General features: G+C 41.1%; 51 protein-coding genes, 3 pseudogenes and 1 other annotated feature (1 of these 55 cut by a window edge). Of the genes and pseudogenes, 47 read left to right on the top strand and 7 right to left on the bottom strand.

From position 1 onward, the window contains the following. The 12 genes and pseudogenes from HT689_RS02130 to HT689_RS02075 all read left to right on the top strand — a co-directional run. Nucleotides 1-38 carry the final stretch of a prephenate dehydratase gene (locus tag HT689_RS02130; RefSeq protein WP_173226727.1) on the top strand. The gene continues 997 nt to the left of window position 1, outside the view, so the window shows 38 of its 1,035 coding nt (coding positions 998-1,035); its start codon lies off the left edge, out of view; the stop codon is at nucleotides 36-38. 199 nt (nucleotides 39-237) lie between these two features. Continuing rightward, nucleotides 238-975, top strand: a complete 738-nt coding sequence (gene mecA / locus HT689_RS02125) for an adaptor protein MecA (RefSeq protein ID WP_173226724.1) — start codon at nucleotides 238-240, stop codon at nucleotides 973-975. 150 nt (nucleotides 976-1,125) lie between these two features. Next, nucleotides 1,126-2,412, top strand: coding sequence for a homoserine dehydrogenase (locus tag HT689_RS02120; RefSeq protein WP_173226722.1), 1,287 nt, complete (start codon nucleotides 1,126-1,128; stop codon nucleotides 2,410-2,412). A gap of 1 nt (nucleotide 2,413) precedes the next feature. Continuing rightward, nucleotides 2,414-3,283: a homoserine kinase gene (gene thrB / locus HT689_RS02115; RefSeq protein ID WP_173226720.1), complete on the top strand. Its 870-nt coding sequence runs from the start codon at nucleotides 2,414-2,416 to the stop codon at nucleotides 3,281-3,283. A gap of 236 nt (nucleotides 3,284-3,519) precedes the next feature. Next, nucleotides 3,520-4,458, top strand: a complete 939-nt coding sequence (msrB, locus tag HT689_RS02110) for a peptide-methionine (R)-S-oxide reductase MsrB (RefSeq protein WP_173226718.1) — start codon at nucleotides 3,520-3,522, stop codon at nucleotides 4,456-4,458. 60 nt (nucleotides 4,459-4,518) lie between these two features. After that, nucleotides 4,519-6,243, top strand: coding sequence for an ABC transporter ATP-binding protein (locus HT689_RS02105; RefSeq protein WP_173226716.1), 1,725 nt, complete (start codon nucleotides 4,519-4,521; stop codon nucleotides 6,241-6,243). Nucleotide 6,244: 1 nt separating this feature from the next. Then, a complete protein-coding gene (locus HT689_RS02100; protein ID WP_173226714.1) occupies nucleotides 6,245-7,993 on the top strand; it encodes an ABC transporter ATP-binding protein in 1,749 nt (582 codons plus the stop codon). 312 nt (nucleotides 7,994-8,305) lie between these two features. Further along, entirely contained in the window at nucleotides 8,306-9,565 is a 1,260-nt protein-coding gene (locus HT689_RS02095) for a TRZ/ATZ family protein (RefSeq protein WP_173226712.1), read from the top strand. Between the two features lie 72 nt (nucleotides 9,566-9,637). After that, nucleotides 9,638-10,038, top strand: a pseudogene (locus tag HT689_RS02090) (helix-turn-helix domain-containing protein); the annotation flags it as partial. 339 nt (nucleotides 10,039-10,377) lie between these two features. Continuing rightward, nucleotides 10,378-11,061: an amino acid ABC transporter permease gene (locus HT689_RS02085; RefSeq protein ID WP_001011642.1), complete on the top strand. Its 684-nt coding sequence runs from the start codon at nucleotides 10,378-10,380 to the stop codon at nucleotides 11,059-11,061. Further along, nucleotides 11,061-11,795, top strand: coding sequence for an amino acid ABC transporter ATP-binding protein (locus HT689_RS02080; protein WP_000140954.1), 735 nt, complete (start codon nucleotides 11,061-11,063; stop codon nucleotides 11,793-11,795). The genes HT689_RS02085 and HT689_RS02080 overlap by 1 nt, the downstream gene beginning before the upstream one ends. Before the next feature lie 177 nt (nucleotides 11,796-11,972). Further along, the gene (locus tag HT689_RS02075; RefSeq protein ID WP_000192089.1) at nucleotides 11,973-12,830 is read left to right on the top strand and encodes a bifunctional methylenetetrahydrofolate dehydrogenase/methenyltetrahydrofolate cyclohydrolase; all 858 of its coding nucleotides are present in this window, start codon (nucleotides 11,973-11,975) and stop codon (nucleotides 12,828-12,830) included. Nucleotides 12,831-12,933: 103 nt separating this feature from the next. Here the strand turns inward: HT689_RS02075 and HT689_RS02070 are convergent. Beyond that, nucleotides 12,934-14,240 (bottom strand): annotated as a pseudogene (locus tag HT689_RS02070) (ISL3 family transposase). Between the two features lie 157 nt (nucleotides 14,241-14,397). Here HT689_RS02070 and HT689_RS02065 point away from each other — a divergent pair. The 12 genes from HT689_RS02065 to HT689_RS02010 all read left to right on the top strand — a co-directional run bounded on the left by HT689_RS02065 (nucleotide 14,398) and on the right by HT689_RS02010 (nucleotide 23,780). Beyond that, nucleotides 14,398-14,799 carry a Spx/MgsR family RNA polymerase-binding regulatory protein gene (locus HT689_RS02065; RefSeq protein ID WP_000631259.1) on the top strand — a complete coding sequence of 134 codons (402 nt, stop codon included), beginning with the start codon at nucleotides 14,398-14,400 and terminating at the stop codon, nucleotides 14,797-14,799. Further along, entirely contained in the window at nucleotides 14,799-15,077 is a 279-nt protein-coding gene (locus tag HT689_RS02060; protein WP_173226710.1) for a UPF0223 family protein, read from the top strand. The genes HT689_RS02065 and HT689_RS02060 overlap by 1 nt, the downstream gene beginning before the upstream one ends. Continuing rightward, nucleotides 15,067-15,840 (top strand): inositol monophosphatase family protein, encoded by a 774-nt coding sequence (locus HT689_RS02055; protein ID WP_173226708.1) that lies wholly within the window; start codon nucleotides 15,067-15,069, stop codon nucleotides 15,838-15,840. Before HT689_RS02060 ends, HT689_RS02055 begins: the two co-directional genes overlap by 11 nt. Continuing rightward, a complete protein-coding gene (locus HT689_RS02050) occupies nucleotides 15,841-17,145 on the top strand; it encodes an RsmF rRNA methyltransferase first C-terminal domain-containing protein (protein ID WP_173226706.1) in 1,305 nt (434 codons plus the stop codon). Nucleotides 17,146-17,364: 219 nt separating this feature from the next. Further along, nucleotides 17,365-18,243: a phosphate ABC transporter substrate-binding protein PstS family protein gene (locus tag HT689_RS02045; protein WP_173226704.1), complete on the top strand. Its 879-nt coding sequence runs from the start codon at nucleotides 17,365-17,367 to the stop codon at nucleotides 18,241-18,243. Then, a complete protein-coding gene (pstC, locus tag HT689_RS02040) occupies nucleotides 18,243-19,160 on the top strand; it encodes a phosphate ABC transporter permease subunit PstC (RefSeq protein WP_001070903.1) in 918 nt (305 codons plus the stop codon). Before HT689_RS02045 ends, pstC begins: the two co-directional genes overlap by 1 nt. Continuing rightward, nucleotides 19,150-20,034 (top strand): phosphate ABC transporter permease PstA, encoded by an 885-nt coding sequence (gene pstA, locus HT689_RS02035; RefSeq protein WP_000543046.1) that lies wholly within the window; start codon nucleotides 19,150-19,152, stop codon nucleotides 20,032-20,034. Before pstC ends, pstA begins: the two co-directional genes overlap by 11 nt. A 10-nt stretch (nucleotides 20,035-20,044) precedes the next feature. Beyond that, a complete protein-coding gene (gene pstB / locus HT689_RS02030) occupies nucleotides 20,045-20,848 on the top strand; it encodes a phosphate ABC transporter ATP-binding protein PstB (protein WP_000049848.1) in 804 nt (267 codons plus the stop codon). A gap of 12 nt (nucleotides 20,849-20,860) precedes the next feature. Next, nucleotides 20,861-21,619, top strand: a complete 759-nt coding sequence (pstB, locus tag HT689_RS02025) for a phosphate ABC transporter ATP-binding protein PstB (RefSeq protein WP_000133482.1) — start codon at nucleotides 20,861-20,863, stop codon at nucleotides 21,617-21,619. 11 nt (nucleotides 21,620-21,630) lie between these two features. Further along, nucleotides 21,631-22,284, top strand: coding sequence for a phosphate signaling complex protein PhoU (phoU, locus tag HT689_RS02020; protein WP_000946458.1), 654 nt, complete (start codon nucleotides 21,631-21,633; stop codon nucleotides 22,282-22,284). 92 nt (nucleotides 22,285-22,376) lie between these two features. Continuing rightward, nucleotides 22,377-22,844, top strand: coding sequence for an NUDIX domain-containing protein (locus HT689_RS02015; RefSeq protein WP_049542869.1), 468 nt, complete (start codon nucleotides 22,377-22,379; stop codon nucleotides 22,842-22,844). A 120-nt stretch (nucleotides 22,845-22,964) separates the two neighbouring features. Continuing rightward, nucleotides 22,965-23,780 (top strand): ABC transporter substrate-binding protein, encoded by an 816-nt coding sequence (locus tag HT689_RS02010; RefSeq protein WP_000837372.1) that lies wholly within the window; start codon nucleotides 22,965-22,967, stop codon nucleotides 23,778-23,780. Nucleotides 23,781-23,953: 173 nt separating this feature from the next. Here the strand turns inward: HT689_RS02010 and HT689_RS02005 are convergent, their stop codons facing one another. Then, nucleotides 23,954-25,225, bottom strand: coding sequence for a PLP-dependent aminotransferase family protein (locus tag HT689_RS02005; protein WP_173226702.1), 1,272 nt, complete (start codon nucleotides 25,223-25,225; stop codon nucleotides 23,954-23,956). A gap of 141 nt (nucleotides 25,226-25,366) precedes the next feature. Here HT689_RS02005 and budA point away from each other — a divergent pair, with 141 nt between their 5' ends. The 12 genes and pseudogenes from budA to alaS all read left to right on the top strand — a co-directional run bounded on the left by budA (nucleotide 25,367) and on the right by alaS (nucleotide 37,401). Beyond that, nucleotides 25,367-26,098: an acetolactate decarboxylase gene (budA, locus tag HT689_RS02000; RefSeq protein WP_000360298.1), complete on the top strand. Its 732-nt coding sequence runs from the start codon at nucleotides 25,367-25,369 to the stop codon at nucleotides 26,096-26,098. A 9-nt stretch (nucleotides 26,099-26,107) separates the two neighbouring features. Further along, complete coding sequence (locus HT689_RS01995; protein ID WP_000152237.1) at nucleotides 26,108-26,860, top strand: YhfC family glutamic-type intramembrane protease; 753 nt, start codon at nucleotides 26,108-26,110, stop codon at nucleotides 26,858-26,860. 112 nt (nucleotides 26,861-26,972) lie between these two features. Beyond that, complete coding sequence (murB, locus tag HT689_RS01990; RefSeq protein WP_000116175.1) at nucleotides 26,973-27,878, top strand: UDP-N-acetylmuramate dehydrogenase; 906 nt, start codon at nucleotides 26,973-26,975, stop codon at nucleotides 27,876-27,878. Nucleotides 27,879-28,037: 159 nt separating this feature from the next. After that, nucleotides 28,038-29,195: an ABC transporter ATP-binding protein gene (locus HT689_RS01985; protein ID WP_000742895.1), complete on the top strand. Its 1,158-nt coding sequence runs from the start codon at nucleotides 28,038-28,040 to the stop codon at nucleotides 29,193-29,195. Next, the gene (locus tag HT689_RS01980; RefSeq protein WP_000753803.1) at nucleotides 29,176-29,982 is read left to right on the top strand and encodes an ABC transporter permease; all 807 of its coding nucleotides are present in this window, start codon (nucleotides 29,176-29,178) and stop codon (nucleotides 29,980-29,982) included. Before HT689_RS01985 ends, HT689_RS01980 begins: the two co-directional genes overlap by 20 nt. After that, complete coding sequence (locus tag HT689_RS01975) at nucleotides 29,979-30,752, top strand: ABC transporter permease subunit (protein ID WP_000712740.1); 774 nt, start codon at nucleotides 29,979-29,981, stop codon at nucleotides 30,750-30,752. Before HT689_RS01980 ends, HT689_RS01975 begins: the two co-directional genes overlap by 4 nt. Then, complete coding sequence (locus tag HT689_RS01970; RefSeq protein WP_173226700.1) at nucleotides 30,749-31,819, top strand: ABC transporter substrate-binding protein; 1,071 nt, start codon at nucleotides 30,749-30,751, stop codon at nucleotides 31,817-31,819. Before HT689_RS01975 ends, HT689_RS01970 begins: the two co-directional genes overlap by 4 nt. 161 nt (nucleotides 31,820-31,980) lie before the next feature. Next, entirely contained in the window at nucleotides 31,981-32,805 is an 825-nt protein-coding gene (locus tag HT689_RS01965; protein WP_173226698.1) for a GIY-YIG nuclease family protein, read from the top strand. Between the two features lie 17 nt (nucleotides 32,806-32,822). Continuing rightward, nucleotides 32,823-33,101, top strand: a complete 279-nt coding sequence (locus HT689_RS09680; protein ID WP_240148103.1) for a hypothetical protein — start codon at nucleotides 32,823-32,825, stop codon at nucleotides 33,099-33,101. 405 nt (nucleotides 33,102-33,506) lie between these two features. Then, a pseudogene (locus tag HT689_RS09675) lies at nucleotides 33,507-33,980 on the top strand (PASTA domain-containing protein); the annotation flags it as partial. A 295-nt stretch (nucleotides 33,981-34,275) separates the two neighbouring features. Further along, nucleotides 34,276-34,761, top strand: coding sequence for an LURP-one-related/scramblase family protein (locus HT689_RS01955; RefSeq protein WP_173226696.1), 486 nt, complete (start codon nucleotides 34,276-34,278; stop codon nucleotides 34,759-34,761). Nucleotides 34,762-34,782: 21 nt separating this feature from the next. Then, the gene (gene alaS / locus HT689_RS01950) at nucleotides 34,783-37,401 is read left to right on the top strand and encodes an alanine--tRNA ligase (protein ID WP_173226694.1); all 2,619 of its coding nucleotides are present in this window, start codon (nucleotides 34,783-34,785) and stop codon (nucleotides 37,399-37,401) included. Nucleotides 37,402-37,641: 240 nt separating this feature from the next. On the opposite strand, the gene HT689_RS01945 is transcribed toward alaS, so the two are convergent. Beyond that, nucleotides 37,642-39,096 (bottom strand): alpha-amylase, encoded by a 1,455-nt coding sequence (locus tag HT689_RS01945; RefSeq protein WP_173226692.1) that lies wholly within the window; start codon nucleotides 39,094-39,096, stop codon nucleotides 37,642-37,644. Nucleotides 39,097-39,274: 178 nt separating this feature from the next. Between HT689_RS01945 and HT689_RS01940 the strand changes: the two genes are divergently transcribed. From HT689_RS01940 to ezrA, 9 genes are all read left to right on the top strand, one after another. Beyond that, nucleotides 39,275-40,024, top strand: a complete 750-nt coding sequence (locus tag HT689_RS01940; RefSeq protein ID WP_050242125.1) for an ABC transporter ATP-binding protein — start codon at nucleotides 39,275-39,277, stop codon at nucleotides 40,022-40,024. After that, a complete protein-coding gene (locus HT689_RS01935) occupies nucleotides 40,005-41,684 on the top strand; it encodes a hypothetical protein (protein WP_173226691.1) in 1,680 nt (559 codons plus the stop codon). Before HT689_RS01940 ends, HT689_RS01935 begins: the two co-directional genes overlap by 20 nt. A 531-nt stretch (nucleotides 41,685-42,215) precedes the next feature. Further along, a complete protein-coding gene (locus HT689_RS01930; protein WP_173226689.1) occupies nucleotides 42,216-43,145 on the top strand; it encodes a peptidase U32 family protein in 930 nt (309 codons plus the stop codon). Between the two features lie 200 nt (nucleotides 43,146-43,345). After that, nucleotides 43,346-45,796: a bifunctional DnaQ family exonuclease/ATP-dependent helicase gene (locus HT689_RS01925; RefSeq protein ID WP_173226687.1), complete on the top strand. Its 2,451-nt coding sequence runs from the start codon at nucleotides 43,346-43,348 to the stop codon at nucleotides 45,794-45,796. A 36-nt stretch (nucleotides 45,797-45,832) separates the two neighbouring features. Continuing rightward, on the top strand, nucleotides 45,833-47,056 hold the full coding sequence (locus tag HT689_RS01920; RefSeq protein ID WP_173226685.1) for an FtsW/RodA/SpoVE family cell cycle protein: 1,224 nt from the start codon (nucleotides 45,833-45,835) through the stop codon (nucleotides 47,054-47,056). A 10-nt stretch (nucleotides 47,057-47,066) separates the two neighbouring features. Then, entirely contained in the window at nucleotides 47,067-47,621 is a 555-nt protein-coding gene (locus tag HT689_RS01915) for a DJ-1 family glyoxalase III (protein WP_173226683.1), read from the top strand. An 84-nt stretch (nucleotides 47,622-47,705) separates the two neighbouring features. Continuing rightward, entirely contained in the window at nucleotides 47,706-48,269 is a 564-nt protein-coding gene (locus HT689_RS01910; protein WP_173226681.1) for an HAD family hydrolase, read from the top strand. A 14-nt stretch (nucleotides 48,270-48,283) separates the two neighbouring features. Further along, entirely contained in the window at nucleotides 48,284-50,230 is a 1,947-nt protein-coding gene (gyrB, locus tag HT689_RS01905) for a DNA topoisomerase (ATP-hydrolyzing) subunit B (RefSeq protein WP_173226679.1), read from the top strand. 81 nt (nucleotides 50,231-50,311) lie between these two features. Further along, complete coding sequence (gene ezrA / locus HT689_RS01900) at nucleotides 50,312-52,039, top strand: septation ring formation regulator EzrA (protein WP_173226677.1); 1,728 nt, start codon at nucleotides 50,312-50,314, stop codon at nucleotides 52,037-52,039. 185 nt (nucleotides 52,040-52,224) lie between these two features. Here ezrA and HT689_RS01895 read toward each other — a convergent pair whose 3' ends face one another. The 4 genes from HT689_RS01895 to HT689_RS01880 form a co-directional block, all read right to left on the bottom strand. Further along, complete coding sequence (locus HT689_RS01895; protein WP_061439313.1) at nucleotides 52,225-52,524, bottom strand: DUF1827 family protein; 300 nt, start codon at nucleotides 52,522-52,524, stop codon at nucleotides 52,225-52,227. A gap of 210 nt (nucleotides 52,525-52,734) precedes the next feature. Beyond that, nucleotides 52,735-53,187 (bottom strand): NUDIX hydrolase, encoded by a 453-nt coding sequence (locus HT689_RS01890; RefSeq protein WP_173226675.1) that lies wholly within the window; start codon nucleotides 53,185-53,187, stop codon nucleotides 52,735-52,737. Between the two features lie 129 nt (nucleotides 53,188-53,316). Further along, entirely contained in the window at nucleotides 53,317-55,575 is a 2,259-nt protein-coding gene (locus HT689_RS01885; protein ID WP_173226673.1) for an ATP-dependent Clp protease ATP-binding subunit, read from the bottom strand. A gap of 228 nt (nucleotides 55,576-55,803) precedes the next feature. Next, nucleotides 55,804-56,034, bottom strand: coding sequence for a DUF1797 family protein (locus HT689_RS01880; protein ID WP_000443574.1), 231 nt, complete (start codon nucleotides 56,032-56,034; stop codon nucleotides 55,804-55,806). A gap of 364 nt (nucleotides 56,035-56,398) precedes the next feature. Further along, nucleotides 56,399-56,534, top strand: a sequence feature (ribosomal protein L10 leader region). Between the two features lie 38 nt (nucleotides 56,535-56,572). On the opposite strand from HT689_RS01880, the gene rplJ reads away from it, so the two are divergent. Further along, nucleotides 56,573-57,073 (top strand): 50S ribosomal protein L10, encoded by a 501-nt coding sequence (gene rplJ, locus HT689_RS01875; RefSeq protein ID WP_001287278.1) that lies wholly within the window; start codon nucleotides 56,573-56,575, stop codon nucleotides 57,071-57,073. Between the two features lie 74 nt (nucleotides 57,074-57,147). Next, nucleotides 57,148-57,516 (top strand): 50S ribosomal protein L7/L12, encoded by a 369-nt coding sequence (gene rplL, locus HT689_RS01870; protein WP_001196965.1) that lies wholly within the window; start codon nucleotides 57,148-57,150, stop codon nucleotides 57,514-57,516. Nucleotides 57,517-57,671: the final 155 nt, after the last annotated feature.

Genomic DNA, 57,671 nt, shown 5'->3' with positions numbered 1-57,671 from the left:
ATCGTTCTATCCTCGGTGTAGCAACCTTTAAATTATAAGTATTCTGATGTATAAGGTCTTCAAAGTCGGCTAAGAGCCGATTTTGAAGGCTTTTTCTATCTGTCTGCAGAAATTTTCTTTTGGAGTCTCCTATAGAAATACCCTAGGGAAAATCTATCCGTATAGAGGAGCCTTCTTTTGATAAAATCGTAAAAATCTAGTATAATAGATAGAACTGAAAGTATGAGGTTACTAGCAATGAAAATGAAACAAATTAGTGATACAACTTTGAAAATCACGATGTCTTTAGAGGATTTGATGGATCGTGGAATGGAGATTGCTGACTTTCTTGTTCCTCAAGAAAAAACAGAAGAGTTCTTTTATGCTATCTTGGATGAGTTAGAGATGCCTGATAGCTTTCTGGATACAGGCATGTTGAGCTTCCGTGTGACTCCAAAACCTGATAAGGTAGATGTCTTTGTAACCAAATCAAAGATTGACCAAAATCTAGATTTTGAAGACTTATCGGATTTACCAGATATGGAAGAATTGGCTCAAATGTCTCCAGATGAATTTATCAAAACCTTGGAAAAAAGCATCGCAGAAAAGACTAAAGATGATATCGAAGCGATTCAATCTCTAGAGCAAGTTGAAGCCAAGGAAGAAGAGCAGGAACAGGCTGAACAAGAAGTTGAAAGTAAGAAAGAGCCTTACATCTATTACATCCTTTCTTTTGAAAAATTAGCTGAGTTGGTGGCTTTTGCCAAGACAGTGACTTTTGAGATGGAAACTTCTGAACTCTACAAGATGAATGAGCGCTATTATTTGACCATTTTAGTGGATATTGAAAATCATCCAAGTCCATATCCAGCTTGGCTGTTGGCCCGTATGCGCGAGTTTGCAGACGATAGTGACATCAGTCGATCAGTCTTGCAGGAGTATGGTCAAGTCTTGATGAATCATGATGCAGTGCTTAATCTGCAAAAGATTGGATAATCCTTTCTGGAAAGCTATTTCTAGATTTTAAGAAGAGCGAATCATGGGATTCGTTTTTTCTTTTTATACTGAAATAGTGATTTACTATAATAGGAATTTTCACAAAATTCTGTTATAATGGCTATATTAGCAAATTTCGAGGAGACAAACATGACAGTTAAAATTGCTTTACTAGGATTTGGTACCGTTGCAAGTGGCGTGCCTTTCCTCCTAAAGGAAAATGGAGAAAAAATCAATCAATCAGCACATTCAGAGATTGAAGTTGCCAAGGTATTGGTCAAGGATGAAGATGAAAAGAATCGCTTGCTTGCAGCAGGGAATGACTTTAACTTTGTAACCAATGTGGATGATATTTTATCAGACCAAGATATTACGATCGTAGTGGAATTGATGGGGCGTATCGAACCTGCTAAGACCTTTATCACTCGTGCTTTGGAAGCTGGAAAACACGTTGTTACTGCTAACAAGGACCTTTTGGCTGTCCATGGCGCAGAATTGTTAGAAATCGCTCAAGCTAACAAGGTAGCACTTTACTACGAAGCAGCAGTAGCTGGTGGGATTCCAATTCTTCGTACCTTGGCAAATTCCTTGGCTTCTGACAAAATCACGCGCGTGCTTGGAGTAGTCAACGGAACTTCTAACTTCATGATGACCAAGATGGTGGAAGAAGGCTGGTCTTACGATGATGCTCTTGCGGAAGCGCAAAGACTTGGTTTTGCAGAAAGCGACCCGACGAATGACGTAGATGGGATTGATGCAGCCTACAAGATGGTTATTTTGAGCCAATTTGCCTTTGGCATGAAGGTTGCTTTTGACGATGTAGCCCACAAGGGAATCCGCAACATCACACCAGAAGACGTAGCTGTAGCCCAAGAACTTGGCTATGTAGTGAAATTGGTTGGTTCAATCGAAGAAACTCCTTCAGGTATTGCTGCGGAAGTGACTCCAACCTTCCTGCCTAAAGCGCATCCACTTGCCAGTGTGAATGGCGTAATGAACGCTGTCTTTGTAGAATCTATCGGTATTGGTGAGTCTATGTACTACGGACCAGGTGCTGGTCAAAAACCAACTGCAACAAGTGTTGTGGCGGATATTGTCCGTATCGTTCGCCGCTTGAATGATGGTACCATTGGTAAAGACTTCAACGAATACAGTCGTGCCTTGGTTTTGGCAAATCCAGAGGATGTCAAAGCAAACTACTACTTCTCAATCTTGGCTCCAGACTCAAAAGGTCAGGTCTTGAAACTGGCTGAAATCTTTAATGCCCAAGATATTTCCTTCAAGAAAATTCTCCAAGATGGAAAAGAGGGTGACAAGGCGCGTGTTGTGATCATTACACACAAGATTAATAAAGCCCAGCTTGAAAATGTCTCAGCTGAATTGAAGAAGGTTTCAGAATTCGACCTCTTGAATACCTTCAAGGTGCTAGGAGAATAAGATGAAGATTATTGTACCCGCAACCAGTGCCAATATCGGGCCAGGTTTTGACTCGGTCGGTGTAGCTGTAACCAAGTATCTTCAAATCGAGGTTTGCGAAGAACGAGATGAGTGGCTAATTGAACACCAGATTGGCAAATGGATTCCACATGACGAGCGTAATCTCTTGCTCAAAATCGCTTTGCAAATTGTACCAGACTTGCAACCAAGACGTTTGAAAATGACCAGTGATGTTCCCTTGGCGCGTGGTTTGGGTTCTTCCAGCTCGGTTATTGTAGCTGGGATTGAACTAGCCAACCAACTGGGTCAGCTCAACTTGTCTGATCATGAAAAATTGCAGTTAGCGACTAAGATTGAAGGCCATCCTGACAATGTAGCTCCGGCCATTTATGGTAATCTCGTTATTGCAAGCTCTGTTGATGGGGAAGTTTCAGCTATTGTAGCAGACTTCCCAGAATGTGATTTTCTAGCCTACATTCCAAACTATGAATTGCGTACTCGAGACAGCCGTGGTGTCTTGCCTAAGAAATTGTCCTATAAGGAAGCTGTTGCAGCTAGTTCTATCGCCAATGTGGCGGTTGCGGCCTTGTTGGCAGGAGACATGGTGACCGCTGGGCAAGCAATCGAGGGAGACCTCTTCCACGAGCGCTATCGTCAGGACTTGGTGAGAGAATTTGCGACGATTAAGCAAGTAGCCAAAGAGAATGGTGCCTATGCAACCTACCTCTCAGGTGCTGGGCCTACAGTTATGGTCTTGGCTTCTCATGACAAGATGCCGGCGATTAAGGCAGAATTGGAAAAGCAACCCTTCAAAGGAAAACTTCATGACTTGAAGGTTGATACCCAAGGTGTCCGTGTCGAAGCAAAATAAAGAATAGAAGATAGGATGGGGAAACTCTCGATCAGAGGGCTTCCTATCCTTTTTTTGAAAAGAAGTCTAGTAGAAAGAAAAACTATATTCCATACTCAATGAAAATCAAAGAGCAAACTAGGAAGCTAGCCGCAGGTTGCTCAAAGCAGTGCTTTGAGGTTGCAGATGTAAGCTGACGTGGTTTGAAGAGATTTTCGAAGAGTATTAGTTAAAAACGTGATAAAGGAGAAATAAAGATGGCAGAAATTTATTTAGCAGGTGGTTGTTTTTGGGGTTTAGAGGAGTATTTTTCACGCATTTCTGGAGTGCTAGCAACCAGTGTTGGCTACGCTAATGGGCAAGTCGAAACGACCAATTACCAGTTGCTCAAGGAAACAGACCATGCAGAGACGGTGCAAGTGATTTACGATGAGAAAGCAGTGTCACTCAGAGAAATTTTACTTTATTATTTCCGAGTCATAGACCCGTTATCCATTAATCAACAAGGGAATGACCGTGGTCGCCAATATCGAACTGGGATTTATTACCAAGATCAAGCAGATTTGCCAGCTATCTATACTGTTGTGCAGGAGCAGGAGCGCATGCTTGGTCGCAAGATTGCAGTAGAGGTGGAGAAACTTCGCCACTACATTCTGGCTGAAGACTACCACCAAGACTATCTCAAGAAAAATCCTTCTGGTTACTGTCATATCGATGTGACTGATGCTGAGAAGCCATTGATTGACGCAGCCAACTATGAAAAGCCTAGTCAAGAGGCGTTGAAGGAAAGCTTATCAGAAGAGTCTTACCGTGTCACCCAAGAATCTGCTACAGAGGCTCCATTTACCAATGCCTATGACCAAACCTTTGAAGAAGGGATTTATGTTGATATCACGACGGGTGAGCCACTCTTTTTTGCCAAGGATAAGTTTGCCTCAGGATGTGGTTGGCCAAGTTTTAGCCGTCCGATTTCCAAGGAATTGATTCATTATTACAAGGATCTCAGCCATGGAATGGAGCGAATTGAGGTTCGTTCTCGTTCAGGCAATGCTCACTTGGGACACGTTTTCACAGATGGGCCTCGGGAGTTAGGTGGACTTCGTTACTGTATTAATTCTGCATCCTTGCGCTTTGTGGCCAAGGATGAGATGGAAGAAGCAGGATATGGCTATTTACTTCCTTACTTAAACAAATAAAACAGAGAGGGTGGGCGCTTCCCACTTTCTTCATTTCCAGAATACGAATAGAAGGGATTTATGAAACACCTATTATCTTACTTTAAACCCTACATCAGGGAATCAATTTTAGCTCCCTTGTTCAAGCTACTAGAAGCTGTTTTTGAGCTCTTGGTTCCTATGGTGATTGCTGGGATTGTTGACCAATCATTGCCCCAGAAAAATCAAGGTCATCTCTGGATGCAGATTGGCCTGCTTCTTATCTTTGCAGTAATTGGCGTTTTAGTGGCCTTGATAGCCCAGTTTTACTCAGCTAAGGCTGCGGTAGGTTTTACCAAGGAATTGACAAACGATCTTTATCGTCATATTTTGTCTTTCCCTAAGGATAGCAGAGATCATCTGACAACTTCTAGTTTGGTGACTCGCTTGACTTCGGATACCTACCAGATTCAGACTGGTATCAATCAATTCCTGCGTCTCTTTTTGCGAGCGCCTATTATCGTTTTTGGTGCCATTTTTATGGCTTATCGAATCTCAACTGAGCTGACTTTCTGGTTTTTGGTCATGGTTGCCATTTTGACAATCGTCATTGTAGGGTTATCTCGATTGGTCAATCCTCTCTACAGTGTTCTCAGAAAGAAAACGGACCAACTAGTTCAGGAAACACGCCAGCAATTACAAGGGATGCGGGTTATTCGTGCTTTTGGACAAGAAAAACGAGAGTTACAGATTTTTCAAACTCTTAACCAAGTCTATGCTAGATTACAAGAAAAAACAGGTTTCTGGTCTAGTTTATTAACACCTTTGACTTATCTGATTGTTAATGGAACTCTCCTCGTTATTATCTGGCAGGGATATGTTTCCATTCAAGGAGGATTGCTCAGTCAAGGGGCCCTCATTGCCCTCATCAATTATCTCTTACAGATTTTGGTGGAATTGGTCAAGCTAGCCATGCTGATAAATTCTCTCAACCAGTCCTACATCTCAGCTAAGCGAATTGAGGAAGTCTTTGCTGAGGCTCCAGAAGATATTCACTTAGAGCTAGAACAAAAGCAAGCTACCAGTGATCAGGTTTTACAAGTTCAAGAACTGACCTTTACCTATCCTGATGCGGCCCAGCCTTCTCTGAGAGACATTTCCTTTGATATGAAGCAAGGGCAAATCCTTGGTATTATTGGGGGAACGGGTTCTGGTAAATCAAGTTTGGTGCAACTCATCCTTGGACTTTATCCAGCAGACAAGGGGAGCATAGATCTTTATAGAGACGGATCTAGTCCTCGTAATCTTGAGCAGTGGCGGTCTTGGATTGCTTATGTGCCTCAAAAAGTCGAGCTCTTTAAAGGAACCATTCGTTCCAACCTGACTCTAGGTTTACATCAAGAAGTAACTGACCAAGAACTCTGGCAGGCCTTGGAAATTGCACAAGCCAAGGATTTTGTTAGTGAAAAGGAAGGGCTCTTGGATGCCACTGTTGAGGCAGGAGGTCGAAATTTCTCGGGCGGTCAAAAACAAAGGCTGTCTATCGCACGAGCAGTCTTGCGCCAAACTCCATTTCTCATCCTAGATGATGCGACCTCGGCACTGGACACTATCACTGAGTCCAAGCTCTTAAAAGCTATCCGAGAAAATTCACCAAATACGAGCTTAATTTTAATTTCTCAACGAACCTCAACACTTCGGATGGCAGACCAGATTCTCCTCTTGGAAAAAGGTGAGCTCCTAGCTATCGGCAAGCACGAGGACTTGATGAAATCCAGTCAAGTCTATCGCGAAATCAATGAATCCCAACATGGAAAGGAGAACTAGCATGAGACGACAAACTGCAAATCAAACACTCACACGTTTGGCCAAAGATTTATCAAGTCATCCTTTCCTCCTTTTCCTAGCCTTTCTAGGAACCATTGCCCAGGTTGCCTTATCAATCTACCTACCTATTCTGATTGGGCAGGTCATCGACCAAGTTCTAGTGATTGGTTCATCATCGGTTTTTTGGCAGATTTTCGTTCAAATGATCTTGGTGGTCATAGGAAATACTCTGGTACAATGGGTAAATCCTCTTCTTTATAATCGCCTAATCTTCTCTTATACCAGAGACTTGCGAGAGAAAATCATCCATAAGCTCCATCGTCTACCGATTGCTTTTGTAGATAGGCAAGGTAGTGGTGAGATGGTCAGTCGTGTAACCACGGACATCGAACAGTTGGTAGCTGGTTTAACAATGATTTTTAACCAATTTTTCATTGGAGTCTTGATGATTTTGGTTAGTATTCTAGCCATGCTTCAGATTCATCTCCTCATGACTCTATTGGTCTTGCTGTTGACGCCACTGTCAATGGTGATTTCACGCTTCATTGCCAAACGATCTTATCATCTCTTCCATAAGCAAACAGAGACGAGGGGAATTCAGACTCAGTTGATTGAAGAATCGTTGAGCCAGCAGACCATTATTCAGTCTTTTAATGCTCAGGCAGAGTTTATACGAAGACTGCGTGAGGCTAATGACAACTACGCAGGCTATTCTCAGTCAGCCATCTTTTATTCTTCAACGGTCAATCCTTCGACTCGCTTTGTAAATGCGCTCATTTATGCCCTTCTAGCTGGAGTGGGAGCTTATCGTATCATGATAGGCTCCACCTTGACTATTGGACGCTTAGTGACCTTTTTGAACTATGTCCAACAGTACACCAAGCCCTTTAACGATATTTCTTCAGTTCTAGCCGAATTGCAAAGTGCCTTGGCATGTGCAGAGCGTGTCTATGCTGTCTTAGAAAGCTCTGAGTTGGCTGAAACAGGCAGGGAAGTCTTGACTAGTGACCAAGTTAAGGGAGCTATTTCCTTTAAACAGGTCTCTTTTGGCTACCATCCTGAAAAGATTTTGATTAAGGATTTATCTATTGACATCCCAGCTGGTAGCAAGGTGGCTATTGTTGGTCCGACAGGTGCTGGTAAATCAACCCTTATCAATCTTCTTATGCGTTTCTATCCTATTAACTCGGGAGATATCTTGCTGGATGGGAAATCTATTTATAACTATAGTCGTGCTTCGCTACGACAGCAGTTTGGCATGGTGCTCCAAGAAACCTGGCTCAAGCAAGGGACCATTCATGACAATATTGCCTTTGGTAATCCTGAAGCCAGTCGAGAGCAGGTGATTGCTGCTGCCAAAGCAGCCAATGCCGACTTTTTCATCCAACAGTTGCCACAAGGCTATGATACCAAGCTTGAAAATGCGGGTGAATCTCTCTCTGTAGGTCAGGCACAGCTTTTGACCATAGCCCGAGTCTTTCTGGCTATTCCCAAGATTCTCATCTTAGACGAGGCAACTTCTTCTATCGATACGCGGACAGAAGTGTTGGTACAGGATGCCTTTGCTAAACTCATGAAGGGGCGCACAAGCTTTATCATTGCCCACCGCTTGTCAACCATTCAGGATGCGGATATGATTCTAGTCTTAGTGGATGGTGATATTGTTGAGTATGGGAACCATCAGGATCTCATGACTAGAAAGGGCAAGTATTACCAAATGCTAAAAGCTGCAGCTTTTAGCTCTGAATAATCCTTTCTCTTTTGAAATTTTATGGACGAAAAAAGTTGCCTTCAGGTAACTTTTTTGTTACAATAGCTAGAAAAATTGTTCACTGTAATACTTAATGAAAATCAAAGATTAAACTAGGAAGCTAGCCGCAGGTTGCTAAAAGCACTGATTTGATGTTGTAGATAAGACTGACGAAGTCAGCTCAAAGCACTGTTTTGAGGTTGTGGATAGAACTGACGAAGTCAGTAACATATATCTACTCCAAGGTGAAGCTGATGTGGTTTGAAGAGATTTTAGAAGAGTATAAATTGTCTTTTAGAAAAGGAGCCTATAATGAAAGTCTTTCAGCATGTAAACATCGTGACTTGTGACCAAAATTTCCATGTTTATTTGGATGGAATCTTAGCAGTTAAGGATTCTCAAATCGTCTATGTCGGTCAAGAGAAACCAGAGATTTTAGATCAGGCCGAGCAGATTATAGACTATCAGGGAGCCTGGATCATGCCTGGTTTGGTCAATTGCCACACTCATTCTGCTATGACAGGCTTGCGAGGAATTCGAGATGACAGCAATCTCCATGAATGGCTCAATGACTATATCTGGCCTGCAGAAGCTGAGTTTACTCCAGATATGACTACCAAGGCGGTCAAAGAAGCGCTGACAGAAATGCTCCAGTCAGGAACAACAACCTTTAACGATATGTATAATCCCAATGGAGTGGAGATTGAGCAGATTTATCAGGCAGTCGAGGCTTCCAAGATGCGTTGTTATTTCTCACCGACCCTCTTTTCTTCAGATACAGAAACAACTGATGAGACTATAAGCAGAATACGAGCTATCATCGAGGAAATCTTAGGATATGAAAATCCAAATTTCAAGGTAATGGTAGCCCCGCATTCTCCCTACAGCTGTAGTAGAGACTTGCTGGAAGAGAGCTTAGATATGGCAAAAGAGCTGGATATTCCTATCCATATCCATGTGGCGGAAACCAAGGAGGAGTCAGGCATTCTCCTGAAACGCTACGGCAAACGCCCTCTCGTCTTTCTAGAAGAACTGGGTTACTTAGATCATCCGTCTGTCTTTGCTCATGGGGTCGAATTAAACGAGAAAGAAATTGAACGTTTGGCAATGTCTCAAGTATCTATCGCCCACAATCCTATCAGTAACCTCAAATTGGCCTCAGGGATTGCTCCCATCATCCAACTGCAAAAAGCAGGAGTAGCAGTCGGTATTGCGACTGACTCGGTTGCTTCTAATAATAATTTAGACATGTTTGAGGAAGGACGGACAGCAGCCCTTCTTCAGAAGATGAAGAGTGGGGATGCTAGCCAATTTCCTATAGAAGTAGCCCTCAAGGCACTGACAATCGAAGGGGCCAAGGTCCTTGGAATGGAAAATCAGATAGGAAGCCTAGAAGTCGGCAAGCAGGCAGATTTTCTGGTCATCCAACCACAAGGGAAAATCCATCTTCAACCCCAAGAAAATATGCTCTCTCACCTAGTCTATGCTGTCAAGTCCAGTGATGTAGATGATGTCTATATTGCCGGAGAACCAGTAGTTAAGCAAGGTCAAGTCCTAACAGTAGAACTTTAAAAGAAAAATCACTGAAAGTTCTATAATGAAGTTAGCCACCCATCTCTCCTAAAAATTATATGGTTCAACTAGCTGATAGCTAGTCTTCGATTTCATTTGACAATCGATAGACGTCGCTTAATCGAAAGATGGAAAAAGAAGGAAAATCAAATAGAGAAATTGCCTCTCTGCTTGGAAAATCTCCTCAAACTATCCACACTGAAATCAAGCGTGAGACAGTCCTACAATGTCTTGGAAAAGGGCGCTTCAAAAAGGTTTATTCTGCCGACTATGCTCAACAATCTTATGAAAGCAATCGCAAGCGCTCGATCAAGAAATTAAGCTTAACCAAGGAACTAAAGGAAAAGATTCTCCACTATCATAATCAAAAGTTTTCTCCTGAAATGATGGTCAAGGCTAAGGAGGTTAACGTGGGCGTTTCTACCATCTACTACTGGATTTATCATGGAAAATTGGGGTTAACCAAGCAGGATCGGTAAATTCTAAAACTAACTTCCAGTTTCCCACAATCTAGCTTTTAGTATGAGAAAAATGCGTGACATTAGTGGAAAACCGTCTTAGACTAACTTCTACTTGTTTTCTTTTTCTTGGTATATAAGGATTCAAAAGAGAAAAGACTCAGAAAAAAGTGCACGACAAATAGCCCTAAAACAGAGTCGTCTTAGACTAACTTCCAGTGTTGAGAGAGAAATGGAAGTTACTTTGAGAAGTTACGGTTTAAAGATTTTTAAATAAATTGGATAAAAGATTTGAATTTTAATTCAATGCATGTTATAATCATACAGTGCTCTATTTTAGAAAGCAGTGTGACTATGAATTTTTCTTTTTTACCTAAGTATTTACCTTATTTTAACTATGGGGCTGTTGTGACGGTTCTCATTTCTATCTGTGTTGTCTTTTTGGGAACTATTTTGGGTGTTGTCTTGGCTTTTGGGCAACGTTCAAAGTTTAAACCGCTTGTTTGGCTGGCCAATTTGTACGTTTGGATTTTCCGTGGGACACCGATGATGGTTCAGATTATGATTGCCTTTGCTCTTATGCATATCAATGCCCCGACTATTCAGGTTGGAATTTTGGGTGTTGATCTTTCTCGTCTGATTCCAGGGATTTTGATTATCTCTATGAATAGTGGTGCTTATGTTTCTGAGACTGTTCGTGCTGGAATCAATGCAGTTCCAAAAGGTCAGCTAGAGGCGGCTTATTCGCTAGGGATTCGTCCTAAAAATGCGATGCGCTATGTGATTTTGCCACAAGCCATCAAAAATATCTTGCCAGCATTGGGGAACGAATTTATCACCATTATCAAGGACAGCTCCCTCTTATCAGCTATCGGTGTTATGGAGTTGTGGAACGGGGCTACAACAGTCTCTACAACAACCTATCTACCTTTAACCCCACTTTTATTTGCAGCCTTTTATTACTTGATTATGACCTCTATTTTGACAGTAGCCTTGAAAGCTTTTGAAAAACGTATGGGACAAGGAGATAAGAAATAATGACAGAAACCTTGATAAAAATTGAAAATTTACATAAATCATTTGGAAAGAATGAAGTATTAAAGGGCATCAACCTCGAGATTAAAAGAGGAGAAGTTGTCGTTATCATCGGTCCTTCGGGGAGCGGGAAATCTACCTTGCTTCGCTCTATGAATTTGTTGGAAGAAGCAACTAAAGGGAAGGTTATCTTTGAGGGAGTCGATATTACGGACAAAAAGAATGACCTGTTTGCCATGCGTGAGAAGATGGGCATGGTTTTCCAACAATTCAATCTCTTTCCTAATATGACTGTGATGGAAAATATCACCTTGTCACCTATCAAGACCAAAGGTGAGAGCAAGGCTGTTGCTGAGAAGAGAGCTCAGGAACTTTTGGAAAAAGTTGGTTTACCAGATAAGGCAGACGCTTATCCACAGAGTTTGTCAGGTGGCCAGCAACAACGGATTGCCATCGCGCGTGGGTTGGCCATGGAACCAGATGTTTTGCTCTTTGATGAGCCAACTTCAGCCTTGGACCCTGAGATGGTTGGAGAAGTTCTAGCTGTTATGCAAGACCTTGCCAAGTCAGGAATGACCATGGTTATCGTAACACATGAAATGGGATTTGCCCGTGAGGTGGCAGATCGTGTTATCTTTATGGCAGACGGTGTGGTTGTTGAAGATGGGACACCTGAGCAGATTTTTGAACAAACCCAAGAACAACGGACTAAAGATTTCTTGAGTAAGGTTTTATAAGTTAGCTTTGTTTAGCTATTTGTAGTCAACTTTACATATAAAATATAGATTAATGAAAAGCTCAACCAGAGCTTTTTCTTATAGTTTGAAACTATAGGATAGCCTAGGAAAGAAGTGTTAGAGGGGACCAACAGTTTTTGGTATAATGGAAGATATTTGAAAGAAAAGAGAAGTGATATGACACAGATTATTGATGGGAAAGCTTTAGCGGCCAAATTGCAGGGGCAGTTGGCTGAAAAGACTGCAAAATTAAAGGAAGAAACAGGTCTAGTGCCTGGTTTGGTAGTGATTTTGGTTGGGGACAATCCAGCCAGCCAAGTTTACGTTCGCAACAAGGAGAGGTCAGCTCTTGCGGCTGGTTTCCGTAGCGAAGTAGTGCGAGTTCCAGAGACCATTACTCAAGAGGAATTGTTAGACCTGATTGCTAAATACAATCAGGATCCAGCTTGGCATGGGATTTTGGTTCAGTTGCCATTACCAAAACACATTGATGAAGAGGCGGTTCTATTGGCTATTGACCCAGAAAAGGATGTGGATGGTTTCCATCCCCTAAATATGGGACGCCTTTGGTCTGGTCATCCAGTCATGATTCCTTCGACACCTGCAGGAATTATGGAGATGTTTCATGAATATGGGATTGACTTGGAAGGTAAAAATGCGGTCGTCATCGGTCGTTCCAATATCGTTGGAAAACCCATGGCTCAGCTTCTTTTGGCCAAGAATGCAACAGTGACCTTGACTCACTCACGCACCCATAATCTTGCCAAGGTGGCTGCTAAAGCAGATATTCTGGTGGTCGCAATCGGTCGTGCTAAATTTGTGACTGCTGACTTTGTCAAACCAGGTGCGGTAGTCATTGACGTTGGGATGAATCGCGATGAAAATGGTAAGCTCTGTGGGGATGTTGATTATGAGGCAGTTGCCCCACTTGCTAGCCATATTACGCCAGTCCCTGGAGGTGTCGGTCCTATGACCATTACTATGCTGATGGAGCAAACTTATCAAGCAGCACTTCGGACATTGGATAGAAAATAAGAGAAAAATCGCTGAAGAGAGTGTATTTTCTATAGCTATATCTGAAATGGCAGAAATGAGTATTAAATTGGCTCTTTGTCAACTGTAGTGGGTTGATGAAAAGCTAAGATCTAGAAAGGACAAATTTCGTCCTTTCTTTTTTAATGTTCAGAGCGATAAAAATCCTTTTTTTGAAGTTTTCAAAGTTCCGAAAACCAAAGGCATTGCGCTTGATAAGCTTGATGAGATTATTAGTGGCTTCCAATTTTGCGTTAGAATAGGGTAGTTGAAGAGCGTTGACAATTTTCTCTTTGTCCTTGATAAAGGTTTTAAAAACAGTCTGAAAAAGAGGATGAACCAGCTTAAGATTGTCCTCAATGAGTCCGAAAAATTTGTCTGCCTCCTTGTTCTGAAAGTGAAAAAGCAGGAGCTGGTAGAGATGATAGTGGTGTTTCAAGTCCTCTGAATAGCTAAAAAGCTTGTCTAAAATCTCTTTATTCGTCAAGTGCATGCGAAAAGTAGGGCGATAAAAACGTTTATCGCTGAGTTTACGACTATCCTGTTGGATGAGTTTCCAGTAGCGTTTGATGGCCTTGTATTCATGAGATTTTCGTTCAAACTGATTCATGATTTGGACACGCAAACGACTCATAGCACGGCTTATATGTTGTACAATGTGAAAGAAATCCAACACGATTTTAGCGTTTGGGAGTGAAACAGTTTGGGAGACTGTTTCAGCCTGAGCATAGAAATTCGAAAGCGAAGTTGTTTAGCTAAGTCATAGTAAGGGCTAAACATATCCATAGTAATGATTTTCACCTGACAACGAACGGCTCTATCGTAGCGAAGAAAGCGACTTCGAATAATAGCTTGTGTTCGTCCCTCAAGAACAGTGATGATATTGATATTGTCAAAATCTTGCGCAATGAAACTCATCTTTCCCTTGGTAAAGGAGTACTCATCCCAAGACATAATCTCAGGCAGACGAGAAAAATCATGCTTAAAGTGAAAGTCATTAAGCTTGCGAATGACAGTTGAAGTTGAAATAGACAACTGATGGGCAATATCGGTCCAAGAAGTCTTTTCAATCAGCTTCTGAGCAATTTTTTGGTTGATGATACGAGGGATTTGATGATTTTTCTTTACTAGAGGAGTCTCAGCAACCATCATTTTCAAGCAATGATAGCACCTAAAACGGCGTTTTCTAAGGAGAATTCTAGTAGGCATACCAATCGTTTCAAGATAAGGAATTTTAGAAGGTTTTTGAAAGTCATATTTCTTCATTTGACTTCCGCACTCAGGACAAGATGGAGCTTTATAGTCCAGTTTGGCGATGATTTCCATGTGTGTATCCTTATTGATGATGTCTAAAATCTGGATATTAGGGTCTTTAATGTCTAGTAATTTTGTGATAAAATGTAATTGTTCCATATGATTCTTTCTAATGAGTTGTTTTGTCGCTTTTCATTATAGATCTTATGGGACTTTTTTTCTACACAAAAATAGGCTTTTTTCTAAAAATCCCTAGTCAAGCGCTTTATTTTTTTGTATAATAGAAGTAGTAAAGTATAGATAAGAAGAGAAAAGCATGATTACACTATTTTTATCACCGAGCTGTACATCATGTCGTAAGGCGAAGGCCTGGTTAGAAAAACATAAGGTTCCCTTTGTGGAACACAATATTATGACCAGTCCTTTAACAAGAAAAGAATTGCAACACATCCTTTCCTTGACCGAAAATGGTACTGATGACATCATTTCAACTCGTTCAAAAATTTTTCAAAAATTGAATATTGATGTAGAGAGTATCTCGGTATCGGAATTGCTTCATTTGATTGAGCAGTACCCTAGTCTTTTGCGTCGTCCCATTATTATTGATGCCAAGCGCATGCAAATCGGTTTTAATGAAGATGAGATTCGTGCTTTTCTCCCTCGTAGTTACCGTAAGCAAGAACTAAAAGAAGCAAGAATGAGAGCTGGTATTAGTTAATGAACAAACAGTATAGTTACCCACTAGATTTGTCGTGGAGCACTGAAGAACTTGCTTCAGTGCTTTCTTTTTTTAATGATGTTGAAGCTGCCTATGAAGGCAAGGTAGAGGCTAAAAAGTTATTGGACTCTTATAAGGGGTTCAAGGCGGTTGTGCCAAGCAAGAGTGAAGAAAAACGTTTGGGACGAGAATTGGAAACAGTCAGTGGCTATTCGCTTTACCGAGCAGTTCAGGCGGCTAAGGAAAAAGGGGAAGGAAAGATTTCTCTTGGAAAGTAAATTTGAATTTGCTAAAGAGCTAATTAAGAAAGTGGGTCAGTACATTCTTGACCATATGCAGGAAGATTTGTGTGTTGAGATCAAGTCCTCTCCAACAGATTTGGTGACCAGACTGGACAAGGAAGTTCAGGAGCTATTGGTTGGTGAGATTTTGTCTCGTTATCCTGAGGATAAGATTTGTGCTGAAGAGGGCTGTTTGCGAGCTTCAGTTCAAGAGGGCAAGGTTTGGATCATTGATCCCATTGATGGGACCAATAATTTTGTCGCCCAGCAGGAAGATTTTGCTGTTATGATGGCTTATTTTGAAAATGGTCAGGGACAGTTTGGACTGATTTATGATGTGATCAAAGGGGATTGTTACCACGGTGGTGGGGAATTTCCAGTTTGTCTAAATGATAGGCCCCTAGCTCCCTTTAAAGCCAAACCACTTGGAGATTTTCTCATTGCAGGAAATAGTGGTATGTTGGAAACCAATGAATGGGGCTTGGCTGATTTGGGTCGAGCAGCACTTGGTGTTCGTGTCTATGGGAGTGCGGCCATCAGTTTTGCCAAGATTTTGTCAGGGCGTTTGTTGACCTATGTCACCTATCTGCAACCATGGGATTATGCTGCGGCTAGTATTTTAGGGGAAAGTCTGGGCTATCGGGTTGTAACCCTTTTTGGTGAAGCTCCTGATTTTCAAACCAGACAACCGGTCATGATGCTACCTCTTGAGATGCAGGAGGAAATTCAGTCCTATATTTACGAAAGGAAAAGAACTTAAATGCAATTTCCAGAAGGATTTGTTGAAAAATATGAAGAGATACTAGGAGATGAGGCAAGAGATTTTCTTGCCTCTTTTGAGGAGGAAGCGGTTTCGGCCTTTCGGGTTAATCCTTTAAAAGAAGCGCCAGTTTCCTTTCCTGATGCCATTCCTCAAACTCCTTGGGGACATTATGGGAAGGTATCAGGGAAATCGCCTGAGCATGCTACTGGTTTGATTTATTCGCAAGAACCTGCTGCTCAGATGGTTGCTCAGGTAGCCCAGCCCAGTCCTGGCATGAAAGTCTTGGATTTGGCTGCTGCACCGGGTGGCAAATCAACTCAACTAGCAGCCTATCTAGCAGGGGAAGGGCTACTTGTTTCCAATGAAATTTCAAGCAAACGGGCTAAGATTTTAGTAGAAAATATGGAGCGCTTTGGAGCGACCAATATCGTGGTGACCAATGAATCTGCCGACCGCTTGGCAAAGGTTTTTAAGGGCTATTTTGATCTGATTGTCCTTGATGCCCCTTGCTCTGGGGAAGGGATGTTTCGTAAGCAACCAGATGCTATGGACTATTGGAGCTTAGATTATCCGAGTCAATGTGCTAGCTTGCAAAGAGAGATTCTATCGGATGCGGTGACCATGCTAGCTGAAGGCGGTCGATTTGTTTATTCAACATGCACCTGGGCACCCGAGGAAAACGAAGAGATTGTCAATTGGCTACTGAAAGAGTATGATTTTGACTTGTTGCCAGTAGAGCATATCAATGGAATGGTCGCTGGTATTGACCTGCCAGAGACGGCTCGTATGTATCCTCATCAGTTTAAGGGAGAGGGTCAGTTTGTCGCCCATCTACAGTTTAAGGGTAACAATCCAGCTCCTAAATTTAAGGCAAGTAAGAGTAACCTCAGCCGAGAACAAGTTGCCTTGTGGCAGGAATTTGCCCAAAAACACTTGAAAATCAATCTAAGGGGGATCTTGCAGACTTTTGGTGACCAACTCTATCTCTTACCAGAACTTTTACCAGATTTAGGGAAACTCAAGATTGCTCGCAATGGCCTGCATCTGGGTACCTTTAAGAAAAAACGCTTTGAGCCTAGTTTTGCTCTTGGTCTAGCCTTGAAACCGAGTCAGGTCAAGCAGTCGGTTGAAATTGACCAAGAAGCATTTGTAAAGTATGTGGCTGGAGAAACCGTTCAGCTGGCGGAAAGTATGCCAAATGGTTGGTACCAAGTTTTGGTTCAAGGCAATGGCTTGGGCTTTGCTAAGGTGACTGGAAATGTTTTGAAAAATTATTTTCCAAAAGGCCTCAGATTCAAGTGAAAATGCTAGTCAAAGTAGCTTGTCTATGTTATAGTTGAAGTATGGATTTTTTCAAATTGTCTTTCATTTTAAGTCAAAATTGGTGGAGAAGATAACTGAGTAAATTTCAAGTAAAATCAAGCTAAGAACTTCAGTTGACTCCCAATTTTAAAAAGAAAAATATAAATAAATAGTTGAAAAAATTCACAGCATTCACCATTATTTTCAAGGAGAAAAACAGTGAAAAAAAGGAAAAAACTCGCTCTATCCCTTGCAGCTCTTTTTCTGGCAGGTTCTTTAGCGGGATGTGCTAGCTGGATTGATCGTGGAGAATCCATGACAGCTGTTGGTTCAACAGCTCTTCAGCCCTTGGTCGAAGCAGCAGCAGATGAATTTGGCTCTATGCACGTTGGGAAAACAGTCAACGTTCAAGGTGGAGGATCTGGTACAGGTCTGTCTCAGGTTCAATCTGGAGCCGTTGATGTAGGAAATTCAGACGTATTTGCCGAGGAAAAAGACGGTATCAACGCCTCTGCTCTAGTGGACCACAAGGTTGCAGTAGCGGGCTTGGCGGTGATTGTGAACAAGGAAGTTGATGTTGAAAATCTGACAACTGAACAACTCCGTAGCATCTTCACAGGTCAAGTGACCAACTGGAAAGAGGTCGGTGGAAAAGATCTAGCCATTTCTATTATCAACCGTGCAGCAAGTTCTGGTTCGCGTGCAACCTTTGATAGTGTTGTCATGGATGGCCAATCTGCCATGCAGAGTCAAGAACAGGATTCAAATGGGATGGTCAAAAACATTGTTTCCCAGACACCAGGAGCCATTTCTTACCTAGCCTTTGCCTATGTGGATGACTCGGTGAAACGCATGAAGTTGAATGGCTATGAGCCAATTGCAGAAAATGTTACAAGCAATAACTGGCCTTTGTGGTCTTACGAACACATGTATACCCTAGGTCAACCAAATGAATTGGTGGCAGAATTTCTCAACTTTGTCCTCTCAGATGAAGCGCAAAGTGGAATCGTTAAGGGGATGGGTTACATTTCTGTTAAGGAAATGAAGGTTGAAAAAGATGCTGTAGGAACGGTGACAGCACTAGAAGGGAGTCAATAATGAATCAAGAAGAATTAGCTAAAAAATTACTTTCTCCCTCAAAGAACTCTCGTTTAGAGAAACTTGGAAAAGGCTTGACCTTTGCCTGTCTGTCTTTGATTGTCATTATTGTGGCTATGATTTTGATATTCGTAGCCCAAAAAGGTTTGTCGACCTTCTTTGTAAATGGGGTTAATATCTTTGATTTCCTATTTGGCCAAACTTGGAATCCTTCAGGGAAACAATTTGGTGCCCTTCCCATGATTTTGGGTTCCTTTATTGTCACAATCCTATCAGCCCTTATCGCAACTCCTTTTGCCATTGGTGCGGCAGTCTTTATGACAGAAGTATCACCAAAAGGTGCTAGAATCTTGCAACCAGCTATTGAATTGCTAGTCGGGATTCCTTCAGTCGTGTATGGATTTATCGGTTTGCAGGTCGTAGTTCCCTTTGTCCGCAGTGTCTTTGGTGGAACTGGTTTTGGGATTTTGTCAGGGATTTTCGTTCTCTTTGTCATGATTTTACCGACGGTAACCTTTATGACAACCGATAGCTTGCGTGCGGTGCCTCGTCACTACCGCGAAGCTAGTTTGGCTATGGGGGCCACTCGTTGGCAAACCATCTGGCGCGTGACCTTGAAGGCAGCGCGTTCAGGGATTTTCACAGCAGTGGTCTTTGGGATGGCGCGTGCCTTTGGTGAGGCCTTGGCCATTCAGATGGTGGTTGGAAACTCAGCCGTTGTCCCAACTTCATTGACAACACCTGCTGCGACCTTGACCTCTGTGTTGACCATGGGTATCGGAAATACCGTCATGGGTACAGTTGATAATAACGTTCTCTGGTCACTGGCCTTAGTCTTGCTTTTGATGAGTTTGGCCTTCAACAGTGTGATTAAATTGATTACGAAAGAAAGAGGAAAGAAAAACTATGCACGCTAAGAAATTAGATAAAATTGCAACAGCTGTCCTCTACTCAATTGCAGGAATTATCGTTGCCATCTTGGCATCCTTGATTCTTTATATCTTGGTTCGTGGTTTGCCCCACATCTCTTGGTCTTTCTTGACTGGCAAATCATCATCTTACCAAGCAGGTGGAGGGATTGGAATTCAGCTTTATAATTCCTTCTTCCTTTTGGTTATTACCTTGATTATCTCTGTGCCTTTGTCTATGGGAGCTGGGATTTTCCTAGCTGAATATGCCAAAAAAGGTCCTGTGACCAATTTTGTCAGAACCTGTATTGAAATCTTGTCTTCACTGCCATCAGTGGTTGTGGGTCTCTTTGGTTACTTGATTTTTGTAGTTCAGTTTGAGTATGGATTTTCAATCATTTCAGGTGCCTTGGCCTTGACGGTCTTTAACCTGCCTCAGATGACTCGTAATGTTGAGGACAGCTTGAAACACGTTCACCATACGCAACGTGAGGCCGGCTTGGCCCTTGGGATTTCTCGTTGGGAGACAGTTGTCCATGTGGTCATTCCAGAAGCTCTCCCAGGTATTGTGACGGGGGTTGTCTTGGCCTCTGGTCGTATCTTTGGTGAGGCTGCGGCTCTTATCTATACAGCAGGACAATCCGCTCCAGCTCTGGACTGGTCTAACTGGAATATTCTCAGTGTGACCAGCCCAATCTCTATCTTCCGTCAAGCAGAAACCTTGGCTGTCCATATCTGGAAAGTCAATAGTGAAGGAACCATTCCAGATGGAACTATCGTATCAGCAGGTTCTGCAGCAGTTCTCTTGATCTTTATCCTCATCTTTAACTTTGGAGCCCGCAAACTCGGAAGCTACCTACATAAGAAATTAACCGCTGCCTAAAGGAGAAGCCATGTCAAAATATAATTGGGATGAAAAGCATATCATCACCTTTCCTGAAGAGAAAGTGGCCCTCTCTACTAAGGATTTACATGTTTACTACGGTAAAAATGAATCTATCAAGGGCATCGATATGCAATTTGAAAAAAATAAAATTACAGCCTTAATTGGCCCTTCTGGTTCAGGGAAATCAACCTACCTCCGCAGTCTCAACCGTATGAATGATACCATTGATATTGCCAAGGTAACAGGTCAAATTCTCTATCAAGGGATTGATGTCAACCGTCCAGAAATCAATGTTTATGAGATGCGTAAGCATATCGGAATGGTTTTCCAACGACCAAATCCTTTTGCCAAGTCTATCTACCGCAATATCACTTTTGCTCATGAACGTGCAGGGGTTAAGGACAAGCAAGTCTTGGATGAAATTGTGGAAACTTCTCTTCGTCAGGCTGCCCTTTGGGACCAGGTCAAAGATGATTTGCACAAGTCAGCCTTGACCCTATCAGGTGGTCAGCAGCAACGTCTCTGTATCGCTCGTGCTATCTCTGTTAAACCAGATATTCTCTTGATGGACGAACCAGCGTCCGCCTTGGATCCGATTGCGACAGCCCAGTTGGAAGAAACTATGTTGGAATTGAAGAAGGACTTTACCATCATCATTGTGACCCACAGTATGCAGCAGGCTGCGCGTGCTAGTGACTACACAGGATTTTTCTACTTGGGCGATTTGATTGAGTACGATAAGACCTCTAATATTTTCCAAAATGCCAAACTACAGTCAACCAATGACTACGTAACAGGACACTTTGGATAGAAAGGAAACAGTATGACAGAAGCGATTTTACAGGTGTCAGACCTGTCCGTTTACTACAATCAAAAAAAGGCCTTGAATAGTGTTTCCCTATCTTTCCAACCTAAGGAAATTACAGCCTTGATTGGTCCATCTGGATCAGGAAAGTCAACTCTTCTTAAGGCTATCAACCGTATGGGGGATCTCAATCCAGAGGTGACTACAACTGGTTCGGTGGTTTACAACGGCCACAACATTTACAGTCCACGTACAGATACAGTTGAATTGCGGAAGGAAATCGGTATGGTTTTCCAACAACCAAATCCCTTCCCTATGTCTATCTACGAAAATGTTGTTTACGGGCTTCGTATCAATGGAGTGAAGGATAAGCAGATTCTGGATGAAGCGGTAGAAAAAGCCTTGCAACGAGCTTCTATCTGGGATGAGGTCAAGGATCGCCTGCATGATTCAGCTATCGGGCTTTCAGGCGGACAACAGCAACGTGTCTGTGTTGCCCGTGTCTTGGCAACCAGTCCTAAAATCATTCTCTTGGATGAACCGACTTCAGCCTTGGACCCTATCTCGGCCGGTAAGATTGAGGAAACCTTGTATGGCTTAAAAGATAAATACACCATGCTCTTGGTTACGCGTTCCATGCAACAAGCCTCTCGTATCTCTGACAAGACAGGATTTTTCCTAGATGGAGATTTGATTGAGTTTAACGATACCAAGAAGATGTTCCTCAACCCACAACACAAGGAAACAGAAGATTATATTTCAGGAAAATTTGGATAAGGAGATAAATGATGTTACGTTCTCAATTTGAAGAAGATTTAGAGAAATTACACAACCAGTTCTACGCAATGGGACAAGAAGTGCTATCCCAAATCAATCGTACAGTGCGTGCCTTTGTTACTCATGACCGAGATTTGGCCAAAGAAGTCATCGAAGACGATGCAGAAGTAAACGAATACGAAGTGAAATTGGAGAAGAAATCATTTGAAATGATTGCCCTTCAACAACCCGTTTCTCAGGACTTGCGTACTGTTTTGACAGTCTTGAAGGCTGTATCTGACTTGGAACGTATGGGGGACCATGCTGTTTCTATTGCTAAAGCAGCAATTCGTATGAAGGGGGAGCAACGCATCCCAGCTGTTGAAGAAGAAATTAAGAGAATGGGTCGCGATGTCAAGAACTTCGTTGAAGCAGCCCTTGAACTCTATCTCAATGGTTCAGTTGACCAGGCCTATGAAGTAGCAGCTATGGATGAAAAAATCAACCATTACTTTGATAGCATTCGTGACTTGGCTACAGAAGAAATCAAGAAAAATCCAGATGCCATCGTTACAGGTCGTGATTACTTCCAAGTGATTGCCTTCTTGGAACGTATTGGAGACTATGCTAAAAATATCTGTGAATGGGTTGTTTACTTTGAAACAGGTAAGATTGTCGAACTATAAAGTATTCAAATGATAAAATTATTGTGAAAGCTTACTTTTTAATACAGTAAGCTTTCATTGTTATAGATGGTTTACTTTGTCAGAGGTGAATAATGAACTACATACAGAATATCAGAAAAAAAGTTGGAAAAGATAAAATTATTTTAAATTTTACCTGTGGAATATTAAGTCAATCAGGAAAAATTTTATTACAAAAACGAGCAGATAAAGGAACGTGGGGATTACCAGGTGGTGCTCTTGAATTAGGAGAATCGGCTTTAGAAGCTTTAGTGCGAGAGTTTTATGAAGAAACAGGAGTCGAAGTGAGGGTGGAAAAACTCTTAAATGTTTATACAAAATATTCAGACAGTTATCCGAATGGTGATGAGGCTCAAGTTCTTACAATCTTGTATTTAGTTTCATCTGAAACTTCTATCTCTATAAATTTTTTTACAAGTGATGAAACTTTAGAATTAGGATTTTTTGATCATAGTGACATACAAAATATTGCAATTGTAAACCAGCAGCATCAAGATATGATAAATGATTTTTTTGAAAATAAGTTCCCAATAGATAGATAAACTAACCACTGTATTTCTATTTTTTAGTAAATATATTTTATGAAAATGTAAGAAAAACACTTGACAAGTAACTTGAATAGCGTTATAATTATACAAAATCAACAGAGAGGTTGTTTATTTATGAAATCAAAAAAATGGATATTTGTTTTATGTAGTTTTCTTGCAAGTTTCTTCTTAGTAGCTTGCCAGTCAGGTTCTAATGGTTCTCAGTCAGCTGTTGAAGCCATTAAGCAAAAGGGGAAATTAGTTGTGGCGACTAGTCCTGATTATGCACCTTTTGAATTCCAATCCTTAGTTGACGGAAAAAACCAGGTAGTCGGTGCGGATATTGATATGGCTCAAGCTATCGCTGATGAACTTGGGGTTAAGTTGGAAATCTCAAGCATGAGTTTTGACAATGTCTTGACTAGTCTTCAAACAGGTAAGGCTGACCTAGCAGTTGCAGGAATTAGTGCTACTGATGAGAGAAAAGAAGTCTTTGATTTTTCAATCCCTTACTATGAAAACAAGATTAGTTTCTTGGTTCGTAAGGCTGATGTAGAAAAATACAAGGATTTAACTAGCCTAGAAAGTGCTAATATTGCAGCCCAAAAAGGGACTGTTCCAGAATCAATGGTCAAGGAACAATTGCCAAAAGCGCAATTGACTTCCCTAACTAATATGGGTGAAGCTGTCAATGAATTGCAGGCTGGAAAAGTAGATGCTGTTCATATGGATGAGCCTGTTGCGCTTAGCTATGCTGCTAAAAATGCCGACCTAGCTGTCGCAACTGTCAGCTTGAAGATGAAGGACGGTGAAGCCAATGCCGTTGCCCTTAGAAAAAATAGTGCTGATTTGAAAGAAGTGGTGGACAAGGTCATCCAAAAACTCAAGGATGACGGTACCTACCAAAAATATCTTGAAAAAGCGGCAACCTTAACAGAAGTTGAAGAATAATACTCAATGAAAATCAAAGAGCAAACTAGGAAGCTAGCCGCAGGTTGCTCAAAGCACTGCTTTGAGGTTGTAGATAAGACTGACGAAGTCAGTTACATATATCTACGGTAAGGCGACGCTGACGTGGTTTGAAGAGATTTTCGAAGAGTATAAGAAAAAAGCAGAGTTGGAAGTCAGTCCAATTCTGCTTTTAAATAGTTTAAAACCTTTTCCAGATTATCTAAGGACACCTTGGCAAATTGATAAGGACAGGTGCTTAAATAGGCCTCTTCAAAGAAATCCAAGCCCAGTTGACTGTGTTTGAGACTGGCAATTTTAGGATACTGTCTCAGGTCTAGTAATACACCATCGTGAAGCGGGAAATGAGGAAGGGGGCAAGGAGTGTTAGCTAATCTTTCCTCGAGTTGTTTTTGGTAGTCTTCCTGATTGGACAATCGAGCTAGACGATTTTTCTCAAATAATTGACTGTCAATATAGAGTGACAGGGCCTTTTGCATGATGAGGTTGCTGTCGTAATCTAGGATATTTTTGTAAGCCACAAAGGCTTCTTTGATAGCATTTGGAAGAATGAGTGACGTAATCCGCAGGGCTGGAAAGAGGCTGGTTGAGAAGGACTTGATGTAAATGATCCGCTCCTCTGTATCCAGATAGTGGAAGGTCTGACCCTTCTTGGAATCCAAATCCCCCAGATAATCGTCTTCGACGATATAAACACCATACTTGGCAGCTAAGTCAAGAATAGCCCGTTTGTCCTGCTCAGAATAGGAATGCCCCAGAGGATAGTGAAAACGAGGAATGGTATAGAAAAACTTAATTTTTCCTGTTTTGAAGTGGCCTTCCAGCTCTTCCAAGTCAATCCCATCAACGCCTCGTTCAATCGTTTGATAGTTCAGACCCTGAGCAATCAAGAGGCGATTCATACGATGGTAGGTTGGCTGTTCTACCAAGATTTCCTTGGCTTGGCTAGGAAAGGATATTTGAGAAAGGATAAACAAGGCTTGTTGGGTTCCAGAAGTCAGTACCAGTTGGTCAGCCTTGCAGTAGAGGGCTTGGTCAAAGAGGAGTTTATGAATGGACTGTCTTAGGTCTTCTAATCCTTCTTGGTTGTCATAGTAGTTGAAGAGGTAGTTTTCCCGGCCAATCAAGGTTTCATTGACACAGAGTCGGAAATCGTCATAGGCGCTGGCATGTTCGTCCGTAACCTCGATTTCTAGGTCCTGATGTTGCCCTTGTTCTAATACATAGTAGCCACTCTGGGGCTTGGCATAGAGGTATTGTTCGTGCCGTAATTCCAGCAGGGCGCGTTGAATGGTGTCCTTGCTGCAGTGAAAGTCAAGGCTCAGTTGACGGATAGAAGGCAGGCGACTTCCCGTCGGAAAACGTCCAGACTCGATACCGTTTTTTAGATAGGAAACGACCTCTTGGTACTTGCTTTGTTTCTTCATTCCAAACCTCCCTTGATTTTGTTACATTGTACCCTTTTTTTTCTTTCTTGGCAATGTCTAGGGTGTTTCTCTCGTTCACATCTAGGGGCAAATGTGGTATACTTAGGAGTAAGATTTATAGAATAACAGACAAGAAAGTGAATGGATAAGAACGTGCAGGAACCAGTGAAATTATTTCAATACAATACCCTTGGAGCCTTGATGGCTGGCCTTTATGGTGGTACTATGACAGTAGGAGAATTGCTAGAACATGGTGACCTTGGTTTGGGAACCTTGGATTCTATTGATGGAGAATTGATTGTCTTAGATGGCAAGGCCTATCAGGCCAAAGGGTCAGGAGACCAGCCAGAAATTGTAGAAGTATCACCAGATGCCCTTATTCCTTATGCAGCAGTAGTACCACATCAGGCAGAGGTCATTTTCCGCCAGCGCTTTGAGATGACAGACAAGGAATTGGAAGAACGAATCGAGTCTTATTATGATGGGGAAAATCTTTTCCGCTCAATTAAGATTCGTGGTGAATTTTCACATATGCATGTGCGCATGATTCCCAAGTCGACACCAGATACCAAGTTTGCTGAGGTCGCAACCCATCAACCGGAATATAGTCGTGACAATGTGGCGGGAACCATCGTTGGTTTCTGGACGCCTGAGATTTTCCATGGGGTTAGTGTGGCAGGTTACCATCTGCACTTCATCTCAGATGATTTGACCTTCGGTGGGCATGTCATGGACTTTGTCATCAAGGAAGGCATTATCGAGGTGGGAGCAGTTGACCAGTTGGATCAACGTTTCCCAGTCCAAGATCGTCAATACTTGTTTGCTAAGTTTAATGTTGACGAGATGAAAAAAGATATTGAAAAGGCGGAATAGGAGAAGAAAATGACCATTCATATTATCATTACCATGTTGCTGTTACTGGCTTTCTTGATAGGGAGCATTTGGTATGCCAGAAAGAAATACCAGATTAATCTAGCTGTTTTGGGCTTGGGGGCTGTTGCTTTCTTTGTCTCTTCACAGATTTTAGAAAAACTGGTGCATATCTTTGTTTTGCATCCTCAAAAAGACGGTAGTATTGCCCTCTTGCAAGACCATCCGCTTGTCTATATCATCTATGGCCTAGCCATGGCAGCATTTTTTGAGGAAACGGCTCGTCTTGTTTTCTTCAAATGGTTGGAGAAAAAGAGAAGTTTGGAAAAGGCAGACGCCTTGGCCTATGGACTGGGGCATGGTGGCTTGGAATTAATTTTCCTGGGTCTTGCTAGTTTGTTTAATCTCTACATCGTTCTCTCAGCAGTTCAAACTCAGGATCCACAGGTTATGCAATTACTGTCTGAAAATATGTTGAAGACTATCCAGTCGCTATCGGTCTGGCAGATTTATTTGCTTGGTTTTGAGCGAATCTTGGCGCTAGGTTTTCAATTACTCTTGACAGTTTGGGTTTACCAAGCTGTTCGCCAGAAGAAATGGATTTATCTCCTAGCAGCCTATGGCCTACATGCCTTCTTTGATCTGGCACCATCTCTAGTCCAAGTTGGCTGGCTGACCAATCCAGTCTTGGCGGAAGTTGTCCTAGCACTAGAGCTCGTTCTGGTTGCCTATGGAACCAAGGCAATCTTTTGCAAAAAATCATAAGAAAAAGGGGGAAACCTCTTTTTTGTTTAAAATAAGCCTAAGATTTTTTTAGGGTCGTCAAATGGTCTTAAAAATGGTATAATGGAATGAATTTTGTAAAAGGAAGAGTGACATGTCTGTAAGAGAAAAAATGCTTGAAATCCTAGAAGGAATTGATATCCGTTTTAAGGAACCCTTGCATAGCTATAGTTATACAAAAGTAGGTGGAGAGGCCGATTATTTGGTCTTTCCACGAAATCGTTTTGAGTTGGCGCGTGTTGTTAAATTTGCCAATCAAGAAAATATTCCTTGGATGGTTCTTGGAAATGCCAGCAACATCATCGTTCGTGATGGTGGGATTCGTGGATTTGTCATCTTGTGTGACAAGCTCAATAACGTTTCCGTTGATGGCTATACCATTGAAGCAGAAGCTGGTGCTAACTTGATTGAAACAACTCGCATTGCCCTTCGTCATAGTTTGACGGGTTTCGAGTTTGCTTGTGGCATTCCTGGAAGCGTCGGCGGTGCTGTCTTTATGAATGCGGGTGCATACGGAGGAGAGATTGCACACATCTTGCAGTCTTGTAAGGTCTTGACCAAGGATGGAGAAATCGAGACCCTGTCTGCCAAAGATTTGGCTTTTGGTTACCGCCATTCAGCCATTCAGGAGTCTGGTGCAGTTGTCTTGTCAGCTAAATTTGCCCTAGCCCCAGGAACCCATCAGGTTATCAAGCAGGAAATGGACCGCTTGACGCACCTACGTGAACTCAAGCAACCTTTGGAATACCCATCTTGTGGTTCGGTATTTAAGCGTCCTGTTGGGCATTTTGCAGGTCAGTTAATTTCAGAAGCTGGTTTGAAAGGCTATCGTATCGGTGGCGTAGAAGTGTCTGAAAAGCACGCAGGATTTATGATCAATGTCGCAGATGGAACGGCCAAAGACTACGAGGACTTGATTGAGTCTGTTATCGAAAAAGTCAAGGAACACTCAGGTATCACGCTTGAAAGAGAAGTCCGTATTTTAGGTGAAAGCAAGTAGGAAGCTGTAGTTGAAAAGCTGCTGCTATGTCATGGAAAGGGGGTGAAAGCCTATCGTTAGTGCAGAAGAATGTAGGCAGTTTAATCTCCTACACGAGGTAGTGACGGCCTGACAGAGCCCTGATCTGTTAATCTATGAAAAAGAAGGAATAAATGACAATTGAAAAAACCAATTATTGAATTCAAAAACGTCTCAAAAGTTTTTGAAGACAGCAACACCAAGGTTCTCAAAGACATCAACTTTGAGTTGGAAGAAGGGAAGTTCTATACTCTTCTAGGCGCGTCTGGTTCAGGGAAATCAACTATCCTTAACATCATTGCAGGTTTACTGGATGCGACGACAGGAGATATTTTGCTGGATGGTGTCCGTATCAATGACATCCCAACCAACAAGCGAGACGTCCATACGGTCTTCCAATCCTATGCCTTGTTTCCACATATGAATGTGTTTGAAAATGTTGCCTTTCCACTTCGCTTGCGTAAAATTGACAAGAAAGAAATCGAGAAACGCGTAGCGGAAGTTCTCAAGATGGTTCAGTTGGAAGGTTACGAAAAACGTTCCATTCGTAAACTTTCTGGAGGACAACGTCAGCGTGTGGCTATTGCCCGTGCCATCATCAACCAACCTCGTGTGGTTTTGTTGGACGAGCCCTTGTCAGCGCTGGACTTGAAATTAAGAACAGACATGCAGTACGAGCTCCGTGAATTGCAACAACGATTGGGCATTACCTTTGTCTTTGTCACTCACGATCAGGAAGAAGCGCTGGCCATGAGTGACTGGATTTTCGTTATGAATGATGGCGAGATTGTCCAGTCTGGAACACCTGTGGACATCTACGATGAGCCAATCAACCACTTTGTTGCCACCTTTATCGGTGAGTCAAATATCTTGCCAGGAACCATGATTGAGGACTACTTGGTTGAGTTTAACGGCAAACGCTTTGAAGCGGTCGATGGTGGGATGAAGCCAAATGAGCCTGTCGAGGTTGTCATTCGTCCAGAGGACTTGCGTATTACCCTTCCTGAAGAAGGCAAGCTCCAAGTTAAGGTCGATACCCAGCTCTTCCGTGGGGTGCACTATGAAATTATCGCCTATGACGAACTTGGAAATGAATGGATGATCCACTCAACCCGTAAGGCCATAGTGGGTGAGGAAATCGGTCTGGATTTTGAACCAGAAGACATCCACATCATGCGTCTCAATGAAACAGAAGAAGAGTTCGATGCCCGTATCGAAGAATATGTGGAAATCGAAGAGCAAGAAGCAGGTCTGATCAATGCAATCGAGGAGGAAAGAGATGAAGAAAACAAGCTCTAAACTCTTTGTAGTGCCCTACATGCTTTGGATTGCCCTCTTTGTCCTGGCACCCTTGGTCTTGATTTTCGGTCAATCCTTTTTCAATATCGAAGGCCAGTTTAGCTTAGAAAACTATAAATCTTACTTTGCGTCACAAAACTTGACCTACCTCAAAATGAGCTTTAACTCCGTGCTTTATGCAGGAATTGTGACCTTTGTAACCTTGCTTATCAGCTATCCAACAGCCCTCTTTTTGACCCGTCTCAAGCACCGTCAACTTTGGCTCATGCTGATTATCCTGCCAACCTGGGTCAATTTGCTCCTTAAAGCCTATGCCTTTATCGGGATTTTTGGTCAAAATGGCTCTATTAACCAATTCTTGGAATTTATCGGAATCGGTTCGCAACAGTTGCTCTTTACCGATTTCTCCTTTATCTTTGTCGCAAGCTACATCGAGCTTCCTTTTATGATTTTGCCCATTTTCAATGTCTTGGACGATATGGATAACAATCTCATCAATGCCAGCTATGACCTCGGTGCTACCAAGTGGGAGACTTTCCGCCATGTCATCTTCCCTCTATCGATGAATGGGGTGCGAAGTGGAGTTCAGTCGGTCTTTATCCCAAGTTTGAGTCTCTTCATGCTGACCCGTTTGATTGGTGGGAACCGCGTTATCACGCTGGGAACAGCCATTGAGCAGAACTTCCTGACCAATGACAACTACGGTATGGGTTCAACCATCGGTGTGATTCTCATCCTGACCATGTTCATCACCATGTGGGTGACCAAGGAAAGGAGAGAACGATGAAAAAATTTGCCAACCTTTATCTAGGACTGGTCTTTCTTGTCCTCTACCTGCCGATTTTTTACCTGATTGGCTATGCCTTTAATGCAGGCAATGACATGAATAGCTTTACAGGCTTTAGCTTGAGCCATTTTAAAACCATGTTTGGCGATGGTCGTCTTATGTTGATTGTAACTCAGACCTTTTTCTTGGCCTTCCTGTCAGCCTTGATTGCGACCATTATCGGGACTTTTGGTGCCATTTACATCTACCAGTCTCGTAAGAAATACCAAGAAGCCTTTCTATCACTCAATAATATCCTCATGGTTGCGCCTGACGTTATGATTGGTGCCAGCTTCTTGATTCTCTTTACCCAACTCAAGTTTTCACTTGGCTTTTTGACCGTTCTTTCTAGTCACGTGGCCTTCTCCATTCCTATCGTGGTCTTGATGGTTTTGCCTCGTCTCAAGGAAATGAACGGTGACATGATTCATGCGGCCTATGACCTTGGTGCCAGTCAATTTCAGATGTTCAAGGAAATTATGCTTCCTTACCTGACTCCGTCTATCATTGCAGGTTATTTCATGGCCTTCACCTATTCGCTAGATGACTTTGCTGTGACCTTCTTTGTGACGGGAAATGGCTTTTCAACCCTATCAGTCGAGATTTACTCTCGTGCCCGTAAGGGAATTTCGCTAGAAATCAATGCCCTGTCTGCCCTTGTCTTTCTCTTTAGTATTATCCTAGTGGTTGGATATTACTTTATCTCACGTGAAAAGGAGGAGCAAGCATGAAAAAACTCTATTCATTTTTAGCAGGAATTGCAGCCATTATCTTGATCTTGTGGGGAATTGCGACGCATCTAGATAGTAAAATAAATAGCCGAGATAGTCAAAAACTGGTTATCTACAACTGGGGAGACTATATCGATCCAGAACTCTTGGAGCAATTCACAGAAGAAACAGGAATCCAAGTCCAGTATGAGACCTTTGATTCCAACGAAGCCATGTATACCAAGATTAAGCAGGGTGGAACGACTTATGATATTGCCATCCCAAGTGAGTACATGATTAACAAGATGAAGGACGAAGACCTCTTGGTGCCACTTGATTATTCAAAACTTGAAGGAATCGAAAATATCGGACCAGAGTTTCTCAACCAATCCTTTGATCCAGGTAATAAATTCTCTATTCCTTACTTCTGGGGAACACTGGGAATTGTCTACAATGAAACTATGGTCGATGAAGTGCCTGAGCATTGGGATGACCTCTGGAAGCCAGAGTATAAGAACTCTATCATGCTCTTTGATGGGGCGCGTGAGGTGCTGGGACTAGGACTCAATTCCCTTGGCTATAGCCTCAACTCCAAGGATACCCAGCAGTTGGAAGAGACAGTGGATAAGCTTTACAAGCTCACTCCAAATATAAAGGCTATTGTGGCGGACGAAATGAAGGGCTACATGATTCAGAATAACGCTGCTATCGGCGTGACCTTCTCTGGGGAAGCTAGCCAAATGCTAGAAAAAAATGAAAATCTACGTTATGTGGTACCGACTGAGGCCAGCAACCTTTGGTTTGACAATATGGTCATTCCCAAAACAGTTAAAAACCAAGACGCAGCCTATGCCTTTATCAACTTTATGTTGAAACCTGAAAATGCTCTTAAAAATGCAGAGTATGTCGGTTATTCAACACCAAACCTACCAGCCAAGGAACTACTCCCAGAGGAGAAAAAAGAAGACAAGGCCTTCTATCCTGATGCTGAAACCATGAAACACCTAGAAGTTTATGAAAAATTTGACCATAAATGGACAGGAAAATATAGCGACCTCTTCCTACAGTTTAAAATGTATCGGAAGTAGGAGTAGAATGTACGAAAACGAATCAGTTAAGCTGGTTCGTTTTTTTGATGACAGCTATTAATTAAAGTAACCTGATAAAAGTTTGACCATAACTATACATTTTTGTATAATATGTGAGAAATGTAAAATTTAGCAAATATTATGGGGAATAAAGTTTTGTTATGGATTTAAAGTTAAATGATATTTTGAATATAAGTGAACAAAATCAATGGAAATTCAAGGTGAAGTTTAATAATTGGACTGGAGAAAACCCAATTCAGACCTATTTAAGAGATGAGGAAATAATAAACAACTACAATCTATTTTGGAGAACAAATAAGCGATATTTTAATGTTGGAGATATCGTTATAAATTTTATTAAGATAGATAATAATAAATGGTTATTGACTACAATAAAAGAAGTTACCAAGGAACTTTTTGTAACTGGGGGTCAGAACTATGAAGGAATTGAATTGAATGAGTATTCTGCACTTTTTGGGCGTTTAATTATTAGGTATAGAAAAAAATCTAGAGGTTCAGTTCTAAAATATTCAACTTGTAATGAAGAATTGATTATAGAGCAATTGTTATCAGATTCATTTGGTGGGGAAGAATTTCCGGGTTATGATAATATTTCTTTATCTTATAGAGACTTAGAATTGATTTTACGTTTGAGAAAAAAAGATTGGATAACTGCTTTACAAAATCAAAAGGCTGTTTATCTTATTACTGATAAGCAGAATGGTAAATTATATGTCGGATCAGCAACTTCAAATTATGGTATGCTTTTACAACGTTGGCAATCCTATGTGGATAATGGACATGGTGGCAACAAAGAACTTAAGATTTTAGTTGAAAAACAAGGGTTTAATTATGTTAAAGATAATTTTCAATACTCTGTATTAGAAAACTATAATGGAAAAATAGATGATAAATTTGTTTTAAAACGTGAATCCTGGTGGAAAGAAGTTTTAAAATCTAAAGAACATGGATATAATTCAAATTAGAAGGAGGTATAAATAGTTTGAATAATTGGGAAAGAGATCTTCGAGATGCAGAACGAAATCAAGAATTAAGAAGACAAAATAATTTGTTAGAACAACAAAGATGGGAGCAGCAAGAATCTAACCAAAAACAACACGCAGCATTACAAGAACAAAATCGTCTTGCTTGGAAGCAGAATGAGGCATTAGAGGAGAGAAATGAACTAGAACGTCAGCGACAATGGGATGAGAAATTTAGACATGAAAGAGAGTTAGAACTACGTAAAGAGCAACAATATAAAGATAATATATTTGATTAAAAAAAACTATGGGCCAAAGCTGAAACTGAAGATGAGAGAGGGAGAATTCAGATACTCTTAGCAGAAGCAGAAACTGAGTATAATCAATATATGCTTGAGAAAGAGAGAGAAAAAGAACAGGAAGAATTAGCAAGGTATCATCGAGAGAAAATCAATAGAATAAAGTGGTTTTTCGGAATAGCTACAAGCTTACTTTTATTAGTGATAATTGGAACTTTTTTCATAGGTATGAGTAAGTCCAAATCATCTCATAACAGTACTAAGCAATCAACTCAATCAACTCAATCAACTCAATCATCTAATTCAGTAAGCTCCACAAGTTCTACAAAGCAAGCTTCTCTTGGTGGAAATAAAGCTAAAGATAAACAAACTTCATCTACAAGTTCTGCCTCTTCTAGACCACAGGCTACAAAAGTATATATTGGAAACTACATTGGTCAAAAATACTCGGATGTTATAGCTGAATTGAAGAGTAAAAATATTCCTGAGAATCATATAAAAGTTGAGGAGGAAGAAAGTGATGAATATTCTCCCGGTACAATTTTACGTCAGAGTTTGTCAGAGGGAACTTTATATGATTTGAATGATTCATCAGGTATTATTTTGACTGTTGCAAAAAAACGAACTAGTGCTACAATGCCAAGTTATATTGGTTCTAGTTTAGAGTTTACCAAAAATAATTTAATCAATATTGTTGGTATAAAAGAAGCTAATATTGAAATAGTGGAAGTAGCCAGTGCTCCTGAGGGTACTGCTGAAGGAACAGTGGTTGATCAAAGACCTAAGGCAGGGGAAGAGGTTCGTTTGGAAAATACAAGAATTAAAATTTCAATTTATAAGCCCAAAAATTCTCAAACATCACGAAGTAGATCTAGATAAATTAAGAGGTTAATGCAGAAAGTTAACTTATGGCTAACACATGCTATTTGGTTAGAATCATTTCCAGTTGACGCAGACTTAAAAAAACGTTATAATAAGAGAGTTGAGAATTGATTTTCACTTGTCTTAGTCCAGAGAAATGGCGGTGCTGCGAGCCATCTAAGCTAGGAAGTCATGCTACTCAATCATACAATTGCATAAGAACAAGAGAATGACAAGTTCATTGAATGAAGGTGGTACCGCGGTTTTTCGCCCTTCGTGATATGAGCTTGTCTTTTGATTTTTGGAGGTGTTGATGAAAACATTTCTTGTCAAACAAAAGTTTCGTCTTGGAGGCGAACGCTTCGCTATCAAGGATGACAGGGGAGAAATAGCCTATCAGGTGGAGGGATCATTTTTTAAAATTCCCAAAACTTTTATCATCTATGATGCTAATGGTGAACAGGTTAGTCAGATCAGTAAAGAAATCTTAACCTTACTACCTCGTTTTGAGATTCAGCTTCAGGATGGCTCGAGTTTTGTCATTCGTAAGAAGTTGACCTTCTGGCGAGATAAGTATGAGTTTGATAATCTAGGTCTTCGTATCGAGGGCAATATATGGGATTTGAATTTCAAATTGCTAGATGATCGCGATCAGCTGATTGCAGAAATTAAGAAGGAACTCTTCCATCTGACCTCTACCTATACCGTAACGGTTCTTGAGGACGATTATGCAGATCTAGTCATTTCCCTCTGTGTTGCGATTGACTATGTGGAAATGCTGGAAAGCCAATCACATTAAACAAGTAAATAAGGAGACAATATGAAACAACTATCTAGTGCACAAGTACGCCAAATGTGGCTTGATTTCTGGGCGACCAAAGGTCACTCAGTAGAACCATCAGTGAGCTTGGTTCCTGTAAATGACCCTACACTTTTGTGGATCAACTCTGGGGTAGCAACCCTTAAGAAATACTTTGACGGGACCATTATCCCTGAAAATCCACGTATTACCAATGCCCAAAAGGCTATCCGTACCAACGACATCGAAAACGTAGGGAAGACTGCACGTCACCATACCATGTTTGAAATGTTGGGGAACTTCTCTATCGGGGATTACTTCCGTGACGAAGCCATCACTTGGGCTTACGAGCTTTTGACAAGCCCTGGGTGGTTTGATTTCCCTGCTGAAAAACTTTACATGACTTACTATCCAGATGATAAAGATTCTTACAACCGCTGGATTGAAGTGGGAGTGGATCCAAGTCACTTGATTCCAATCGAGGACAACTTCTGGGAAATCGGTGCGGGACCTTCTGGACCAGATACAGAGATTTTCTTTGACCGTGGAGAGGCTTTTGACCCAGAAAATATCGGTCTTCGCCTGCTTGCAGAAGATATTGAAAACGACCGTTATATTGAAATCTGGAACATCGTTTTGTCACAATTTAACGCAGACCCTGCTGTTCCTCGTAGCGAATACAAGGAACTGCCACACAAGAACATTGATACGGGCGCTGGTTTGGAGCGTTTGGTGGCGGTTATCCAAGGGGCTAAGACCAACTTTGAAACGGACCTCTTCATGCCGATCATCCGTGAAGTGGAGAAATTGTCTGGTAAGGTCTATGACCAAGATGGCGACAACATGAGCTTTAAAGTTATCGCAGACCACATCCGTTCACTCTCATTTGCCATCGGTGATGGTGCCCTTCCAGGAAATGAAGGTCGTGGTTATGTCCTTCGTCGTCTGCTCCGTCGTGCGTCTATGCATGGTCAAAAATTGGGAATCAACGAGCCTTTCCTTTACAAACTCGTTCCAACCGTTGGAAAAATCATGGAAAGCTACTACCCAGAAGTGCTTGAAAAACGTGACTTTATCGAAAAAATCGTTAAGAGCGAAGAAGAATCATTTGCTCGTACCCTTCACTCAGGTCAACACTTTGCCCAAGGCATTGTAGCTGACTTGAAAGAAAAAGGTCAATCTGTCATTGCTGGTTCAGATGTATTCAAACTCTATGACACTTATGGATTCCCAGTTGAATTGACTGAAGAAATCGCTGAAGAAGCTGGTATGACTGTGGACCGTGAAGGCTTTGAAGCAGCCATGAAAGAACAGCAAGAACGCGCGCGTGCCTCAGCTGTCAAGGGTGGCTCAATGGGTATGCAAAATGAAACCCTTCAAAACATCACTGTAGAAAGTGTCTTCAACTACAATGCTAGCCAATTGTCTTCTAAATTGGTGGCTATCGTGGCTGACAATGCAGAAGTAGAAGCTGTGTCAGAAGGAACTGCCTCTCTTATCTTTGCGGAAACGCCATTCTATGCTGAAATGGGTGGACAAGTAGCTGACCACGGACAAATCTTGGATGAGTCAGGTAAGGTCGTAGCTACTGTGACAAATGTTCAAAAAGCTCCAAACGGACAAGCTCTTCATACAGTTGAAGTCCTTGCACCGCTTGCCTTGAACCAAGAATATACCTTGGCAATCGATAGCAATCGTCGTCACCGTGTCATGAAAAACCACACTGCGACTCACTTGCTTCACGCTGCCCTTCACAATATCCTTGGAAGCCACGCGACACAAGCAGGATCTCTTAACGAAGTTGAATTCCTTCGCTTTGACTTCACCCACTTCCAAGCAGTAACTGCAGAAGAATTGCGTGCGATTGAACAGCAAGTCAACGAGAAAATCTGGGAAGCTCTTGAAGTGAAGACAGTTGAAACGGATATTGACACTGCTAAGGAAATGGGAGCTATGGCCCTCTTTGGTGAGAAATACGGCAAGGAAGTCCGTGTCGTGACTATCGGCGACTACTCTATTGAGCTTTGTGGTGGTACCCACGTTGGCAACACTTCTGAAATTGGCCTCTTCAAGATTGTCAAAGAAGAAGGTATCGGATCAGGAACTCGCCGTATTTTAGCAGTGACTGGTAAGGAAGCCTTTGAAGCCTATCGTGAACAAGAAGACGCACTTAAAGCTGTCGCAGCAACCCTGAAAGCACCTCAACTTAAAGAAGTACCTCACAAGGTAGAAGGACTTCAAGAACAACTTCGTCAGCTTCAAAAAGAAAATGCTGAGTTGAAAGAAAAAGCCGCAGCTGCAGCCGCAGGTGACATCTTCAAGGATGTTAAGGAAGTCAACGGTCACCGTTACATTGCTAGTCAAGTGTCTGTATCAGATGCCGGTGCCCTTCGTACCTTTGCAGATAATTGGAAACAAAAAGACTACTCTGACTTGCTTGTCCTAGTTGCTGCTATCGGTGACAAAGTCAATGTTCTTGTAGCAAGTAAAACAAAAGACCTTCATGCAGGAAACCTTGTCAAAGAATTGGCACCAATCGTCGATGGACGTGGTGGTGGTAAACCAGACATGGCCATGGCAGGAGGAAGCAACCAAGCTAAAATCCAAGAATTGTTGGATGCAGTAGCAGGTAAATTGTAATCAAGTAATACTCTTCGAAAATCTCTTCAAACAACGTCAGCTTCACCTTCGATTTTATATGTGACTGACTTCGTCAGTCTTATCTACAGCCTCAAAGCAGTGCTTTGAGCAACCTACGGCTAGCTTCCTAGTTTGCTCTTTGATTTTCATTGAGTTTAAAGATCTATCCATTTGGGTAGGTCTTTTTGTGAATGCAAAAAAGCCAAATCCCCTTGGACCTGGCTTGATAATCATTGGCAATTAGATTGCATTGGCTGCCCAGACACTTACGGATCTAGCTGAGACTGGGAATTGTCCATAACCTTCCTCATCAATTGTAACTTGACCTTGGTGATTTCCAAGTAAATCTACAAAGGTTTGGTTAGCCCATTCTTGGCCGACAAACATTGACTTACTGTTTTCTTGGTCATTTGAGATAAGAACTGTGATTGGGGCTTGATTTTCAGCGCCTGAACGTACCCAACCGATACAGTTAGCATCATCAAAGTAGTCTGTTTGCTCTCCATAGGCCAAATCTTTTCGGATGGTTAGGAGGCGGTCAAGGACTTCTTTGAAATCTTCTTGAGCATATCGCCCTGAAATCCCATAGTAGTCTCCGTAAAAGACACATGGAAGGCCATTTTGGCGTAACAGAATGAGGGCATAGGCTACTGGTTTGAACCATTCTTCAACGGTAGACTCAAGAGCCTGACCTCGTTGGGTATCGTGGTTGTCGACAAAAGTCACCGCCTTGTCAGGCTTGAGTTCAACCAGGCTATCTGTGAAAATGCCACGAAGGTCATAGCTGGAACCTGCTCGGCTAGCATCAAAGAGATTCTGGTGGAGACGAACATCGACAAGGTCAAAGCGTTCTTCCGTTTTTTCGAGATAGTCCAGATTGGCTTCCTTGTCTGGGTTCCAAAATTCACCAAAAACATAGAAATCCTCACCGTATTTTTCCTTCATATCGCGGATGAAATTGCGCATAAAGAAAGAATCGATATGTTTGACAGCATCCAAGCGGAAACCAGCTACACCAGTCGTTTCCATGAACCAGTCAGCCCAGTCATAGATATTTTGGATAACTTCAGGATGTTTAAAGTCTAGGTCGGCATACATGAGGTAGTCGTAGTTACCGTTTTCATTATCGACCAATTCCTCGTTGGCCCAGCCCTTGTTGTCCCCTTGGATGAGGTAAATCCCGGATTTACGGCGTTTGGCATCATAGTCTGTACCTGTGAAGTGGTACCAGTGCCAGTGGAAGTCATTGTAGGTATCTTGGCGACCATCAAAGGTAAAGCTAGTCCAGCCATTGATGGTGAAAGGTTCCCCAAGTTCAACTGTACGGTCAACCGGATCCACTTCGATAACTTGAAAGGCTTCCATATGATCGGCCGCAGCCTTGTGGTTGAGTACCACATCGGCCATAGGCTGGATTCCCTGTGCTTTTAGGGCTTGAATGGCTTGAAGATAGTCTTCTTTAAAACCATACTTGGTGCGGACAGTTCCTTTTTGGTTAAACTCTCCTAGGTCAAATAGGTCATAGACCCCATAGCCGACATCTTTTTCATTGGTCGCCTTAAAAGCTGGTGGCATCCAGACATGACTGATGCCGAGATTAGCTAGGTGTGGAGCATCTTCAGCCAGACGCGTCCAGTGCTGACCGTCGTGGGGCAGATACCATTCAAAGTATTGCATGAGTGTTTGATTTTGCATGATGTTTCCTCTTACTTGTCAATCTTGTTCTTTATTCTATCATAAAGTATCTCTTAGGGCAAACGTTTGCGTAAGATAGAAGGAAACTATTTTAACTACTTAAAATAAAGTATTGATTTTTTTGTATCAAAGTGCTAGTATAATAGTATGTAATATAGATAAAGATAGGAGTCATCCCATGATTGAATTTCAAAATGTTAGTAAGTTGTATGGTGATAAAGAGGCTTTGAGCAATCTCAATTTGCAGATTGAAAATGGGGAGATTATGGGCTTGATTGGTCATAATGGTGCTGGAAAATCGACCACTATAAAATCCCTAGTCAGTATCATTTCACCCAGCAGTGGTCGTATTTTGGTAGACGGTCAGGAGTTATCGGAAAATCGCTTGGCTATTAAACGAAAGATTGGCTACGTAGCAGACTCGCCTGACTTGTTTTTACGCTTAACGGCCAATGAATTTTGGGAATTGATCGCCTCATCCTATGATCTGACTAGCTCTGACTTGGAGGCTAGTCTAGCTAGGCTATTGAGTGTTTTTGATTTTGCTGAAAATCGTTATCAGGTTATTGAAACCCTTTCTCACGGAATGCGTCAGAAAGTCTTTGTCATTGGGGCACTCTTGTCTGATCCTGATATTTGGGTCTTGGACGAACCCTTGACTGGTTTGGATCCCCAGGCTGCCTTTGATTTGAAGCAGATGATGAAGGAGCATGCGCAAAAAGGCAAGACGGTCTTGTTTTCAACCCATGTCCTAGAGGTGGCAGAGCAAGTCTGTGATCGGATTGCCATTTTGAAAAAGGGGCATTTGATTTATTGTGGTAGTGTAGAGGACTTGAGAAAAGACCACCCAGACCAGTCTTTGGAAAGTATCTACCTTAGCCTTGCTGGTAGAAAAGAGGAGGTTTCAGATGCGTCTCAAGGTCATTAAAAAATTAGTTGATATCAATATCCTCTATTCATCTCAAGAAGCGAATCTGGCTAACCTACGAAAGAAGCAGGCTAAGAATCCTGGGAAAAAAGTAAATGTTTCCGCTAGAATCCTAAGTTCTTACATTTTTTCTAGTCTCTTGATGCTTTTCATGTTTATAAATATAGCCTTTCGTTTTCCTTTTGAGGAAATGCCAAGTTTTTTTAGTAGCATGGTTGCTATTTTACTGGTGCTTGCCTTTTCAACTTCTTTCACTGCATTTTACAATGTCTTTTATGAGAGTAAGGACTTGGCATCGTATAGGCCCTATGCCTTTAAAGAATCAGAGATTATAATTGCTAAAGGACTGTCTGTTCTCTTGCCAGCTCTAGCTGGAATTGTGCCAATCCTAGCTTATTTTCTAGTCCTCTATATTAGGCTAGCTCCTTCTCTTTGGCTGGGCTTGCCTTTGATGCTGCTGTCCTTGGCCTTATTATTTGTCTCTGTTACTTTAGTGATGGTAGTGGCAGTACATTTCTTGGCTCAGACTACGGTCTTCAGAAAGTATCAGTCTATTTTTGCGAATGTGATGATTGGGATAGGAGTTCTCATACCTTTAATATTTGTCCTCTTTCTACAGTCGACTTTTGGAAGTATTGTTGACAAAGTTAGAGACATTCCATTTCTCCTTTATCCTCTTCATATCTTTTACAAAATAGCAGTGGCTCCTTTTTCGACAGAAGCCATCTTGGGTCTACTCGCTTGGATAGGACTAACTCTCTTCCTACTTTACCTGACCAAAAAGAAGGTTCTTCCTCATTTTTATGACGTGATTCTGCTTAACAGTGAGGAGAAGGTCAAGAAAGAACGTCGCAATAAGGAGAGAATTTCAACTACTAATAAAAAGGGCTTTTTCCGTATGGTTTTACGCTACCACCTCACCCTCTTGGGACAGGGAACTGGCGTGATTACAGTGCTTTTTACAAGTGCTTTTCTTCCTTATCTCATGATGATCGGTCTGATTTCCAAAATTCGAGATTCTCAGATAGTTCCAGATATTCATCCTCCATACTGGTTACCCTTGTTTTTTATAGCTCTCTTTATAGCAGTTGTCAATAACAATATCACCAGCCTGCATTCAATTGCCTTGTCCTTGGAGAGGGAAAATGTTGATTTTCTTAAGAGTTTACCCTTTGACTTTGCTCGTTATGTGAAAGTGAAATTTTGGATTATATTTGCTGTCCAGTCTTTTTTACCAGTTCTGACTTTACTTGGCCTTTCTCTATATCTAGGCTTGCCCATCCTTTCGATGATTTATCTTCTTGTAGTCTGGATCCTTGCCAGTGTCATCCTTTCTTGCCACCATTACCTTAAGGACGTGAAAAATTTGTCAACAAATTGGAGTAACATTACGGACCTGGTGAACCGTTCAAATCGTATAGTCGCAATTGTTTTGATTTTTATTTATAGTGCAATCTTAATGGCCTTTGTAATAGGGAGCTTATTCTTGGTTCGGTCTCTCGCCCCTGTCCTTGCCATCAGCTTGGGAGTAGGAGTTCTTATCCTCTTGCTTGCTCTTGCTATATTTAGCTATCATTACTACCTGTCACGCATATTGACAGAAATAGAAAAAGATGAGATAGTTGGTCGTTTGCTTGATACATTTTATAAAAAGAAATGAAGCTGAGCAAAAAAACACTTCTAACTATCAAAAAACGAGTATTTCCGTAGATGGAGATACTCGTTTTTCTAGGTCGTTTTTGTTACTATAACAACAAAACGACTAGAAATTTATAACAATATATAAATTCTATAGCATCAATTGCTTAAATTTTGGACTAGATTTTATCTATGATGTTTTGAAGATTAATGGAGCTTGAGATGTTTGCTATTTATGGATAGCATACAAAATCATTGTTACTGGCAAGCTCTCTCATGCTTTTGGGTTTGCCTTTCATCTAGTTATTCTTATAAAAATCCGTTTTATACTCAATGAAAAACAAAGAGCAAACTAGGAAGCTAGCCTCAGGTTGCTCAAAGCACCGCTTTGGGGTTGCAGATAAAGCTGACGTGGTTTGAAGAGTATTAGACTAATTTCCACTTTGGTAAGTCAAGTGGAAGTCACTTTGAGAAATTAGCCTGAAATAATTCCTATTTGTAAAACTCTGATAAGTCTTGGCTGATTTTCCAGAAATGTGGTATAATTTTTCTTATGGAAAAGATTATCATTACAGCAACTGCTGAAAGTATTGAACAAGTTAAACAACTGCTCGAAGCTGGCGTAGACCGTATCTATGTCGGTGAGAAAGATTTTGGCCTTCGTCTGCCAACAACCTTTAGTCATGACCAATTGCGTGAAATCGCTAATCTGGTTCATGATGCTGATAAGGAATTGATTGTTGCAGTCAATGCTCTCATGCACCAAGACATGATGGATCGTATCAAGCCCTTCCTCGATTTCTTGGAAGAAATTAAGACAGACTACATTACGATTGGGGATGCAGGTGTCTTTTACGTAGTCAACCGCGATGGTTATTCATTTAAGACCATCTACGATGCATCAACCATGGTAACTAGTAGTCGTCAGATAAACTTCTGGGGACAAAAGGCTGGCGCATCTGAGGCTGTTTTGGCGCGTGAAATTCCATCGGCTGAACTTTTCAAAATGCCAGAAATTTTGGAAATTCCTGCTGAAGTGTTGGTTTACGGTGCCAGTGTCATCCATCATTCTAAACGTCCGCTCTTGCAAAACTACTATAACTTTACGCATATCGATGATGAAAAGACTCGCAAGCGTGACCTCTTCTTGGCTGAGCCAAGTGACCCAGAGAGCCACTATTCCATTTTTGAAGACAATCATGGTACCCACATCTTTGCCAACAATGACCTCAATTTGATGACCAAATTGACAGAATTGGTGGAGCATGGTTTTACTCACTGGAAATTAGAAGGTCTCTATACACCTGGTCAGAACTTTGTTGAGATTGCAAAACTCTTTATACAAGCGCGTAGCTTGATTCAAGAGGGCAACTTTAGCCATGACCAAGCCTTCTTGCTAGATGAAGAAGTTCGCAAGTTACACCCTAAAAACCGTTTCCTTGATACAGGATTTTATGATTACGATCCTGACATGGTTAAATAAAGTAAATGATTCGTTGAGAGAAGGAAGATGCAAATATTTCTTCTCTCAATTTTTCTTATTCTCCAATATTTTCAAAAAAAATAAGTAGTCTAGGATGCTCTGTTTGCTGGGATTTTTAACACAAGTAACCTTCTTGAGTTTGAAAATTATCCTATGTTTGCAGGTGCCAAATAGCCCTTTTTTTGGTATAATTTTTTATAATGAAAACGATTGGTAATCGCTATGTTGTGGTTGATTTAGAGGCAACTAGCACAGGTAGTAAGGCTAAAATTATCCAAGTGGGAATTGTCGTGATTGAGGACGGAAAAATCGTCGATCACTATACGACGGATGTCAATCCCCATGAACCCTTGGATGCTCATATTAAAGAATTGACAGGGCTAACTGACCAACGTCTGGCGCAAGCACCTGATTTTTCGCAAGTTGCCAGAAAAATCTTTGACTTGGTGGAGGATGGGATTTTTGTAGCCCATAATGTTCAGTTTGATGCCAATCTTTTGGCGGAAAATTTATTTTTTGAAGGCTATGAACTAAAAAATCCTCGTGTTGACACGGTCGAATTGGCTCAGGTCTTTTTCCCTGAACTGGAAAAATATAGTTTGCCGATATTGTGTCGAGAATTAGGAATTCCTCTTAAACACGCTCACACAGCCCTTTCAGATGCCCAAGCCACTGCGGAATTACTCTTGTTTTTACGGGAAAAGATGGCCCAGCTTCCTAAAGGTCTCTTGGAACGCTTGCTGGAAATGGCTGACGCCCTCTTATATGAGTCCTACTTGGTTATTGAGGAAATTTATCGCAACCAATCTATCCTGACTTCTTCAGATTTGGTCCAAGTTCAAGGACTATATTTCAAGAAACTTGCAGCTCCCAATGAGCCACGAAAACTATCTCAAGATTTTTCTAAAAATATTTCTCTGTTGAACCTTGAAGTGAGGGAGGAACAAGAAAGTTTTGCTAAAGAGGTTGGCTTGCTATTGAAAGATGAGTCTGTATCTCTGATTCAAGCACCGACAGGGATTGGGAAAACTTATGGCTATCTCTTACCCGCTTTATCCCAAGTGGAAAATCGTCAGATTGTTCTTAGTGTTCCGACAAAGATTCTTCAAAATCAAATCATGGAAGAAGAAGGTAAACGTCTCAAGGAAGTGTTCCATATAGATATTCATAGTTTAAAGGGACCACACAATTATCTGAAGTTGGATGCCTTTTATCGTTCCTTGCAGGAAAATGATGAAAATCGCTTATTTAGACGCTTTAAAATGCAACTCTTGGTCTGGCTGACTGAGACAGAGACAGGAGATTTGGATGAAATCGGGCAACTCTACCGTTACCAACATTTTCTAACAGATCTTCGTCATGACGGGAATTTATCATCTCAGAGCTTATTTGTGACGGAAGATTTTTGGAAACGTAGTCAAGAAAGGGCAGAGACTTGCAAGCTTTTAGTGACCAATCATGCCTATCTTGTAACTAGACTTGAAGATAATCCTGAATTTATCAGCGACCGTTTACTGATTATTGATGAAGTCCAAAAAGTTTTGTTGGCTTTAGAAAATCTACTTCAAGAGACCTACGATATCCAGTCTATTGTCGATTTGCTTGATAAGACTTTACTGGAGGAGCAAAATAAGATCCAACAACGAATACTAGAAAGTATTCGCTTTGAGTGCCTCTACTTGATCGAACAATTTCAGTCTGGAAAATCTAGGAAAAATATCTTAGATTCTCTTGCAAATCTACATCAGTATTTTTCAGAATTAGAAGTAGAAGGCTTTGAGGAGCTGGTTCGCTATTTTACAGCTGAAGGTGATTACTGGCTCGAAACAACTGAAACGAGTCAAAAGAAAATTCAGATTTCTTCTACGAAATCAGGTCGTATTCTTCTGTCCTCTTTAGTTCCTGAGAGTTGCCAAGTCTTGGGAGTATCGGCTACTCTTGAGATTAGTCAGAGAGTTTCTTTGGCCGACCTTTTAGGCTATCCTGAAGCCAAATTTGTCAAGATTGAAGCTCGTAGAAAACAGGACCAAGAAGTGGTCTTGGTCAAAGATTTTCCTCTAGTAACAGAAACTTCCTTAGAAGTCTATGCCAAGGAGGTAGCTGATTTGCTGATGGGAGTTCAAGCTTTCCAACAACCGATTTTGGCTCTCTTTACTGCCAAAGACATGCTTCTAGCAGTATCGGATTTACTTCCAGTTAGCCATCTGTCCCAGTATAAAAATGGCGATGTTCATCAACTGAAGAAACGCTTTGAAAAAGGAGAACAACAAATATTGCTTGGTGCAGCAAGTTTCTGGGAGGGAGTTGATTTTTCAAGTCATCCTTTTGTGATTCAAGTTGTACCAAGACTTCCTTTCCAAAATCCTCAAGAGCCCTTGACGAAAAAGATCAATAAGGAACTAATTCAAGAAGGGAAAAATGCCTTTTATGATTATCAATTGCCAATGGCCATTATTCGTTTAAAACAGGCTTTGGGAAGAAGTATGAGACGTGAACACCAACGTTCCTTAACTCTTATTTTGGATAGGAGAATTGTCGGAAAACGATATGGTAAGCAAATAGTGACTTCTCTAGCAAAAGAAGCGACTGTTAAAACCGTCTCTCGATCCGAAGTTGATGAAGCTGTTGATAATTTTTTAAATGAACTTTGATAAATAGTATTGTATGAAAGTATAAGGTTAGTGTATATGAAACGTTCTCTCGACTCTAGAGTCGATTATAGTTTGCTCTTGCCAGTATTTTTTCTACTGGTCATCGGTGTGGTGGCTATCTATATAGCCGTTAGTCATGATTATCCAAATAATATTCTGCCCATTTTAGGGCAGCAGGTCGCCTGGATCACCTTGGGGCTTGTGATTGGTTTTATCGTCATGCTCTTTAATACAGAATTTCTTTGGAAAGTGACTCCCTTTCTGTATATTTTAGGCTTGGGACTTATGGTCTTGCCGATTGTCTTTTATAATCCAAGCTTAGTTGCATCAACGGGTGCCAAAAACTGGGTATCGGTAAATGGTATCACCTTGTTCCAGCCGTCAGAATTTATGAAGATATCCTATATCCTCATGTTGGCTCGTGTCATTGTCCAATTTACCAAAAAACATAAGGAATGGAGACGCACGGTTCCGCTGGACTTTTTGTTAATTTTTTGGATGATTCTCTTTACTATTCCAGTCCTAGTTCTTTTAGCACTTCAAAGTGACTTAGGGACGGCTTTGGTTTTTGTAGCCATTTTCTCAGGAATCGTTTTATTATCAGGGGTTTCTTGGAAAATTATTATCCCAGTATTTGTGACTGCTGTAACAGGAGTTGCTGGTTTCTTAGCCATCTTTATTAGCAAGGACGGACGAGCTTTTCTTCACCAGATTGGAATGCCGACCTACCAAATCAATCGGATCTTGGCTTGGCTCAATCCCTTTGAGTTTGCCCAAACAACGACTTACCAGCAGGCTCAAGGGCAGATTGCCATTGGGAGTGGTGGCTTATTTGGTCAGGGATTTAATGCTTCGAATCTGCTTATCCCAGTTCGAGAGTCAGACATGATTTTTACGGTTATTGCAGAAGATTTTGGCTTTATTGGCTCTGTCCTTGTTATCGCCCTTTATCTCATGTTGATTTATCGTATGTTGAAGATTACTCTCAAATCAAATAACCAGTTCTACACCTATATTTCCACAGGTTTGATTATGATGTTGCTCTTCCACATCTTTGAAAATATCGGTGCTGTGACGGGCTTGCTTCCTTTGACCGGGATTCCACTGCCTTTTATTTCGCAAGGGGGATCGGCTATTATCAGTAACTTGATCGGTGTTGGCTTGCTTTTATCGATGAGTTACCAGACAAATCTAGCTGAAGAAAAGAGTGGAAAAGTCCCATTCAAACGGAAAAAGGTTGTATTAAAACAAATTAAATAAGGAGAAAATCATGGTAACAGTAGCAGTTATGTTGGCTCAGGGCTTTGAAGAAATTGAAGCTTTGACAGTTGTGGATGTCTTGCGTCGGGCAAATATTACTTGTGATATGGTTGGTTTTGAAAAGCAAGTAACGGGTTCGCATGAAATCCAAGTAAGAGCAGATCGTGTCTTTGATGGAGATTTATCAGACTATGATATGATTGTCCTTCCTGGCGGAATGCCTGGTTCTGCACATTTGCGTGATAATCAGGCTTTGATTCAAGAATTGCAAAATTTCGAACAAGAAGGGAAGAAACTGGCGGCCATTTGTGCGGCACCAATTGCCCTCAATCAAGCTGGAGTATTGAAAAACAAGCAGTACACTTGTTATGACGGCGTTCAAGAGCAAATTCTTGATGGTCACTACGTCAAGGAAACAGTAGTGGTAGATGGTCAGTTGACAACCAGTCGAGGCCCTTCGACAGCTCTTGCCTTTGCCTACGAGTTGGTGGAGCAACTAGGAGGAGACGCAGAGACTTTACGAACAGGAATGCTCTATCGAGATGTCTTTGGTAAAAATCAGTAAAACGGGAGTTATTCTCTCGTTTTTTATGTGGAAAAATCAGGGAAATCATCGCTTTTTTCATAAAAAAATGCTATAATGAAGGGTATGAAATATCACGATTATATCTGGGATTTAGGTGGAACTTTACTGGATAATTATGAAACTTCAACAGCTGCATTTGTTGAAACATTGGCACTGTATGGCATCACACAAGACCATGACAGTGTTTATCAGGCTTTAAAGGTTTCTACTGATTTTGCGATTGAGACATTCGCTCCCAACTTAGAGCATTTTTTAGAAAAATACAAGGAAAATGAAGCCAGAGAGCTAGAACACCCGATTTTATTTGAAGGAGTTTCTGACTTATTGGAAGATATTTCAAAACAAGATGGGCGTCATTTTTTGGTCTCTCATCGAAATAATCAGGTCTTAGAAATTTTAGAAAAAACTTCTATAGCAACCTATTTTACAGAAGTGGTGACTTCTAGCTCAGGCTTTAAGAGAAAACCAAGTCCAGAGTCCATGATTTATTTAAGAGAAAAATATCAAATTAGTTCAGGTCTTGTCATTGGTGATCGACCGATTGATATCGAAGCAGGTCAATCTGCAGGACTAGCTACCCACTTGTTTACCAGTATCGTGAATTTAAGACAAGTATTAGACATATAAGAAAAAGGAATAAGATGACAGAAGAAATCAAAAATCTGCAGGCACAGGATTATGATGCCAGTCAAATTCAAGTTTTAGAGGGCTTAGAGGCTGTTCGGATGCGTCCAGGGATGTATATCGGGTCAACTTCAAAAGAAGGTCTTCACCATCTAGTCTGGGAAATTGTTGATAACTCAATTGATGAGGCCCTGGCAGGATTTGCCAGCCATATTCAAGTTTTTATTGAGCCAGATGATTCGATTACTGTTGTCGATGATGGGCGTGGTATCCCAGTCGATATTCAGGAAAAAACAGGCCGTCCTGCTGTTGAGACCGTCTTTACAGTCCTTCACGCTGGAGGAAAGTTCGGCGGTGGCGGATACAAGGTTTCAGGTGGTCTTCACGGAGTAGGGTCATCAGTCGTTAATGCTCTTTCCACTCAATTAGACGTCCATGTCCACAAAAACGGTAAGATTCATTACCAAGAATACCGTCGTGGTCATGTTGTCGCAGACCTTGAGGTGGTTGGGAATACAGATAGAACTGGAACAACGGTTCACTTCACACCAGATCCAGAAATCTTTACTGAAACAACAACCTTTGATTTTGATAAATTAAATAAACGGATTCAAGAGTTGGCCTTTCTAAATCGCGGTCTTCAAATCTCCATCACAGATAAGCGCCAAGGTTTGGAACAAACCAAGCATTACCATTATGAAGGTGGGATTGCTAGTTACGTTGAATATATCAATGAGAATAAGGATGTTATCTTTGATACACCAATTTACACAGATGGTGAGATGGATGATATCACAGTTGAGGTAGCCATGCAGTACACAACTGGTTACCATGAAAATGTCATGAGTTTCGCCAATAATATTCATACACATGAAGGTGGAACGCATGAACAAGGTTTCCGTACAGCTTTGACTCGTGTTATCAACGATTATGCTCGTAAGAATAAGTTACTGAAAGACAATGAAGACAACCTAACTGGGGAAGATGTCCGCGAAGGATTAACTGCAGTTATCTCAGTTAAACACCCAAATCCACAGTTTGAAGGACAAACTAAGACAAAACTGGGGAATAGCGAAGTGGTCAAGATTACCAATCGCCTCTTCAGTGAAGCCTTCTCCGATTTCCTCATGGAAAATCCACAGATTGCCAAACGTATCGTGGAAAAAGGGATTTTGGCTGCTAAGGCTCGTGTGGCTGCCAAGCGTGCGCGTGAAGTTACTCGTAAAAAATCTGGTTTGGAAATTTCCAACCTTCCAGGGAAACTAGCAGACTGTTCTTCTAATAACCCTGCTGAAACAGAACTCTTCATCGTCGAAGGAGACTCAGCTGGTGGATCAGCCAAATCTGGTCGTAACCGTGAGTTTCAGGCTATCCTTCCAATTCGCGGTAAGATTTTGAACGTTGAAAAAGCAAGTATGGATAAGATTCTTGCTAACGAAGAAATTCGTAGTCTTTTCACAGCCATGGGAACAGGATTTGGCGCAGAATTTGATGTTTCGAAAGCCCGTTACCAAAAACTCGTTTTGATGACCGATGCCGATGTCGATGGAGCCCACATTCGTACCCTTCTTTTGACCTTGATTTATCGTTATATGAAACCAATCCTAGAAGCTGGTTATGTTTATATTGCCCAACCACCAATCTATGGTGTCAAGGTTGGAAGCGAGATTAAAGAATATATTCAGCCAGGAGCAGATCAAGAAATTAAACTCCAAGAAGCCTTGGCTCGCCATAGTGAAGGACGTGCCAAACCAACCATTCAGCGTTATAAAGGTCTGGGTGAAATGGATGATCACCAATTATGGGAAACAACCATGGATCCCGAACATCGCTTGATGGCCAGAGTTTCTGTGGACGATGCTGCAGAAGCAGATAAAATCTTTGATATGTTGATGGGGGATCGAGTAGAACCTCGTCGTGAGTTTATCGAAGAAAATGCTGTCTATAGCACGTTGGATGTCTAAAAAATTGGGAGAAGTAGTTCCCTTGGTCTAAAAAATATGATATAATCATTACGATTGTTTCAAGTAAAAAAGGAGTTTGATATGTCTAATGGACAACTAATTTATTTAATGGTTGCAATTGCAGTCATTTTAGTTCTGGCTTATGTAGTGGCAATCTTTCTACGTAAGCGAAACGAGGGAAGATTAGAGGCGCTAGAAGAAAGAAAAGAAGAACTATACAATCTTCCAGTAAATGATGAAGTAGAAGCTGTAAAAAATATGCACTTGATTGGACAAAGTCAAGTGGCTTTCCGTGAATGGAATCAAAAATGGGTCGATTTATCTCTCAACTCTTTTGCCGATATTGAAAATAATCTCTTTGAAGCAGAAGGCTATAACCATTCATTTCGTTTTCTCAAGGCCAGTCATCAAATTGACCAAATTGAGAGTCAAATTACTTTGATTGAAGAAGATATTGCTGAAATTCGCAATGCTTTGGCAGACTTAGAGAAGCAAGAATCTAAAAATAGTGGTCGTGTTCTTCATACTTTGGATTTATTTGAGGAACTTCAGCATAGAGTTGCTGAAAATTCAGAACAGTATGGTCAAGCCTTGGATGAAATTGAAAAACAATTAGAAAATATCCAATCTGAATTTTCACAATTTGTAACCTTGAATTCATCGGGTGACCCAGTAGAAGCTGCTGTGATTTTGGATAATGCTGAAAATCATATCTTGGCTTTGACACATATTGTTGATCGTATACCAGCAATTGTAACAACATTATCTAAAGACCTACCAGATCAACTAGAAGATTTAGAAGATGGTTATCGTAAGCTCTTAGATGCTAATTATCATTTTGTTGAAACGGATATTGAAGCGCGTTTCCACTTGCTTTATGAAGCATTCAAGAAAAACCAAGAGAATATTCGTCAGTTGGAATTGGATAATGCCGAATATGAGAATGGACAGGCACAAGAGGAAATCAATGCCTTGTATGATATTTTTACTCGAGAAATTGCTGCTCAGAAAGTAGTGGAAAATCTACTTGCAACTCTTCCAACTTACCTTCAACATATGAAAGAGAATAATACTTTATTGGGAGAAGATATTGCACGTTTGAGCAAGACCTATTTACTTCCTGAGACAGCTGCAAGCCATGTTCGTCGTATTCAGACAGAATTAGAGAGTTTTGAGGCAGCTATTGTTGAGGTAACTTCAAATCAAGAAGAACCAACCCAAGCTTATTCAATTCTTGAAGAAAATCTTGAGGATTTACAAACTCAACTAAAAGATATTGAAGATGAGCAAATTTCAGTTAGTGAGCGCCTGACACAAATTGAGAAAGATGATATCAATGCACGTCAAAAGGCCAATGTTTATGTCAATCGTCTCCATACTATCAAGCGATACATGGAAAAACGCAATCTGCCAGGTATTCCACAAACTTTCTTGAAGTTATTCTTTACGGCAAGCAATAATACCGAGGATTTAATGGTTGAGTTAGAACAAAAAATGATTAACATTGAATCTGTTACCCGAGTTCTTGAAATTGCAACGAATGATATGGAAGCTTTAGAAACGGAAACTTATAATATTGTACAATATGCAACTTTGACAGAACAATTATTACAATATTCTAACCGCTATCGCTCATTTGATGAACGCATTCAAGAAGCATTTAACGAAGCTTTAGATATTTTTGAAAAAGAATTTGATTATCACGCTTCATTTGACAAGATTTCTCAAGCATTGGAAGTGGCAGAGCCTGGTGTAACCAATCGCTTTGTTACCTCATATGAGAAAACACGTGAAACGATTCGTTTTTAATAAAAGAAAAAGATTTGATTGTGTGAGAAACAGAATCAAATCTTTTTCTATAGTAATATCATGAGCAAAAGAATTCAAAATGATAAAAACGCATAATAGCGGGTTTAGGAACTCTTGCTACTATGCGTTTTATTATGGAAAGACTTATTGGACTTTCTCTCAAATCGAGTTTTTACTCAAGTTCTTTATTTGATTGGAATTGAAATTCCAATCAATTTTTCTGAGTAGAGTGTCTTGATATTGGCCTCATCAATAGATTCCTTATCAATTTTACGTTTCAAGAAAAATTCTTGAATGGTTTCGATTTCAGGCTCACGAATAGCACGGTGTTTATTTGAGATGAGGATTTCATAGTGAAGCGGAGCTTGGGTAAAAATAACATCTGTATTCCCTGCAGAATAAACCTCAACAAGGGTTGCATCGGTACTTTCTAGCTGACTTTTTACAAGTTGCGAGTGTGAGTTTGTCGTATTGATAAGCTTCATAATATTTCCTCCGATTTTCTAATTCTATTATAGCACTTTTTGAATAAAGTCGCTTGATTTATACTCAATGAAAATCAAAGAGCAAACTAGGAAGCTAGCCGCGGGTTGCTCAAAACACAGTTTTGAGACTGTAGATAAGACTGACGAAGTCAGTGACCATATCTAAGGTAAGGCGACGCTGACGTAGTTTGAAGAGATTTTCGAAGAGTATTAGTCAATCTTATGCTGTTTTTTCCAAGATTGGATGGCCCATTTATGACTACCACGTTTGAGATTTTCAATAGCCTCGTCAATAGGGAACCAAGCAATATGATTAAAGTCTTCTAGTGGTTTTTGAACTTCTTTGAAAGAAGTCGCTTCATAGAGGTAGGCAGGATTGTAGTAGTAGGTGTCACGATGACGAGAGTAGAAATATTCGTCAGCTTGTCCGTAATAAGTACCAATTTCAGCTGTGAAACCAAGCTCTTCAATCAATTCACGCTTTAGGGCTTCCTGATGATTTTCACCTGATTCAATTTCGCCACCCGGTAAGAACCAAGCACCATTAGGAGCTTGAACTAAAACTATTTGTTTTTGTTCAGCGTCTGGAATAACTGCATATACACCGTAACGTGAAACATAGTCTGTATTCGCTTTTTTTTCTCCGAAAGTTGGGTTTGCCATTGCATTTTCCTCATTATCTAGTATCGTTATTATTATCATAATGGACAAAGGGCAAGCTGTCAAGAACTTATAGTTATTTTAGTAAAAAAGAGCAGAAAATTTTCATTTTCTACTCCTTTTCTATAGGATTTATACTTCTTTTTCAGAAGTTTTTACTTCAGCTTTTTTGGCAGATTTGATTTGAATGTTGCCCTTGCTGGTCATAACTGCCTTGAGGTCTTTTTCGCTTGGATTTTCAAGGTAGTAATCAGTGATTGCGTCCTCAATATAGTCTTGAATAGTGCGGCGAAGTGGGCGTGCTCCCATTTTTGGATCATAACCGAGGTCAACCAATTTTTCCTTGACCTTGTCTGTCACATCGAGATGGATATTGTTGCTAGAGAGGCGCTTGTTAACATCTGCTAGCATGAGCTCGACAATCTGAAGGAGATTATCCTTGCTGAGAGATTTGAACTCGATAATGCCATCAAAACGGTTCATAAACTCTGGGCTAAAGAAGTTACCGAGTTCACCGAGAACAGAGTTGGTACGTCCTTCGCGAGCTGCCCCAAAACCAACGCTGGCTTCGGCCTTACCTGTACCTGCATTTGAAGTCATGATGATGATTGTGTCCTTGAAGCTAACGGTACGTCCTTGCCCATCTGTCAAACGACCATCGTCTAAGACCTGAAGGAACATGTGCATAACATCAGGATGGGCTTTTTCCACTTCATCCAGGAGAATAAGAGAGTAGGGATTACGACGGATTTTTTCAGTTAATTGCCCAGCCTCATCGTAGCCAACATAACCTGGAGGGGCGCCGACCAACTTAGCTACGCTGTGTTTTTCCATGTATTCACTCATGTCAAAGCGAATCATGCTGTCAGCAGAACCAAAGAGTTCGATAGCTAGTTGTTTGGAAAGTTCTGTCTTACCGACACCAGTTGGTCCGACAAAGAGGAAGCTTCCAATTGGGCGGTTAGGGGTACCAAGTCCGACACGATTCCGGCGAATAGCCTTGGCAATCTTATCGACTGCATCATCCTGCCCAATAACATGAGACTTGAGATCTTCGGCTAGATGGATGAGTTGAGATTGTTCTTTCTCTTTCAAATCGCCAACAGGGATATTGGTTTTCTGCTCGATAATGTGCTCAATGGTTTTCTCACTGATGATAGGAGTATCTTGGTCTGTGACCTTTTTCTTTTGCATTTCCTTATATTTGGCAATCTGATCGCGGAAATAGGCGGCCTTCTCAAAATCTTCCTCCCGTGTAGCTTGAGATTTGAGATTTTCAGCCTCAATCAAGCGCTGATCAATGACTTTAGGGTCTACAAAATTCAAGGTCAAATTCATCTTGGAACCAGCTTCATCTAGGAGGTCAATGGCCTTGTCAGGTAAGAAGCGATCTTGGATGTAACGATTGGAAAGAGTTGCAGCTGCTTCAATTGCAGCATCGGTATACTGAACATGGTGGTAGTCTTCGTATTTCTTTTGAATTCCTTTGAGGATAATGATTGTTTCGTCCACCGTTGGTTCGTCGACTTTGACAGGCTGCATACGACGCTCTAGGGCAGCATCCTTTTCAATGATACGGTATTCATTGAGAGTAGTAGCGCCGACCAGTTGCAGTTCCCCACGAGCAAGGGCTGGCTTGAGGATATTTCCTGCATCCATATTGCCATCGCCTGCAGAACCAGCACCGACAATTTCATGGATTTCATCGATAAAGAGGATGATGTCCTCACGTTTGCGAATTTCTTCCATGAGTTTTTGCATGCGTTCTTCAAATTGTCCACGAATACCCGTTCCTTGAACTAAGCTAACCACATCCAGACGGATGACTTGTTTACCTTGGAGTTTATGTGGAACATCGCCATCAACGATTTTCTGAGCTAGGCCTTCGACAACGGCCGTTTTTCCGACACCAGGTTCACCGATAAGAACAGGATTATTCTTGGTTCTACGATTGAGAATCTCGATGACACGGATAATCTCATCGTCGCGCCCAATAACGGGATCAATGTCTCCACGACGGGCAATCTCAGTTACGTTGATACCAAATTCTTCCAGCAGCCCTTTTTCTTGGCTAGGTGGCGGAGTTTGAGTGGATCCACGATTTTGGGAACCATAACCGCCGTTTCCACCGTAACCTCCACCTGATTGGGTTGGGGGAATAGGAGGAGTGTTGTTAGAAGGTCTGAAATTGTTTAGATCATTGAAGAAATCACCAAAGGGATCAAAGTCACGATTGTTCAGATCCGTCATACCTTTGAAGAGGCTATTGTTAGGATCTGTTTTGATAATCTTATAGCAGTTTTGACAGAGGTCAATTTGTTTTTGCTTTCCATTAAGATTGGTATAAAGATGAATTGTTGAGTCATTGATTTTACAGTTTTGACAAAGCATACATCTACCTCATTTCTTTCTTTAGCTTGACCTGTTTAAAGGTCAAAAATAGTCAAATTCTATACTCTCATTATAACAGGATTGGGGTGTAAAGCAAGTAAAAAGATTGCAGCTTTGAGAAGTTGTTACAATGAAGATCTTTGTGAATTTGGACTATAAAAAAATCCTATTTGTGAGACAAAAAGGATTTTGGTTAGACATGCAGGGACAATCCCAGCTTGTTTTAGATTAGTAGAGGAGTTCGTAAATCTCCATTGCAATTAAGTCAATGCTGTCAAAAGTATATGTTTCGCGAGCTTCTACATCACGAAGGGTAAAGATTGAGCCGTTTTCTTCGTCGTGGCTGTACGCAACTTCTGCAACAACAACTCCTTCGCGTTCAAAATTACGTTTTAAATTTCCGCCATCGTTTGCCATTGCTTCAAGGCGGTTGATGATTCTAACCAAATGTGATTCCATTTTGATTCTCCTTCATTTCTTATCGTTACTATTTTACCATAAAGGAGGCCAACTTGACTAGAAAAAAACTAAGATTTCTCGCTAATTCTGCTAGTTGCTAACTTTTCAAAGTAACTTCCACTTGACTTGCCGAAGTGGAAATTAGTCTAAAACGGATTTTTATGGTGGAATTAAGTGTGAGATGTTTGAGTTAGAAATGAGGTCCGAAAAGTCTCAGACTTAATTTAAGCATCATTCGTCGTCTGAGACTAACTTCCAGTTTTGGGAGAGAGGTGGAAGTTACTTTGAGAAGTTACGTCACGAAAAAGTTTAAAAAAAGTTTGCAAAAATCTTGCATTCTTTTTTTGACTATGCTATACTTATATACGGTTTGAAAAAACTGCCTAAGACAGTAGGGGAGTTCGACTCATAAGGATCCTACCGAGGACAAAACGTATCATGTAAAAAGAAGCGTATTGTACTTTCGTGTCTAGGTTTGGGCGCGTTTTTCTTTTGAAAAATTTCCCCAAGCAAAATAATTACGGAGGTGAACACACTAATGAGTGAAGCAATTATTGCTAAAAAAGCGGAACTAGTTGACGTAGTAGCTGAAAAAATGAAAGCTGCTGCATCTATCGTCGTTGTTGACGCTCGTGGTTTGACAGTTGAGCAAGATACAGTTCTTCGTCGTGAGCTTCGTGGAAGCGAAGTTGAGTACAAAGTTATTAAAAACTCAATCTTGCGTCGTGCAGCTGAAAAAGCTGGTCTTGAAGATCTTGCATCTGTATTTGTTGGACCATCTGCAGTAGCATTTTCTAACGAAGATGTTATCGCACCAGCGAAAATCTTGAACGACTTTTCTAAAAACGCTGAAGCACTTGAAATCAAAGGTGGTGCAATCGAAGGCGCTGTCGCATCTAAAGAAGAGATTCTTGCTCTAGCAACTCTTCCAAATCGCGAAGGACTTCTTTCTATGCTCCTTTCTGTACTTCAAGCGCCAGTGCGCAACGTTGCTCTTGCAGTCAAAGCGGTTGCAGAAAGCAAAGAAGACGCAGCTTAATCTTAAGCTACGCATCGTAGCCTAGCTACGAAAAATCTATTATAAATTTAAAAACATATTTGGAGGAAATAACAATGGCATTGAACATTGAAAACATTATTGCTGAAATTAAAGAAGCTTCAATCCTTGAATTGAACGACCTTGTAAAAGCTATCGAAGAAGAATTTGGTGTAACTGCAGCTGCTCCTGTAGCTGTTGCTGCAGCTGGTGCTGCTGACGCTGGTGCTGCTAAAGATTCATTCGACGTTGAATTGACATCTGCAGGCGACAAAAAAGTTGGCGTTATCAAAGTTGTACGTGAAATCACAGGTCTTGGTCTTAAAGAAGCTAAAGAACTTGTTGACGGTGCACCAGCACTTGTTAAAGAAGGCGTTGCAACTGCAGAAGCTGAAGAAATCAAAGCTAAATTGGAAGAAGCTGGAGCTTCAGTTACTCTTAAATAAGAGAGCGACTACATTAATAGCTTAAAAACATGATTAAACCGCTATTCTTAGGAGTAGCGGTTTTTCTTTTTGTATAAAAAAGTTGGCGAGTAAGTAATACTCAATGAAAATCAAATAGCAAACTAGGAAGCTAGTCGCAGGTTGCTCAAAACACT

It is taken from the genome of Streptococcus sp. 2342, from assembly GCF_013276795.1.
GTDB lineage: Bacteria > Bacillota > Bacilli > Lactobacillales > Streptococcaceae > Streptococcus.
This window is presented reverse-complemented; position numbering and strand designations above follow the sequence as displayed.

Bases quoted from the DNA above. Each gene is read 5' to 3' on its own strand.
- mecA (WP_173226724.1), top strand. From the start codon at position 238: ATGAAAATGAAACAAATTAGTGATACAACTTTGAAAATCACGATGTCT.
- HT689_RS02120 (WP_173226722.1), top strand. From the start codon at position 1,126: ATGACAGTTAAAATTGCTTTACTAGGATTTGGTACCGTTGCAAGTGGC.
- thrB (WP_173226720.1), top strand. From the start codon at position 2,414: ATGAAGATTATTGTACCCGCAACCAGTGCCAATATCGGGCCAGGTTTT.
- msrB (WP_173226718.1), top strand. From the start codon at position 3,520: ATGGCAGAAATTTATTTAGCAGGTGGTTGTTTTTGGGGTTTAGAGGAG.
- HT689_RS02105 (WP_173226716.1), top strand. From the start codon at position 4,519: ATGAAACACCTATTATCTTACTTTAAACCCTACATCAGGGAATCAATT.
- HT689_RS02100 (WP_173226714.1), top strand. From the start codon at position 6,245: ATGAGACGACAAACTGCAAATCAAACACTCACACGTTTGGCCAAAGAT.
- HT689_RS02095 (WP_173226712.1), top strand. From the start codon at position 8,306: ATGAAAGTCTTTCAGCATGTAAACATCGTGACTTGTGACCAAAATTTC.
- HT689_RS02085 (WP_001011642.1), top strand. From the start codon at position 10,378: ATGAATTTTTCTTTTTTACCTAAGTATTTACCTTATTTTAACTATGGG.
- HT689_RS02080 (WP_000140954.1), top strand. From the start codon at position 11,061: ATGACAGAAACCTTGATAAAAATTGAAAATTTACATAAATCATTTGGA.
- HT689_RS02075 (WP_000192089.1), top strand. From the start codon at position 11,973: ATGACACAGATTATTGATGGGAAAGCTTTAGCGGCCAAATTGCAGGGG.
- HT689_RS02065 (WP_000631259.1), top strand. From the start codon at position 14,398: ATGATTACACTATTTTTATCACCGAGCTGTACATCATGTCGTAAGGCG.
- HT689_RS02060 (WP_173226710.1), top strand. From the start codon at position 14,799: ATGAACAAACAGTATAGTTACCCACTAGATTTGTCGTGGAGCACTGAA.
- HT689_RS02050 (WP_173226706.1), top strand. From the start codon at position 15,841: ATGCAATTTCCAGAAGGATTTGTTGAAAAATATGAAGAGATACTAGGA.
- pstC (WP_001070903.1), top strand. From the start codon at position 18,243: ATGAATCAAGAAGAATTAGCTAAAAAATTACTTTCTCCCTCAAAGAAC.
- pstA (WP_000543046.1), top strand. From the start codon at position 19,150: ATGCACGCTAAGAAATTAGATAAAATTGCAACAGCTGTCCTCTACTCA.
- pstB (WP_000049848.1), top strand. From the start codon at position 20,045: ATGTCAAAATATAATTGGGATGAAAAGCATATCATCACCTTTCCTGAA.
- pstB (WP_000133482.1), top strand. From the start codon at position 20,861: ATGACAGAAGCGATTTTACAGGTGTCAGACCTGTCCGTTTACTACAAT.
- phoU (WP_000946458.1), top strand. From the start codon at position 21,631: ATGTTACGTTCTCAATTTGAAGAAGATTTAGAGAAATTACACAACCAG.
- HT689_RS02015 (WP_049542869.1), top strand. From the start codon at position 22,377: ATGAACTACATACAGAATATCAGAAAAAAAGTTGGAAAAGATAAAATT.
- HT689_RS02010 (WP_000837372.1), top strand. From the start codon at position 22,965: ATGAAATCAAAAAAATGGATATTTGTTTTATGTAGTTTTCTTGCAAGT.
- HT689_RS02005 (WP_173226702.1), bottom strand. From the start codon at position 25,225: ATGAAGAAACAAAGCAAGTACCAAGAGGTCGTTTCCTATCTAAAAAAC.
- budA (WP_000360298.1), top strand. From the start codon at position 25,367: ATGGATAAGAACGTGCAGGAACCAGTGAAATTATTTCAATACAATACC.
- HT689_RS01995 (WP_000152237.1), top strand. From the start codon at position 26,108: ATGACCATTCATATTATCATTACCATGTTGCTGTTACTGGCTTTCTTG.
- murB (WP_000116175.1), top strand. From the start codon at position 26,973: ATGTCTGTAAGAGAAAAAATGCTTGAAATCCTAGAAGGAATTGATATC.
- HT689_RS01980 (WP_000753803.1), top strand. From the start codon at position 29,176: ATGAAGAAAACAAGCTCTAAACTCTTTGTAGTGCCCTACATGCTTTGG.
- HT689_RS01975 (WP_000712740.1), top strand. From the start codon at position 29,979: ATGAAAAAATTTGCCAACCTTTATCTAGGACTGGTCTTTCTTGTCCTC.
- HT689_RS01970 (WP_173226700.1), top strand. From the start codon at position 30,749: ATGAAAAAACTCTATTCATTTTTAGCAGGAATTGCAGCCATTATCTTG.
- HT689_RS01965 (WP_173226698.1), top strand. From the start codon at position 31,981: ATGGATTTAAAGTTAAATGATATTTTGAATATAAGTGAACAAAATCAA.
- HT689_RS01955 (WP_173226696.1), top strand. From the start codon at position 34,276: ATGAAAACATTTCTTGTCAAACAAAAGTTTCGTCTTGGAGGCGAACGC.
- alaS (WP_173226694.1), top strand. From the start codon at position 34,783: ATGAAACAACTATCTAGTGCACAAGTACGCCAAATGTGGCTTGATTTC.
- HT689_RS01945 (WP_173226692.1), bottom strand. From the start codon at position 39,096: ATGCAAAATCAAACACTCATGCAATACTTTGAATGGTATCTGCCCCAC.
- HT689_RS01940 (WP_050242125.1), top strand. From the start codon at position 39,275: ATGATTGAATTTCAAAATGTTAGTAAGTTGTATGGTGATAAAGAGGCT.
- HT689_RS01935 (WP_173226691.1), top strand. From the start codon at position 40,005: ATGCGTCTCAAGGTCATTAAAAAATTAGTTGATATCAATATCCTCTAT.
- HT689_RS01930 (WP_173226689.1), top strand. From the start codon at position 42,216: ATGGAAAAGATTATCATTACAGCAACTGCTGAAAGTATTGAACAAGTT.
- HT689_RS01925 (WP_173226687.1), top strand. From the start codon at position 43,346: ATGAAAACGATTGGTAATCGCTATGTTGTGGTTGATTTAGAGGCAACT.
- HT689_RS01920 (WP_173226685.1), top strand. From the start codon at position 45,833: ATGAAACGTTCTCTCGACTCTAGAGTCGATTATAGTTTGCTCTTGCCA.
- HT689_RS01915 (WP_173226683.1), top strand. From the start codon at position 47,067: ATGGTAACAGTAGCAGTTATGTTGGCTCAGGGCTTTGAAGAAATTGAA.
- HT689_RS01910 (WP_173226681.1), top strand. From the start codon at position 47,706: ATGAAATATCACGATTATATCTGGGATTTAGGTGGAACTTTACTGGAT.
- gyrB (WP_173226679.1), top strand. From the start codon at position 48,284: ATGACAGAAGAAATCAAAAATCTGCAGGCACAGGATTATGATGCCAGT.
- ezrA (WP_173226677.1), top strand. From the start codon at position 50,312: ATGTCTAATGGACAACTAATTTATTTAATGGTTGCAATTGCAGTCATT.
- HT689_RS01895 (WP_061439313.1), bottom strand. From the start codon at position 52,524: ATGAAGCTTATCAATACGACAAACTCACACTCGCAACTTGTAAAAAGT.
- HT689_RS01890 (WP_173226675.1), bottom strand. From the start codon at position 53,187: ATGGCAAACCCAACTTTCGGAGAAAAAAAAGCGAATACAGACTATGTT.
- HT689_RS01885 (WP_173226673.1), bottom strand. From the start codon at position 55,575: ATGCTTTGTCAAAACTGTAAAATCAATGACTCAACAATTCATCTTTAT.
- HT689_RS01880 (WP_000443574.1), bottom strand. From the start codon at position 56,034: ATGGAATCACATTTGGTTAGAATCATCAACCGCCTTGAAGCAATGGCA.
- rplJ (WP_001287278.1), top strand. From the start codon at position 56,573: ATGAGTGAAGCAATTATTGCTAAAAAAGCGGAACTAGTTGACGTAGTA.
- rplL (WP_001196965.1), top strand. From the start codon at position 57,148: ATGGCATTGAACATTGAAAACATTATTGCTGAAATTAAAGAAGCTTCA.